Origin of the sequence: Micromonospora sp. DT53, from assembly GCF_049841535.1 — a bacterium.
GTDB lineage: Bacteria > Actinomycetota > Actinomycetes > Mycobacteriales > Micromonosporaceae > Micromonospora.
Genome location: NZ_JBNCKM010000001.1, coordinates 985096 through 1042766, shown reverse-complemented (window position 1 = coordinate 1042766; position 57671 = coordinate 985096). Strand labels below are relative to the sequence as shown.

At 65.8% G+C, this 57671-nt stretch carries 43 protein-coding genes and 1 pseudogene (1 of these 44 running past the window's edge); 27 read left to right on the top strand and 17 right to left on the bottom strand.

What is annotated here, in order from left to right:
- Positions 1-258, bottom strand: the start of a protein-coding gene (locus ACLQ3B_RS04815; RefSeq protein ID WP_425777662.1) for a hypothetical protein. 435 nt of this gene lie to the left of the window's left edge; the window shows 258 of its 693 coding nt (coding positions 1-258); the start codon lies at positions 256-258; its stop codon lies beyond the left edge, outside the window.
- Positions 259-1425: 1167 nt separating this feature from the next.
- Between ACLQ3B_RS04815 and ACLQ3B_RS04810 the strand changes: the two genes are divergently transcribed.
- The 3 genes from ACLQ3B_RS04810 (at position 1426) to ACLQ3B_RS04800 (ending at position 3087) form a co-directional block, all read left to right on the top strand.
- Positions 1426-1935 carry a DUF6188 family protein gene (locus ACLQ3B_RS04810; RefSeq protein WP_425777660.1) on the top strand — a complete coding sequence of 170 codons (510 nt, stop codon included), beginning with the start codon at positions 1426-1428 and terminating at the stop codon, positions 1933-1935.
- A gap of 88 nt (positions 1936-2023) precedes the next feature.
- Positions 2024-2407 (top strand): hypothetical protein, encoded by a 384-nt coding sequence (locus tag ACLQ3B_RS04805; RefSeq protein WP_425777658.1) that lies wholly within the window; start codon positions 2024-2026, stop codon positions 2405-2407.
- 236 nt (positions 2408-2643) lie between these two features.
- Positions 2644-3087, top strand: coding sequence for a hypothetical protein (locus tag ACLQ3B_RS04800; protein ID WP_425777656.1), 444 nt, complete (start codon positions 2644-2646; stop codon positions 3085-3087).
- A 28-nt stretch (positions 3088-3115) separates the two neighbouring features.
- Here the strand turns inward: ACLQ3B_RS04800 and ACLQ3B_RS04795 are convergent, their stop codons facing one another.
- From ACLQ3B_RS04795 to ACLQ3B_RS04780, 4 genes are all read right to left on the bottom strand, one after another.
- Positions 3116-3538, bottom strand: a complete 423-nt coding sequence (locus tag ACLQ3B_RS04795; protein ID WP_425777654.1) for an NUDIX hydrolase — start codon at positions 3536-3538, stop codon at positions 3116-3118.
- 451 nt (positions 3539-3989) lie between these two features.
- Entirely contained in the window at positions 3990-4175 is a 186-nt protein-coding gene (locus tag ACLQ3B_RS04790; RefSeq protein ID WP_425777652.1) for a hypothetical protein, read from the bottom strand.
- An 86-nt stretch (positions 4176-4261) separates the two neighbouring features.
- Positions 4262-4459, bottom strand: coding sequence for a hypothetical protein (locus tag ACLQ3B_RS04785; RefSeq protein WP_425777650.1), 198 nt, complete (start codon positions 4457-4459; stop codon positions 4262-4264).
- A gap of 1135 nt (positions 4460-5594) precedes the next feature.
- A complete protein-coding gene (locus tag ACLQ3B_RS04780; protein ID WP_425777649.1) occupies positions 5595-5975 on the bottom strand; it encodes a hypothetical protein in 381 nt (126 codons plus the stop codon).
- 269 nt (positions 5976-6244) lie between these two features.
- On the opposite strand from ACLQ3B_RS04780, the gene ACLQ3B_RS04775 reads away from it, so the two are divergent.
- From ACLQ3B_RS04775 to ACLQ3B_RS04755, 5 genes and pseudogenes are all read left to right on the top strand, one after another.
- Positions 6245-6676: a HEAT repeat domain-containing protein gene (locus tag ACLQ3B_RS04775; RefSeq protein ID WP_425777647.1), complete on the top strand. Its 432-nt coding sequence runs from the start codon at positions 6245-6247 to the stop codon at positions 6674-6676.
- 959 nt (positions 6677-7635) lie between these two features.
- Positions 7636-8805, top strand: a complete 1170-nt coding sequence (locus ACLQ3B_RS04770) for a hypothetical protein (protein ID WP_425777645.1) — start codon at positions 7636-7638, stop codon at positions 8803-8805.
- Between the two features lie 19 nt (positions 8806-8824).
- On the top strand, positions 8825-9496 hold the full coding sequence (locus ACLQ3B_RS04765) for a hypothetical protein (protein ID WP_425777643.1): 672 nt from the start codon (positions 8825-8827) through the stop codon (positions 9494-9496).
- A 1390-nt stretch (positions 9497-10886) separates the two neighbouring features.
- Positions 10887-11039 (top strand): annotated as a pseudogene (locus ACLQ3B_RS04760) (zinc-ribbon domain-containing protein); the annotation flags it as partial.
- 21 nt (positions 11040-11060) lie between these two features.
- Positions 11061-13394 (top strand): zinc-ribbon domain-containing protein, encoded by a 2334-nt coding sequence (locus ACLQ3B_RS04755; protein ID WP_425778056.1) that lies wholly within the window; start codon positions 11061-11063, stop codon positions 13392-13394.
- A 45-nt stretch (positions 13395-13439) separates the two neighbouring features.
- On the opposite strand, the gene ACLQ3B_RS04750 is transcribed toward ACLQ3B_RS04755, so the two are convergent.
- The 3 genes from ACLQ3B_RS04750 to ACLQ3B_RS04740 all read right to left on the bottom strand — a co-directional run bounded on the left by ACLQ3B_RS04750 (position 13440) and on the right by ACLQ3B_RS04740 (position 16161).
- The gene (locus ACLQ3B_RS04750) at positions 13440-13583 is read right to left on the bottom strand and encodes a hypothetical protein (protein ID WP_357256054.1); all 144 of its coding nucleotides are present in this window, start codon (positions 13581-13583) and stop codon (positions 13440-13442) included.
- Positions 13584-14666: 1083 nt separating this feature from the next.
- Complete coding sequence (locus ACLQ3B_RS04745) at positions 14667-15131, bottom strand: hypothetical protein (protein WP_425777641.1); 465 nt, start codon at positions 15129-15131, stop codon at positions 14667-14669.
- A gap of 403 nt (positions 15132-15534) precedes the next feature.
- Entirely contained in the window at positions 15535-16161 is a 627-nt protein-coding gene (locus ACLQ3B_RS04740) for a hypothetical protein (protein ID WP_425777640.1), read from the bottom strand.
- 146 nt (positions 16162-16307) lie between these two features.
- Here ACLQ3B_RS04740 and ACLQ3B_RS04735 point away from each other — a divergent pair, with 146 nt between their 5' ends.
- The 12 genes from ACLQ3B_RS04735 to ACLQ3B_RS04680 all read left to right on the top strand — a co-directional run bounded on the left by ACLQ3B_RS04735 (position 16308) and on the right by ACLQ3B_RS04680 (position 30122).
- The gene (locus ACLQ3B_RS04735) at positions 16308-16463 is read left to right on the top strand and encodes a hypothetical protein (RefSeq protein ID WP_425777638.1); all 156 of its coding nucleotides are present in this window, start codon (positions 16308-16310) and stop codon (positions 16461-16463) included.
- A 166-nt stretch (positions 16464-16629) separates the two neighbouring features.
- Positions 16630-16959 carry a hypothetical protein gene (locus ACLQ3B_RS04730; RefSeq protein ID WP_425777636.1) on the top strand — a complete coding sequence of 110 codons (330 nt, stop codon included), beginning with the start codon at positions 16630-16632 and terminating at the stop codon, positions 16957-16959.
- A gap of 107 nt (positions 16960-17066) precedes the next feature.
- Entirely contained in the window at positions 17067-17564 is a 498-nt protein-coding gene (locus ACLQ3B_RS04725; RefSeq protein ID WP_425777635.1) for a hypothetical protein, read from the top strand.
- Between the two features lie 187 nt (positions 17565-17751).
- Positions 17752-18309, top strand: coding sequence for a hypothetical protein (locus ACLQ3B_RS04720; protein WP_425777633.1), 558 nt, complete (start codon positions 17752-17754; stop codon positions 18307-18309).
- 617 nt (positions 18310-18926) lie between these two features.
- A complete protein-coding gene (locus tag ACLQ3B_RS04715) occupies positions 18927-20039 on the top strand; it encodes a hypothetical protein (protein WP_425777631.1) in 1113 nt (370 codons plus the stop codon).
- Positions 20040-20798: 759 nt separating this feature from the next.
- The gene (locus ACLQ3B_RS04710; RefSeq protein ID WP_425777629.1) at positions 20799-21197 is read left to right on the top strand and encodes an effector-associated constant component EACC1; all 399 of its coding nucleotides are present in this window, start codon (positions 20799-20801) and stop codon (positions 21195-21197) included.
- The gene (locus ACLQ3B_RS04705) at positions 21194-23200 is read left to right on the top strand and encodes a caspase, EACC1-associated type (RefSeq protein WP_425777627.1); all 2007 of its coding nucleotides are present in this window, start codon (positions 21194-21196) and stop codon (positions 23198-23200) included. Before ACLQ3B_RS04710 ends, ACLQ3B_RS04705 begins: the two co-directional genes overlap by 4 nt.
- 24 nt (positions 23201-23224) lie before the next feature.
- A complete protein-coding gene (locus ACLQ3B_RS04700) occupies positions 23225-24205 on the top strand; it encodes an AAA family ATPase (protein ID WP_425777625.1) in 981 nt (326 codons plus the stop codon).
- Between the two features lie 41 nt (positions 24206-24246).
- The gene (locus ACLQ3B_RS04695; protein ID WP_425777623.1) at positions 24247-27981 is read left to right on the top strand and encodes an SAV_2336 N-terminal domain-related protein; all 3735 of its coding nucleotides are present in this window, start codon (positions 24247-24249) and stop codon (positions 27979-27981) included.
- A gap of 132 nt (positions 27982-28113) precedes the next feature.
- A complete protein-coding gene (locus ACLQ3B_RS04690) occupies positions 28114-28692 on the top strand; it encodes a class I SAM-dependent methyltransferase family protein (RefSeq protein ID WP_425777621.1) in 579 nt (192 codons plus the stop codon).
- Positions 28693-29581: 889 nt separating this feature from the next.
- Complete coding sequence (locus tag ACLQ3B_RS04685) at positions 29582-29827, top strand: DUF7003 family protein (protein ID WP_425777619.1); 246 nt, start codon at positions 29582-29584, stop codon at positions 29825-29827.
- Between the two features lie 61 nt (positions 29828-29888).
- Positions 29889-30122, top strand: coding sequence for a DUF7003 family protein (locus tag ACLQ3B_RS04680; protein ID WP_425778054.1), 234 nt, complete (start codon positions 29889-29891; stop codon positions 30120-30122).
- 340 nt (positions 30123-30462) lie between these two features.
- Here the strand turns inward: ACLQ3B_RS04680 and ACLQ3B_RS04675 are convergent, their stop codons facing one another.
- Together ACLQ3B_RS04675 and ACLQ3B_RS04670 are read right to left on the bottom strand one after the other, a co-directional pair.
- Positions 30463-30936, bottom strand: a complete 474-nt coding sequence (locus tag ACLQ3B_RS04675; protein WP_425777617.1) for a DUF4265 domain-containing protein — start codon at positions 30934-30936, stop codon at positions 30463-30465.
- A gap of 168 nt (positions 30937-31104) precedes the next feature.
- A complete protein-coding gene (locus ACLQ3B_RS04670) occupies positions 31105-37950 on the bottom strand; it encodes an RHS repeat-associated core domain-containing protein (protein ID WP_425777615.1) in 6846 nt (2281 codons plus the stop codon).
- A gap of 452 nt (positions 37951-38402) precedes the next feature.
- Between ACLQ3B_RS04670 and ACLQ3B_RS04665 the strand changes: the two genes are divergently transcribed.
- The gene (locus ACLQ3B_RS04665) at positions 38403-42854 is read left to right on the top strand and encodes a LamG-like jellyroll fold domain-containing protein (RefSeq protein ID WP_425777614.1); all 4452 of its coding nucleotides are present in this window, start codon (positions 38403-38405) and stop codon (positions 42852-42854) included.
- Between the two features lie 1098 nt (positions 42855-43952).
- On the opposite strand, the gene ACLQ3B_RS04660 is transcribed toward ACLQ3B_RS04665, so the two are convergent.
- The 4 genes from ACLQ3B_RS04660 to ACLQ3B_RS04645 form a co-directional block, all read right to left on the bottom strand.
- On the bottom strand, positions 43953-44909 hold the full coding sequence (locus ACLQ3B_RS04660; protein ID WP_425777612.1) for a hypothetical protein: 957 nt from the start codon (positions 44907-44909) through the stop codon (positions 43953-43955).
- 419 nt (positions 44910-45328) lie between these two features.
- Positions 45329-45574 carry a hypothetical protein gene (locus ACLQ3B_RS04655; RefSeq protein ID WP_425777610.1) on the bottom strand — a complete coding sequence of 82 codons (246 nt, stop codon included), beginning with the start codon at positions 45572-45574 and terminating at the stop codon, positions 45329-45331.
- Positions 45575-46624: 1050 nt separating this feature from the next.
- Positions 46625-47302, bottom strand: coding sequence for a hypothetical protein (locus ACLQ3B_RS04650; RefSeq protein WP_425777608.1), 678 nt, complete (start codon positions 47300-47302; stop codon positions 46625-46627).
- Positions 47299-47889 carry a hypothetical protein gene (locus tag ACLQ3B_RS04645; protein ID WP_425777606.1) on the bottom strand — a complete coding sequence of 197 codons (591 nt, stop codon included), beginning with the start codon at positions 47887-47889 and terminating at the stop codon, positions 47299-47301. Before ACLQ3B_RS04645 ends, ACLQ3B_RS04650 begins: the two co-directional genes overlap by 4 nt.
- A 463-nt stretch (positions 47890-48352) precedes the next feature.
- Between ACLQ3B_RS04645 and ACLQ3B_RS04640 the strand changes: the two genes are divergently transcribed.
- Positions 48353-51004: an ATP-binding protein gene (locus tag ACLQ3B_RS04640; RefSeq protein ID WP_425777604.1), complete on the top strand. Its 2652-nt coding sequence runs from the start codon at positions 48353-48355 to the stop codon at positions 51002-51004.
- A 616-nt stretch (positions 51005-51620) separates the two neighbouring features.
- On the opposite strand, the gene ACLQ3B_RS04635 is transcribed toward ACLQ3B_RS04640, so the two are convergent.
- A complete protein-coding gene (locus ACLQ3B_RS04635) occupies positions 51621-52850 on the bottom strand; it encodes a hypothetical protein (RefSeq protein WP_425777602.1) in 1230 nt (409 codons plus the stop codon).
- Positions 52851-53368: 518 nt separating this feature from the next.
- On the opposite strand from ACLQ3B_RS04635, the gene ACLQ3B_RS04630 reads away from it, so the two are divergent.
- From ACLQ3B_RS04630 to ACLQ3B_RS04620, 3 genes are read left to right on the top strand one after another with little or no spacing between them, the layout of a single operon-like run.
- The gene (locus ACLQ3B_RS04630) at positions 53369-54034 is read left to right on the top strand and encodes a hypothetical protein (RefSeq protein ID WP_425777600.1); all 666 of its coding nucleotides are present in this window, start codon (positions 53369-53371) and stop codon (positions 54032-54034) included.
- Entirely contained in the window at positions 54027-54344 is a 318-nt protein-coding gene (locus ACLQ3B_RS04625; RefSeq protein ID WP_425777599.1) for a hypothetical protein, read from the top strand. Before ACLQ3B_RS04630 ends, ACLQ3B_RS04625 begins: the two co-directional genes overlap by 8 nt.
- Before the next feature lie 34 nt (positions 54345-54378).
- On the top strand, positions 54379-55128 hold the full coding sequence (locus ACLQ3B_RS04620; protein WP_425759460.1) for a hypothetical protein: 750 nt from the start codon (positions 54379-54381) through the stop codon (positions 55126-55128).
- Positions 55129-55137: 9 nt separating this feature from the next.
- On the opposite strand, the gene ACLQ3B_RS04615 is transcribed toward ACLQ3B_RS04620, so the two are convergent.
- A complete protein-coding gene (locus tag ACLQ3B_RS04615; protein WP_425777598.1) occupies positions 55138-55785 on the bottom strand; it encodes a hypothetical protein in 648 nt (215 codons plus the stop codon).
- A 53-nt stretch (positions 55786-55838) separates the two neighbouring features.
- Between ACLQ3B_RS04615 and ACLQ3B_RS04610 the strand changes: the two genes are divergently transcribed.
- Together ACLQ3B_RS04610 and ACLQ3B_RS04605 are read left to right on the top strand one after the other, a co-directional pair.
- Positions 55839-56090, top strand: coding sequence for a transcriptional regulator (locus ACLQ3B_RS04610; RefSeq protein ID WP_210787601.1), 252 nt, complete (start codon positions 55839-55841; stop codon positions 56088-56090).
- A gap of 106 nt (positions 56091-56196) precedes the next feature.
- Positions 56197-56703 carry a hypothetical protein gene (locus ACLQ3B_RS04605; RefSeq protein WP_425777596.1) on the top strand — a complete coding sequence of 169 codons (507 nt, stop codon included), beginning with the start codon at positions 56197-56199 and terminating at the stop codon, positions 56701-56703.
- A gap of 76 nt (positions 56704-56779) precedes the next feature.
- Here ACLQ3B_RS04605 and ACLQ3B_RS04600 read toward each other — a convergent pair whose 3' ends face one another.
- Positions 56780-57217, bottom strand: a complete 438-nt coding sequence (locus tag ACLQ3B_RS04600; RefSeq protein WP_425777594.1) for a hypothetical protein — start codon at positions 57215-57217, stop codon at positions 56780-56782.
- Between the last annotated feature and the right edge of the window lie 454 nt (positions 57218-57671).

The following is a 57671-nucleotide window of genomic DNA, read 5'->3' as shown; positions in this document are numbered from 1 at the left end:
CGCGGCGGTGGTCACCGCGTCCATGAACGCGTCCTCGCCGATGAGCTGTGCGAAGTCGCCGACCTGCTCTTCGAGCTCGTGCACCTTCGCGGCGAGGTCGTTCAGCCATCGGGTGCGTCGGTCGGCAAGCCGCCGGCCAGCGAGTTCGTTGAAGGCAACCTGGAGGGCGCTGCCGGCGACGGGCACGAACGAAATGGCCATCTCGGCGGACTTCGCAAGCCCTTGCATTCGGTCGCTGTCCTCGGGGTACGGTTCCACGCCCGGCATGATGCCCCACTGCCGCAACCTTGGGCCGGTAGGTGGGCAATCGTCTGCCTGCCCGACGCCGGCGCAGCAAGCTGGCCGATGGCGACCGAGCGGGCGGCGGGTGACCCGCCGCCCGCTTCCTGTCGGAAGGATCGCTGACCGACGGGGGAGCCTGTGGTCGACGCGTCGACGCCGAGGAAACTCCCGACGATCTGCCGCGGCCCGGGCCTTGTGGTGCCTGCTGGTCTCGCGGAGGATCCGCAGGCCGATGGTCGCGATCAACGCCGAGGTCAGACCGTGGATGCCCTGAGTGGCAGCCGTGGAGCCGTGGTGGGCCAGGACGTTGACCATGTCGCCGAACGGGGACGCTTGGCCCCGATGGATCCGGCCAGGATGGCGATGGCTGGCAGGTGAGCGCCGGCGAGAATAGCGAGCAGCACGACGAGCGCCAGCGTTCGATGGAGTCGGAGTCTCCGGTGCTGACGCTTTCGGGCCCGCCGAAGAGGTCTCCAGCCTGAAGGGCCTGGTCACGGCGCTGCCCGTGGGATCGGCGTCTCAGATGACGGAACCGTGACGGACTCCAGCAGGTTCGCCCGCAATGCTTCACATCGATCTACCGCAGACGTACGGGCGTGGCGTTAGGCGACCCGAGACACCCGTCGGCGCCAGCCATCCCGGAACAATAGGCCTGACCACTTCGACCTCTACTGGGAGGTCACACCGCACCGCACCACCCCATCACCACAGGTCAAAGCCCTCAGCTATGTCCGGCTTCGGTGAGCACTTCGGGCGCGGAGACCACTTCGCCAACCTGCGCCCAACCTGCTCCCAGTTGCAAGGTCAGGCCCATCAAAGGCTCCTTACCGCCTTGACCTGCGCACACTCCCCGACCAGGCGACATAGAGCGTCGTCGACCGCTTCGCAAAACCGCAGAGCACTCCGCGGTGAAACAGGACGCGGCACCGACTCTGACCTGCGGAAACGAGAATCCGCAGGTAGGGGTGGGTGTAGTTGAGGACCGTTCAGCGCTGTTGCACGCAGTTCAAGGCTGTTCAGGGCACCCCGCTGCTCCCAACCTGCTCCCCCCAAACCGGGGTCGCACCGGGGCGCAGACCGCTACCTCGGCCTTAGAGCTCTGCCGTGTCTATACGTGAGCCGAAGCGCGGCGGCAACCATGTAGTGGTCTGGGCCGCGGCGCGGCAGATCCGGATACTCGGCGACGACCTGGAGGATCCAGGAAAACATGGGTCCATGACAGAGCGCGTGGAACCGACCGGGCTGATCGAGCAGACCGGTAAGTGGCTGCTACCGGTGGGCGACGGCGTCGTGACACAGCTGCGGATGGATTTTGCATTCACGCTCATAGTCGAGTCGTGGATCGAGATCCGTATCGAAACTGAGTTCTCCTACGGCGCACCTGGCGCCGAAAGCCGGTTCGACCCGTCGACGTCGACAGGTCTGGCACCGGTGCTCGACCGGCACCAGGCGCAGATCACGGCCGGCGAGATCCGCAAGGACGGTCGGTTGAACCTGACCTTCGCCGACGACGCAGTCCTCGTCGTCGAGCCGGACGATCAGTACGAGGCGTTCACAGTCACGAGTCTGCCGCCGCCGGGATTCCGGGGGTTCCGCTTCGTCGCTGTCCCCGGCGGCGGCCTCGCCCACTGGGTAGCCGAACGCAGACAGTGACACACATTCCTCCACGACCAGCGGCAGATCAGTGCATTTGATCATCGCTTACAGTAGCCGTGATTCGAGAGAGGGCGGGAGTGCGGGGATGAGCCTCGATATCTCAGTGTGGATACCGGACGACGACGCCTACGCCGGTCGGGACGTTGTCGTGGATCCGCCGGGCACCAGCACTGGAGTAGGAGCTGAAAGCTCTCGTTACAAGCTGTGGGGTTCCGCAGCCGCTCGGCGTCTCGGCGCGACGTTCCTGCCGCAACTCGCTGACATCACGGTCGAGAACCGTGGGAATCTCCAGGTCCCGCCCAGCCAGCTCGACGCCTTCGAGCAGGAGTGCGTACTCCTGGCAGAGAACGTCGAGCAACTATCCACCGCGACTGGATACGACGCGGATCGCATCCTCGATTACCTGACCAACGTGCGGCACGCTGTGGAGCGCGCCAAGGCGGTACACGGGGGCATCATCATCTGGTAGCGGCATCAGGGACGGCCGGCTGGGCGGCAGCGCCCACCCCGATTCCGCACATGAAGGAGTCCGCTCATCGACAGTTCAGGATGCTGGGCTCCACGGACGCCGAACACCGAGCGTGACGGCTCGTCTTACCTGCGCGCACGGACGGCGGCATGACCGCGCGTTCGCGGCCAGGTGAGGGCGGCGACGGCGGCCTGCGTGAGTAGCCAGGATGTGCCGTAGTCCGAAAGATGCTTCCTATGGGAGAAGCACCAGCGAATCAGTTTCATGGGTATGTGCCGCTAGGACCCAAGCCTTACCTCGACCGCTTCATGATCGAGTACCGGCGGACCGGTGTCGAACTCCACAACAAGACCCGCCGCCGTAGGGCGTCGTTCCGAATCGGCGACGAGACCTTTGATGTTGAGTATCTGGTGCACGAGTGCCTGCTGCGCTCGCACGGCGAGTTCCGATGCGCCGGCGACGAAGAGGCACTCCAGTTCTGCAGGGACACAGCGGACGAGATGGTCTCCCTGTTCGGGATGACGCGCGACGAGGCCGTGGTGGCGATCAACCGGCAGTGGTCGGATGCCGAGCCGGCAGGTCGCATGCCGCGTGTCTGGATCGTCGGACTCGACATCGTCTACCACGAGACGCCGGAGTACTGGGCCGAACGCATCTTCCGTGTTCACGCATCGTCCTGATCAATGCTGCCGCGCGGTCGGCGGCAAATCAGTGCGTCTCGCTGGCGCTGTCGAGGTGAAGCGGCAGGACTGCGGCGGTCGTCACGGCCAGGTCGCGGTCGAGAACCTCACCCTGCGGGACGAACACCATTGCCCGGCCCTCACCGACCACCACATCCTGTTGCCGAGCATCAGTCCTGCCGCGGAAAACGTGAACAGTCACCGTGTGCGGGAAGCCAACCTCGTACGGGCGTGGGCCGCTCCACAACGCACGCAACTCACCCGTCCTCAGGCCCGTCTCCTCCAATAGCTCCCGGTGCGCCGCCTGTTCAGGCGTCTCGCCCGGCTCGACGTGACCACCCGGCAGGCTCCACTGGTTCGGAGAAGCCGACGTTTGATCATCGCGATGTTGCAGGAGTACCGCCTCCGAGGAATTGACCAGAAGCACCAGCGCAATGTCATAGATCGCCATGGCGAGATCGTCCCAGGCCCGCTGCCAGCCAGCACCACGGAGCGCTTTCATCGCGGCCACTCCCGCAGCTACGGCCGTGGCTGCTGGCGGGGCCCCACCGGAATGGGGAGCAGGAACAAGCGTCGACGTATACGAACTCCCCACCAGGGCTTGGACGTACTAATCTCGTAGACCGGCCTGCCCAACGTGCGGCGCCGGTACCGCACGTCACTGACCCAGGGGTGGCAGCACCGTTCGAGCCGGGCCAGGCTCCGGGGAGCCCGCTCATCGTGAGCGGGCTCCCGAAACGGCTCAACCAGGGCCTACCAGTTCAGCCGCAGTCGCGCGGATCGCGGCGGAAGCGGACGTGGGCGGGCACGCGTCGCCGTAAGCCCACTCCGGCATCATGATTGCGGCAAATGTATCCACCAGGCCCATGGACGACAGTCATCCCTAAGCGGATGCGGCGATGCTATGGGGTGCTCTCCCGTCGCCTGGGTTCCACGCTAGCGGCCGGCACCATCGCGATCACGTAATCCTCGGCCAGGTCCGGCTGCACGTCGACCATCGCATTCCTACCGACATAGTGGACGACGAACCTGGTCTCGCGCAGCCACATCTCGTCGTAGTCGGCAAGACTCTCTGGCACCTCACCCACGAGTCGCACTTCGTCACCCGGCTTGAGCAGGGCATCTGCCGGAGCCTCATCGCGTTGGATGGCCGTGATCGCGTGGATGAGAGTCTTCAGCGGTTCGGTGTCCGCGCCGTAGTGAACCAGATGGCCCGCCTGGCCGAAGATGACATCGGCTGGGACCTGCTCAAGTCGGCGAGCGCCTCGGCCGCACCGGCCGCCAGGGCCGGACTCCCCGACGTGTCGAGTTGCGCCGCCAACGCCAGGAGCAGGCGATCGATGACAATTTCCGCAGTCTCCTCGTCCATCACCCGGCGAGCCTATGACCCCGCCGACGGGCACCGATGCCGGCCAGCGCGTGCAGGGTCAACTCCGCTGTCATGCAGACAGCGAGGCCCTCGGCACCCGCCCATCGACATGAGCGGACACCGCCCTACCGCCTCCGCGGGGCGCGGACGCTGACGCCTTCGGGCTCGCCGAAGAGGTCACCGTTCATGAAGCCCTGCTCAGAGGTTCGCCAGTGGGATCTGGGTCTCAGCTCGCGGGATCCGCACCGACGCCACCGCGACGACAGCCAGAGCCGTGCATCGATGCGGGCTGGCCTCGTGATTGGCACCGGCAGGCTCCAGTTCAACAGCCGACACCAGCCAGTCGGGAGGCTGGAGGCTTGACCTCTTCGGTATCCACTGGGAGGTCGCTCCGTGCCGCTCGACCTCCATCACCGCAGGTCAAGGCCCCTCGCCTCTGTCTGGCGTCGGTGAGCACTTCGGGCGCGGAGACCTCTTAGCCAACCTGCACCCAATCTGCTCCCAGGCGCAAGGCCAGGCCAGCCAACGGCCCCTTACCGCCTTGACCTGCGCATACTCCCCTGCCAGGGAACATAGAGCGTCGTCGACTACTGCCGAGATCCGGCGGAGCACTCCGTGTGAAACAGGACGCTGCACCCCCTCTGAGCTGCGGCAACGTAGAGCCGCAGGCAGGGGTGGGTGCAGTTGAGCGCCGTTCGATGCCGTTGGACGCAGTTCAAGGCCGTTCAGGGCACCCTGCTGCTCCCCACCTGCTCCCCCTAAATCGGCCTCGCAGCGGGCTGCGAAGCGATCGTGAGCCGGCGGCCCAGTGCTTTGGCTGGCACCAGCGCTGGCTCCCGCGCGCCCCTTCGGATGGCCGAGCCGGCCGGGTCACGGCAACGTTCAGGGCTGATCACCAAAATGGTGGACGCGTGGCTCGCCGCGAACACCCCGCACCACCATTGGCGAGAAGAAGACCATCGACAACTCCGACATCGTTGGCTGGCACGACCGGAAACGTCGACGACTCCGCAGCACGAGCACACCGTCACCGTCTACGACGCCGACACTCCGATCAAAGCCGTCCCCCGACGCAGCACCACCGACCTGAACCGCACCAAGGCGCACCAGCTCCACTGGCTGAACCTTGAGCCTGAGGCTAGGCGGTGAACCACCCAACAGCCGGGGCACCGCGATAATCCGGTCGGCTCGCCCACACCTGGCCCCACGCTCTCTCCTGTGTCGAGTCCAAGCGTCCGTGGCGGGATGCCTCAGCGTATGCGTCCAGCTGACGGTGCAGCGCTGACGCCGCCTCGACGCCCACGGCCCTGATCTCATGCAGGACACAGCGCCGGGGGCGATGGTCCAGTGGATAGACCCCCGCAAACCAGAACTCCCGCCCATCCCACCGGGCCAGCCCGTCGATCGCTCCATCGTAGAAGTCGTCGCACCACAGAATCTCGACGCCGGACAGCTCGACCAGACTGGCCAACACCGACTCCTCGTGCATCAGGAAATATTCGTCGGGTTCCTCAGGCACACGAAACACGCTAGCCCTTCCGCCTCACGCGGGTGACCAGCCCTACCATCGGCCGTAGGCAGTAGACCTAATCGATCATGACCTGGCGTCAAGGATCCTCCGACGCCGTCCGTCAAACATCATCCGAGACCAGGCATCGCCGGCAGCCGGCTGCCAAGTCTCGGGACGTCCGTGCCAGCGCGGTCTCGGGACGGGGATGACATATCCGGATCTTGCGTCCGCGAGGTTAAGGCAATGCGGCGACCAAAGGCCGCCGCCAGCCTGCACCGATGGGCGATGACGAACGCAGGCGTGAACTCACCACGCGCTGGGAGCACAACCGCGAGCGTGCCATACGCACGTCGATCGGGAACTTCGGGCGCGCCCTGGGCATGATGAGGAGTCGGGATCCGCAGTTGGCGGAGGATGGATTTGGACTGTTGCAGGCCATGGCTGGGCAGCACGTTGACGAGCTGGTCGACGAGTTTGGTCGCGAGACCGACTACAGCATGCGGTGTTGGCTGTTGGAGCTCATCGGGGACGCCCGTTCGCCTCCGGCGTTCGAGCTGCTCGCTGCGGAACTGCTGAGTGACGACGAGTCATTCAGCGGTCGGGCGGAACGGGGTCTGCGCGCACTGGACACCAAAGACGCTCGACGGTTGCTGTGGCAAACGGGAAAGAACGGGCCACCTGCACCCGAGGGAGCGTTACGCGCGTCCTGATACCCATCTGTCACGGACGTCCTGAGACTTGACAGCGGCAGCCGGCAACCCTGCTCGCGGAATCGCTGCTCAGGCTGGGTAGACGGCGGTGGCGTCGTCGCTGCGCTTGTTGCGTGCCCCTTCATGCAGGACGGGTCGGCGGCCTCGATGGCGCGGACTCGGCTGATCAGCTCGGTCGGTCCGTCCTGGGCCACGGCGTCGAGCACGTCGGCCAGTCGAGCAGGCCGAACAGGGCCACCAGACGGGCTGCTCCGTCGGTCAGCACAGCGACCCGTCGGACGCTGTCGAGTGATACCTCTCCGGTGATCGCGTGTTGGGCTGCGCACGGGTCGGCCGCTGCCACCCAATACCCGCCGGGCTGGTTACGAGCGGCCAACTCGGCGTGCTTCATCCGCAGCAACGCAGCCTGCTTCTCGGCCGATCCGAACGGGTGCCGGTCAGCCTCGTCACGCTCTGCACGGGCGGCCCGATCCCTTACCGCAAAAGGGGAACCAGCCCGGGCGACGACATGATGATCGGCTACACCGTACCGGAGATCCGACGACTGCTCACCGCACTCAGAGTGCGATCAACCCACCCACCCGAGCACGTCTGGGCCTGGTCACGATGGCGCCGACGACGCCAACACCAAGCCCGAACCTGCCACTACCGACGACACGGCTACCCTGACCAACTGCCGTTGCAGTACTAGGGCTGGCCCTCGAGCTGCCGCCGAAGTGTGTTGTGGACGCTTCCGGACGAGTTGCCCGGCGCAGCCGACGCCTTCCTGGGTCGTCGACGTCGTCCAGCCGGAGCCACTCTCCCATCGCTCTTCGCACAGGCGCGAATATGAAGTTCTTATGCATTCGCGATGGTGGCGGGCGCATGCCACACTCGGCCGAGATTGACGACAGCTTGGCATGGAGGGTTTCGTGCGAAAGGTTCTCGGATCGGTTGTCGCGGTGGCCACCCTAGTAAGCGTGTTCGCCATCGTCGCGTGGCACGGCCGGGGATCTGAAACACCGAAGGCAGGCCTTTCAATTGATCGGGTTGCGCCCGGCGAACTGACGAGTGTCAGTCACGTACAGTCTGACAACCCAGATCCGAAGATCAATTTCCGGCGCACGCCAACCGAGGGCAGATGGCGCGAAGATCAGAACGACAATCAGTTGTTCTCACTGCCGGGCCCACTGCGGGTGACCGTCCGCTGCATCAGTAAGGACGCGAACGTCGACCTCTCGGACAGGGACTCCCGGAGTTGGTACTACGTCACGGCAGCGGAGGGACCTTACCCGGGGGTTTCGGGATTCGTCTTCGGGCTGCTGGTGCAGCAGCCGGGCCCGGCGCCGGCCTGCGACGACGCGATCCTGGCGCAGTACCCGTTCAAGCCTGGTCGGTTGACCCTCACGCAGGGCGAACCGGCAGCGCAGGGCGGGTACTACTACTCGATCGCCCTGCGCGGCTTCGCGTCGAACCACACCTACCGCGTGGGGTGCTACGACGACGCGGATCCAGAAGTCCGACCCGAACAGACCGTGCCGTTCCGGGAGTTCGACCTCCGTACGGACCAGAACGGCAACGCCGGTAGCGACCGAGGCTGCCGCAGCGGTGAGGGCAGCCGGTATTGGGTTGAGGTAGGGCCCTACTCATCAGATTTTGTGAGCTGGACTGCCGCGCCCGCGAAGGCCACGCCGAAGGCGCCGGCGCCGCCCACACCTAACGATGGACTGACGACGTCGGTGCCCCCTCCGCCGCAGCAGAACCAGGCTCCGCCGCCTCCGCCTCCGCCTCATTCCCCGTCTCGCACCATTGTGGTGCAGAACCAGGTCACGAACGGTGCCACCGGGATGCGTGAGGACTCGTCACAGGCGTACCTGTCGACACAGACCGCTCCGAAATGCCGGCTCAACGGATGCATGATCCCCAACACGTGGCTGAGCACAGGCGACAGCCTGACCGCCATCTGTTGGACCAACGGCCAAGAGATGACAAACGGGATGCGATATGACCCGGTAGACGATGGCAACCCGGGGCTGGTCACCTCGGCCCTCTGGTATCGCGCTCGTGCGGCCGGCGGGCCGGAAGGCTGGATCTCTGAGGTCTACATCCGCGCCGACGACCGTGGTGGTCTCGGCCTGCCGTCCTGCTGATTCGAAGAGGGGAGTCACGTTGACCGGGGTCGGTCGCCAGCAGCCCCAGCCTGGTTTTCTTTCGTTTTTCAGCGGCAAGGTGACGATCGCCGTCGTCGCCGGCCTGCAGTTCGTGTCGGCAGTCGCCCAGCTCGTTGGTGCCGTTGTGACAGGCGCGACCGCGGTGGTGGTGACCGGGTTCGTCGCGCTCGCGGTGGTCGCGGCCACAATCTCTGCCGACCAACTCTTCAAGCATCGAAGGCTGGGCTGGCTGACGGCGAAACGGGTTGTCATCGGTCTGGTCGTGGCCGCGGTGGTTCTCCTGGCCGGGGCCATCGCCTACCTCGCCACGCGGCCCGAGAACCGGATCATCGAAGTGCGGAACGAGGTCACCAACGGACCAATCGACACACGCGAGGACGACGTGCCCGCGTTCCTGTCGACCCGACCCCAGCCAAACTGCCGCCCAGGCGACTGCCGGATTGCCGGCACCGACCTGACCACTGGCATGCGGATCACCGCCACCTGTCACACCGCCGGTCCGCGGATGACCAACGGCGAAGACGCAAGCGAAATCGACGATCGGAATCCGGGCCTTTCGACGTCCAGTCTCTGGTACAAGGCACAAACGGCCGACGGCAAGGAGGGATTCATCTCCGAGGTGTACATCCGTCCGGAGGACCGGGGCGGACTAGGTTTGCTCCGCTGCTGAGCCGCCAGACGAAGCATCGTCCTGCCCGAGAGACCCGACCTGGTCCGCGGCTGCTCGGAAGTAATCCCCGCCGCTCCGGCGGTCCTAGCGACGCGAGCAGTTGAGCTAGGGTCGCCGGCTCGGTAGCGTCGAAGGCCAGCGCGCCGGTGGTGCTGTACCTGATCAGGAGGCTGTACCCGCCGTCGTCGTCACGCTGACAGTCCCGCACTGATTAGGGTCGCCGCTGCACAACGCCGCAGGACAAGCATCGGCCGATCAGGGTGGCCCTGTGCATGCTGACACGGGCGAACCTGGCTGCTCTCGACACGACCCGGCTGTTCCCATGCACTGCCGCTGCACTAGCGAGGCGGCAGCACCACCGGGCCCCCGGACCCCATCGGCGACGGCCCCTTATACGGCTATACGGCGGTTGCCGCCCTAGGACGGCAGCCGCCTTTCGTGAGGTGACCTCGGATCGTTCCCGCGCGGGAACGAGGACGGCCACCGCATGATCGTCTGTGTGTTGTGGACACGGCATCAGACCTTGCGATGGCCGACTGCCACAGCGTAGAGCCTGTCCGATGGCGATTGGCCGACTGAGCGCGACCAGCCAGTTGGATCTTGATGCGGCGTCGGTACGCCGCTCGCCGAAGACTGAGATCCCCAAGATCACGATTGGGAGTTGGGTCCGGTAGGGCCGTTGACCCTCCGGCGCTTCTCCCGAGTGCTGTGCGCGGGCAGCACGCCCGAACCGAGGGAGCACGACAATGGAATCCACGGTGCCGGAACCCGCGCCCGTTAGGCCGTCGGGATCACGCCGACGTCGGGGATGGATTGCGGTCGCGCTGGCCGGGCTGCTGCTCGCCGGGGCCGCCGGAGTGACGGCCTGGCGGACAAGCGCAGCCCGCTCACCGGCATCCGCCGACGTCCCCGCCCCGGGCTCGGCCCAACGGCGCCTTCGTTTGCGTACGCGCTCAACTCGACCCGAACGAAAGCCATATCGACTGTCGGTGCCTTGTGGATCGGCTCGCTCGAGGTTCCTGGGACCAGGTCAGGGGGAGCTGCGCCATCTGCAGCCCAACCTCGTGCCGCACCCGCCCGCCGACGTTCGGGGCCATCGCAGATACCCTGGCCCCGATCGGTCGAGATTCCGGGCAGCTGACCAGCCGGGCAGGCGAGTTCCCGAGCTCTCGAACCATCTGCTCACAAGCGGCGAGAGCCCAAAGGGTCCTACTCTGCGAATACCCTGCTGCTTGTGCCAAGAGAAGCCGTCGACTCCACTGTTCTTGCAGAGCTCGACCCTGCCGTCGCAACTCCGCCCGCTGGCTCCGAGCAATCCCTTCCGGACAATAGGACCGTGCCGCTGCGGCGCGGTCTGACTCTGCGGGACGGGTATCCGCACCTGGTTGCGATGATTCACGCGGACCTCAATCCCGCACTTGACCTGGCAACCCTGTCAGCCGGCAACGGACGGAAACTGTGGTGGAAGTGCCCCGAAGGACCTGACCACGAGTGGCAGGCCGTCGTTGGGAACATGACAAGGCCGGGTGCAGGGTGCCCGTTCTGCGCCGGACAACGAGTCTCGGTGACGAACTCCCTTGCGGCCCGGTACCCAGCCGTTGCCGCCCAGTGGCATCCCACTCAGAACTGCGACCTGACACCGGACACCGCCGTGTTCGGCAGCAATCGGACGGCTTGGTGGTGGTGCGACTTGGGGCCTGATCACGAGTGGCAGGCGCAGATCTCTTCGCGTACGACCGGGGGGAATGGCTGCCCCTTTTGTGCCAACAAACGGGTATCCGTTACGAACTCACTCGCGGCCCGCTACCCAGCTGTCGCCGCGCAGTGGCATCCCACGAAGAACGGTGAGCTGACCCCCGACACCGTCGTGTTCGGCAGCGGCACGGTGGTGTGGTGGCTGTGCGACAGGGGCCCGGACCATGAGTGGCGGGTTCGGATTGTGCAGCGCACCACCATGGGCACCAACTGCCCGTGCTGCGCTAACCAGAAGGTGTCGGTCACCAACTCCCTCGCCGTCCTGTTTCCTGACGTCGCGGCGCAGTTGGACCCGGCCCGCAACGAAGGGATTACCGCCGACCAGGTGATTGCCGGCAGCAACAAGCCGCTGTGGTGGATCTGCGGCAAGGGGCCGGACCACACCTGGCGGGTCTCGCCGAACAGCCGTACCTTCGACAAGACCGGTTGCCCCGCATGCGCGAGCAATCAGGTGTCGTCGACTAACTGCCTAGCCACGCTGTTTCCGGCGGTCGCTGCGCAGTGGCACCCCGACCGGAACGGGACGCTTTGTCCTGAGCAGGTGACCGCGCAGAGCAACAAGCTCGTGTGGTGGCAGTGCGCAGTCGACTCACGCCACGACTGGAAAGCTAGCCCCAACTCCCGCACCCGCGCTCGGACCGGTTGCCCGTACTGCGCCAACAAGAAGGTGTCCCCTACCAACTCGCTCGCTGCCCGGTTTCCGGAGATTGCGGCACAGTTCGATCCGGCGTTGAACGGCGGTCTCACCGCCGATCAAATCGTTGCTGGCAGTGCGACCCCAGCCGTCTGGCGGTGCGATGCCGGTCCCGACCATGTGTGGTCGACCCCGGTGTGCGGGCGCACCACCCGAGACGCTGGCTGCCCGGCGTGCGGTGGACGGCAGCTGTCGAAGACGAACTCGCTCGCGACCCGATACCCGGACGTCGCCGCGCAGTGGCATCCCAGTAGGAACGGCACCCGCACTCCGGCCGATGTGATCGGTACAAGCAGCGTGGTACGAGTCTGGTGGCTCTGCCGCGAGGGCCCGGACCATGAGTGGGAGACGATCATCCGAACCCGGACTGTCGCCGGTGCCGGGTGCCCATGCTGCGCGGGGCTACGCCTATCAGTGACGAACTCCCTCCAGGCCCGGCGCCCAGACATTGCCGCCCAGTGGCACCCCACCCGGAACGGTGATCGAACTCCCGATCAAATCGTCGCTGGGAGCGGTGAGGCAGTGTGGTGGAAGTGCCCGGAGGGCCCCGATCATGAGTGGAGGGTGTCGGTAGACAAACGCACGTGTGCCGGGACCGGCTGTCCGGCCTGCGCCGGGTGGCAAGTATCAATCACGAACTCGCTCGCAAGCCTCTTCCCAGGGGTCGCCGCCCAGCTCGACCCCGCCCTCAACGACGGGCTCACCGCAGAGAAAGTCGTCGGCCGCAGCAACCGTACCCTCGTCTGGCGATGCTCAGCTGGGCCGGACCACATTTGGCCCGCCAAGGTGTACTCCCGCACGATCAATGGACAGTGCTGCCCCTGCTGCGCCGGCATGCGCCTGTCGCGCACCAACTCGCTCGCCGCCCGGTTCCCCGAGGTCGCCGCCGAACTCGACCCAGCCCTCAACGATGGCCGCACCCCTGATCAGATCCTCGCCGGCACCCACAAGCGCTTCACCTGGCGATGCCGCACCGACCCAGCCCACCTCTGGACCACGTCAGTGGCGAATCGGACAGCCGGCACCGGACATGGATGTCCCACGTGCGCCGTCACCGGGTTCCGCCCCACCCTGCCCGCGTACCTGTACCTGCTTCGCCGCACCTACGAAGGACAGCAGCAGCGGAAGATCGGGATCACGAATGTGCCGGCAGCACGGCTGAAGAAGCTACGCCGGTTCGGCTGGAAGCTGATTGAGATCAGCGACGAGATGGACGGCGGACGCGCATACGAACTGGAGCAAGCGTTCCTCCGCGGTCTCCTCAGCCGTGGGCTCCGCCGCACCCGATCGTCGCTCGTGGTCCATCGGCAGGACGGGTACACCGAGGCGTGGGAATACAGCGAGCTTCCCATCGACTCGCTCGACGACGCGTTCCGCGAAATCGCGCCGTCACTGTACGAAGACCGGGCATGTGAAGATGCTGGCGCCAGAACTGGTAGCGGTGCGTAGCATCAACCGTCCTTGCGGCCTGCGCCTGCGCCGAGCAGGCAGGCGTTAGTAGTACTCACGGATGTAGCCGAGGGCACGCTCGTAAACGTCGTTGTCGCGGATCTTGAACTTGGTCCAGAGCGTCTTGCGGAGGGACTGCTGGACCAGTCGGTCGCCCTCACGGGTGTCCTGCCAGCCCGTGAACCGCACCGCCCGAACGACCTCGTCGACCTCGTCGACGATCTTCTCGGCGATGATCGGGGTGCCGTTGCCCTTGAGGGACTGGAACAGCTCGGTGAGCGCCGCCTTGCCTCGGTCCTCGCGGGCACCTCGGCGGCAGCCTTCTCGGCGGCCACGGTGTCCCGCCCGAGGGCGAACAGCTCCTTGAGGAAGTCCAGGCTGGCCTGCTGGGAGTGGGCGTACTTCTCCCGCAGCGCCGTGAGCCGCTTGCCGAGTTCGATGAAGAGGGGATTACCGAGGTGCTTGGCGATACGGGCGGTAATCCACTATTCGACCTCGACCGGGTCGACGTCCTTCCGCCGGCCCGTCATGAGGTCTTCGATCACCTGGGCGTCCAGGACGATCATGTCGAGGTCGGTACGGGGCACCCTTAGACATAAGCGGACGCGGTCCGACTAACGACCGGGAGCAAACTGGCTGACTCTTCGGATTCGCCGAAGAGGTCACTGTTCAGGAAGCCCTGCTCAAAGGGCTCGCCGGTGGGATCTGGGTCTCAGCTCGCGGGATCCGTACCGACGCCACCGCAACGACAGCCAGAGCCGTGCATCGATGCGGGCTGGCCTCGTGATCGGCACCGGCAGGCCCCAGTTCAACAGCCGACACCAGCCAGTCGGGAGGCTGGAGGCTTGACCTCTTCGGTATCCACTGGGAGGTCACACCGCACCGCATGGGCGCATCACCGCAGGTCAAAGCCCTCGCCTCTGTCCGGCATCGGTGAGCACTTCGGACGCGGAGACCTCTTCGCCAACCTGCACCCAATCTGCTCCCAGTTGCAAGGCCAGGCCAACCAGCGGCTCCTTACCACCTTGGCCTGCGCACAATCCTTCACCAGGAGAAATAGGAAGTTGCCGATCGGAGCCCAGAACCGCAGAGCACTCCGCGGGAAACAGGACGCCGCACCGACTCTGACCTGCGCGAACGTGGAGCCGCAGGTAGGGGTGGGTGCAGTTGAGCGCCGTTCGGGGCCGTTGGACGCAGTTCAAGGCCGTTCAGAGCACCCTGCTGCTCCCAGTCTGCTCCCCCTATCCGGGCCCGGCACCGCCTCCTTGTTAGTCACAAGCAGCACCAGCAATACAGATCCTCGCCCGCATTCCGGGCGCGCTGAGCAAGGGCGGCAACCTTCTCGATCACCGGCAGCATCTCGTCGTCAGACAGTGGCCCACTCCACGCCAGTTCCTCGATCCGCCCCCAATGCGCCGACAACTCCCGCACCCGGGCGTCGCTGATAGAGGCGAGGGTGTCCCGCGCGGCCCGGTCCAGCGACATCAGCCACGGCCCGTCCTGCTCGTCCCCGCTCCACAACAACTCAAGGTCGACCAGGCTCACATCCCAGTCGACCTGTCGAACGAAGCTCACCAGCTTGCCGAGGGTCACCGTCGGCTCGATGCCCTTCAAATCAACCGCATCCACAGCTACGCCGCCACGGCTGACAGCGAACGGTCCGCCCTCGAAATCCTTCATCAACCCGACAGCCGCAGCGTCGTCGTTGGCCCGGAAGTAGTCGTACAGCACACCCATGGCACGCACTCCACCACAGGGATACGGCAGCTGACGCCCCCACATCCCAGGGGTACGCCAGGATGCTTCTGGCGGGTCAGCCTGGACCTGGTCTTCCCAGACGCACCCGCGCTCGCCGACCTAGACCAGCGTCATCGCCTGGCGGCCGGCTGAACGATGTCCGGGCCGCCGGTGTGCGGCGTCGGGAGGTAGCCGGGGTAGGGCTCCGGTAGTGCCGCCACGCAGCACAAGCGCGGCCAGCAATGGCTGCTCCGCGCCTGGCAACCCGTCGACTACAGGGCCAACGCAACAGCCGAAGACGATGTGGTCCTCAAGGCCTACATGCCCCGCAGCTTCCCCAAGGATGGCATCGATCCACACCTCGCGAACCCCGATCGCCGTCGCTTGGACCGCGTCTGGTTACTCAGCAGGACCGATGCCCTGAGGAACCGCGCACGGTCGGTGGCATGCCCGGGCGGATCCTCAGACGCAACGCGTAGTCGTGCAGTTGAAGACCCGGGCGACCGAGCGCCCATCCTTTCGCTGCCACCCCGACCCGGTACCGCCGCAGCGGCCTGCCCGCGACGGTATCGATGTGGGGTGAGGTGACCGCTTGCAAGGCCTTCCAGGCCATGCCAGCCAGAAGGACGAAGTCCCGCCGTACGCAGTCCGCTTCGTCTTCAGGGAACCACTTGAACGCCAGCCTGCCCGGCGACATCGCCTCGGGCCGTTCAGCCGTTGCCCGGTACCGACCGCCGGTAAAGGCGAGCACAGCCTCGTCCGTGGTCACAACGGAGGTGCGCAGGTACTGGATGAGGGGACCCAAGGTTTCGCCGTCACGGCCGAGCAGCCGCAAGAACGCCTGCGTGCGGTCGTGGCACATCGCAACCGGCAATGAGTCGTGCAGCGAGATGCTCCGAGCCCGCTGATCATGGGTCTCCCACTGCCCAAGACCGGCAATCGCGGGCCCCAGAGCCTCGTCGAATGCCGCCTCGTCCTCGGGCAGCATGAAGGTGCTGACCTGCTTCGAACGCGACCCCGGTTCGAACATCCGGCCATGATCGCAGACGCCCCCTTGCTCTTGACAGCCGCGCGCACGTAGATCGTTTCTGGTCACTCGACGTCGTCATAGCACCGGAAATCGTCCAGCCCTCGGCGAGGCTGTCCCCAAAAAACGGTGTAACCGCCATCGTCAAGATGGACGGCGAACGCGTGCGGGACCGCTGGACGGTGCTGGTGTCGGGCAAGCCGCTGGGCGGGGAACTCGTGCGGTGGGACGGCAACGACTTGGACGCCGGGCTGTCGCGGGTGATAGTCCAGCTTCAGGAGCGGGTTCCGGGACTGCTCGAATGAGCTACGGCCTGGAGGTTAGAAGAAGATCGCGGATGACTGGTGGCGGTACCCTTCCCCTGCTCAAGGCGTCTGCCGCTGTCGGATCACGTCGGCCTTGGCTGACCGTGTTGGCTGTACGAATGGCGGTACGGCTGCGAAATGCTGCCATGACCTGGCGGGAGGTTCGGTGGCGCTCAACAAGCGAGGCAGTAGGCCGATCGTTGTCGATGGCAAGGGTTATCGCTGGTTTGTCCGCCGGAAGCCGACGTACAGCCAGGGCTTAACCTGGTCGCCGCCGAGCTTTGCTGTTGAGCGGACGGACCCGCCTGGCTGCGCCACCCTCGTGGTCCGGCTGGCGTCCCCTCATCCCGGCAACTGGATGAACGCTCCGGCATCTCCGCTGCTGCCTTCAGGGGTGGCCAGCGCCATACGGCAAGCGCTTGACCTGGGATGGCAGCCGGATCATCCCGGATCGCCGTTCATGGTGAACCTCGGTGATGAGGACCAACTCTCGTAGCCGGCGACGGGCTAGCCCTTCGGCACGGACTGTCAGCTTGGGAATTGTCGATCTCCGGCCGCCTGCCGTGGTCGGCGGCTTGGTCCCGGCGGTGCACAATGCCCTACGTGAGCGCTCCAACACCACTCCAGATCGAGGAGAGATCCGTTCGGCTCGACTACGGGCAGTTCTGCCTCTGCGGTAATCCGGCGCCCGATGCCGACTACATCACCCTGCTCGAACAAGCGATCAACGGCTCAGGCATTGCGGCAGACGACAACGGGGTCATCGTTATCTCCCCTCACCAGAACAACTTCTCGATGCCGTTCCGTCTTGAGGTGTGGCACGACCGGCCGCCTGATGATCACGAGGATTGGGAGGAGGCGTTCGAGGCCAGCCTGCTGGTCGTCGATGGCGTGCTTCGCTACTTCAGCCCGACGGACGCGGTCGCCAACTTCGAGGTGCCCAGCGGTCGGTTCGCCGCGGGCATAGCGGGTCGGGGGTTCGTCAACGACGGCTGGCCCGGCTCGGTCACCCCCGGCGACAGGTGGCGGGTGCAGCTCTGGCCGTCTGCCAGGGACATCCCCGCGCGTCGGCTCAAGGAATGGCGTCACCCTGTCGTCTGAAGACGACAGCCACATCGGGCCGGGAAGCGGCCTCCGAAGATCAAATAGACGGTCGCTGACGCCAGCAGGCACCGCCGAAACGTAGCGCTGACCGACACTGCTCCTCGCCGCCGGCGCGCACGAGCAACCCGCGACATCCTCCGCCGCCCACGACCTACGGAGGAAAGCGGTCCGATACCTTCCATGGATGTTCAGGGGCGAAGTCGTTGTGAGCGACCTGGAGCGGGCACTCGAACAGTCTCGCCGTGCTGAGGGTCTGAGCGAGCCCGTCAAACAGCCAAGCATCGTCTGGGCGGCTGGCGACGTCGCTTCCTACACGTATCCGACGCCGTGGGGCCAGGTCCTCGACTTCGTGCTGATGACCTCGTCGGGCCTGCTTGCCGAAGGCATCGGGGCAAACGTGCCCTACGAGAAGGTAGCGGGGCTGTTGCGTAAGTTCCAGACGTCCGTACGCACAGCGACTCCATCGTTTTGCGCCTCTCACGATCCCGGAAAGCCTGACAAGGTCATCGCGACGGCCGTTGTCGCCGCCATTGTCGCCACGCCCGGCGACCGAGGTTTCGCCGCTCCGGCCGCTGAAGAGCTGTTGGTCCTCGACCGCGCCGTAGTCTGGACGCACCGAAGAGCCTTCTACGCATACGTAGTGACAGGACTGGGCGGTCAATCCTTCTTTGCCGACGTCGTCGTGCCCTTGGAGGGCATCCGTCACACAGGCATTCAAACCAAGGTGCATCCCAATATCTGAAGCCTTGGGAACTTCAGGCTCCGGTCTCGACTGCGATCGAATGCACTGCCAACGACATGCGCAGACGTCGCCCTACCGCCTCCACGGGGGCTGGCGCTGACGCCTTCAGGCTCGCCGAAGAGGTCTCCACTCCGAAGGACCCGCTCAGCACGTTGCCCGTGGGATCGATATCTCAGATGACGGACCTGCAGCGGACGTCGGCCCACTGACCCGCATCACTCCAGGTCGATCTAGAACACCTGCAGGCTCGGGGCAACGACGAAGCCGAAACTGCGAGGATTGTGCATGCCGTCAATCTTCAGCAGGAGAGCGAGGAGGCACCGGAACGCGGGGGCGGCGGCCGGAGCAAGGCATGAACAACCGCAGCGCCCTGTCAACCGCCGAGTCGCTGCCGAGGGAAGACCTTGGGACCCGCCACGCTCGTGGAGGTCGACGGCGGACCGTTCCGCCTAGTGCGGGTACTTCACCGCACTTCGCCATCCTCATCTCAAGCCGGGCGCGCTACCTACGAACACGTTGCCCTCGCCAATGTCGTCCGCAGACTAAGACGGGCTCGTAGGGCTGCCTAAGCGAGATGCCTGTCGATCGACCACGCCTCAGGCCCGTACGGTTAGCGAATGCTCGAGACCGGACTTCGCCGTGAGCTGGTCAAGAACCGCTGGCTGCTGTCCCTTGCCGTCGTTGTGACGGTGGGAGCGACGGCTTGGGCCTGGCAACTCGCCGCGACCGGTTTCAGCCGCAGTCCCCAACTCGCCGACCGTGGCGTGATCGCTGTCGCGCTCGACGCGAGCCAGACCGACGTAACCACTCCGGTGCAGGTTGACGTCGCCTACAACCCCGGAACCGGCAAGGCGGGCACGACCTCCCTGGCGCTGGTCCTGCAGCACGAGTTCGGTGCCGTGCCCGAGACCGCGCCACCGACCGCTGCCATTGTGCTGATTTGTGGTGAGTTGGCCACAGGTATCGACATGGTCAACAAATTTGACCAGCCGGTGAAGTGGAAACCCGTACAGCCGAAGTCCGAGAACGGCGACTACTGGTCCATGCTCGGCGGATCGATGTCGCGGTGCATGTACACGCGTGTTTCGCTGGAAGGTGGCGCTGCGGGCCTGCGGCAGGAGATCTTGTCTGGTGTCAGCCGAATGACAGGCACGCGCACCTCTGGGGCTCGGCTGCTCTACGTCCTGCCAGGAATCACGACCCTACCCACCGCATCCGCCGGAGATGTCGCATTCCGCCCGCTGCCACCGGGATCCAAGGCGACCATCCGCCTTTACAACCAACCCGACGACTTCAATGCGCAGACCGCCAGTCCGCAGCTGCCAGACTCCGGCATCCTTCGCTGGACCAGGGAACTGCCAGGCGGTGCGGGACCGCTCAGCTACCGCCTGTCTGGCGAGCTGCTCGACACGGCGGCTAAACAACAGCGCGACCTATTCATGGCCGGCGCGTTGGCCGGAGTCGCCGGCGGCGGCATCATGCTCGCGATCGAGGCTGCCGTTCAGTTGCTGCTGAACCGCAGCCGAAAACGCGCGGCAAGCTCGCAAGCCGTGGCCCCGCCACCCCAATCGCAGGATCTCACCAAGGTGCCTGTCCTCATCACGCCACCTACGGCCGCAACGCCTCCTCACCGCCTCGATCGCTCGATGCCCGTCGCGGTGGCCGCCGCAGTTGGGGCCACCGCCGTCCTGATCCTGCTCCGCCGCAGGAGGAACCGGCGGCGGTTCTAGGCCGACGCCACCACGACCGCACCCACAGTCGCCATCGACGCAGCCTGACTGCGTGACAAGCGTCGGCAGGCCGGGGTCGACAGCACCAGCGAGGCCGGAGAGCAGCGAACCCCAACACTTCGGGTCCGCCGAAGAGGTCTCCAGCAAGGAGCCCTGGCCAAGAGGTTGCTGGCAGGAATTGAGCATCGGTTACCGGGAGCCCTACCGACAGCAACACAGGCGGACCAAAGCCGTACGTCGATGCGGCGATATCTTTCGATCGCCCTTGACGGCCCCGCGACGACAGCCCGGCACGGGCCAGGCGGGAGCAGCGGAGATGGACCTCTTCGATCTCCGCTGGGAGTTCACACACGCCGGACAGCTCGCCCGCATCACCGCAGGTCAACGCCCGCCGTCCTGTTCAAGACTGCCGACTGCTGCTGGAGCCTGCGGAGCATTCGACAGGAAACAGGACGCCGCACCCATGAGCGCAAGCGGCCAGTGAAGGTCGGCTGAGTGTTCATGACTCCGAGGCGCCGAGGACGAGCGACTGTGGCGGTGATGGGCGTCTACCCCCAGTGGCCGCGCCGAGTTCGAGCTGGTCGTCTAGCGCGACGGCGACCGAGGCGAGATCGACGAATTTCGGATCAATCGAGAACGTACCTGCCGGGATGTTGGAGATGGGCGGCCGGGTTCCGGCAAGCTCTCCCTGGGACGCTGCCGTAGAACGCCCGTTCCGGCGGATATCCAGGCAGGCCGCGGCTGCTATATCTTGCTCCGGTGGACGGTACCCCAGATGCCGATCGATCGCTCGACGTGCGGATCTCGCTGTCCGGGGACGACCCGGAGGATCAGCTCGCTGATCTGCTCGAGTGGATCAACGACGATGCGACCTTACGCGACCAGACCAGGCCATTGATCGATGAGCCGCAGCCGGGCGAACTGAGCGGCGGAACGCTGCAGGCTCTTGAAAGCGCGGTCGCGTCCAAGGAGTTGCTGGTCGCACTCATCTCAAGTGCCGCTGGCTGGCTTACCGCCCGGGTGACGGGCCGCCGGGTCAAGATTCAGGTCAAGCGGGGCGACAGTGAAGTCTCGCTCGAAGCCGACGCCAAGCAGCTGGTTCGAGCCGACGACGTCGTCGATTCGATTCTGCATCGGCTGGACGCCCGCGACGAATGAGCGCAGCCTCCGCTTCCGGCTCCCGCGCGGTGCTGATCGGTTCCGCCCGGTACACGTCTGAGGATTTCGAGGACGCCGATGCGGTACGCCGCAACGTGGTCGCCTTAAAGGAGGTGTTGACTCAGGGGCCGGAGGCGCCGCTCCTGCCGGAAGCCTGCCGGACGGTGTTCGACCCACCGACCCAAGACGCGATGCTCGATCCGATAAGTGTGGCCGCGACCGAGGCCACGGACATGCTTTTGGTCTATTTTAGTGGTCACGGCCTGCTTCCGAGACGCGGCGATCTTCACCTCGCGGTCACCGGTGCGAGCCGGACGGAAGTTCACAAACACGCCTCGTACAGCAGAGTGGCCAGTCTGGTCGACGACAGCAAAGCTCGTGTCAAAGTCGTCATCCTTGATTGCTGCCACAGCGGAGCGGCCACCGAACTTCCGCTGGTGACGCCCGGCCGGACGACGGGAGAGGAGCCCGAAGGGCTGTACGTGCTGACGTCGTGCTCCCGGACGCTCACGTCCCAATCCCACGGTCCGCACGGTTACACGGCCTTCACCGGACACCTATTGGAAATCGTGCGGACCGGTGTGGCGGAACTCGGCACGCCCTACCTGAACGTGTCCGCCATCTATGCTGCGGTTCGCGCCCGCATGATGGATCTGAGGTTTCCGCCGCCGCAAGCGGGAATTCGCAACACGGCGGGTGAGGCCAAGCTCTTCCGGAACCGGCAATATCGGGCTACCGCCGCCGGCGGGGGCCGGTCGAGGATGCCAGCCGCGACCCATGCGTTGCTGATCGATCATCGCCGTCAGATGCTGAACCAGACTGGCCGGGGATTGCTGCCGCACGAGGCCGAGCGGGACCTCGCGGACGCCTTGGCCGAGGTGGCGCCGATGACGACGGCCGAGCTCACCGCGACTTGGATTCACGGCGTCTGGCGGCTGCCGGCGTCGCGGGCGCCCGGAGCCTTGGACGACTACGGCCAACTGCTGTGGGCCGCCGCCGAGCTGGTCTACGAGGGGGATCCCGCTGAGCACCCGGTGTTCCGGTGTGCCGCCCGGATCGCCCGGCAGCTGCCCGGTCGGCCGGAGATCCGGATGCTCGCGGATTGGATGACGAAACACCGGCCGCCCCACGCCGGCCGGACGGCCGCCGCCGCGACGGCGGCGGTGATCGTGGTGATGTCGCCTGCCGTGCGGCCGAACGCGCAGGCCAGCGTGGGAAGACGTTATTACACACCGACTGTGCTTCTGCACACCGATGTTGACGGGTTCACCTCCTGGTATCCGGATACGGCTCGCTACCCGGACGCGGACGCCGTGACGCTGGCCGAAGCTGCCGAAACGCTCGCACCGGTCCTTTACGACGGGCTAACTCAATTGGCCGCTGAAATAGCCGATAGCGACGACGAACCAGTCGTCGAGTTCGTCCTGCCGGACGAACTGTGGGACGAGCCGGTCGAGAAATGGCGGCTCCGGCCGGACCGTGCGCTGCTCGGGCGCCGGTACCCGACGGTCGTCCGCCCACTCAGCCGCCTGCACGACAAGGAAGCCCACCGGCGGTGGCGAGCCAGCTGGCGCACGCTCATGTCGCGGATCCATGACGGCAGACCGGTGCCCGTGGTGTGCCGGACGTGCGCCGGACTGCATGACGACGATTCCTTCCACGACTTCCTCGACTCCGCTGAGCAAGAGGGTGTCATCGTGCTGGCGGACCGATTGCCCTCGGGCGATCTCGACCTGCCGCCGATCCGCTACGGACTGCGCGCCGGAGTGCCCGGGTTCGTCTGGACGCGGGCGGCCCATACGGCGACCTCGCACGGAGCGGCCGCCGAGTTCCACATCGAGCTGGAACGGCGCCTGCTGAGCGCCCCAGCACACCATGTCCCACGGCTCACCCATGAAATTCGCCGCCGGCCGGAGCCGCCGTTCACCGAGGGAATCGTCTTGATGTGGGACGACCCGTCGCGGCAGCTCCCGGCGTCCCCGCTCGCCGCCCCCGGCCTCTGACCGATCGTTACCGAGGAGTCGCCCATGAATGCGCAGATCTACACCGGCAGCGCGACACCCCATGACGGCATCGACCGGCTGCCGAAAGCGCCGCCGTGGCGCACCTTCGACGGCACGCCGGATGCCTGCTGGGGTGAGGACACCGCGGGCCTGCCGCCCATGCCGCCGCCGCAACAACGCCGCGGCGCCACCTACCGCGGCATCACGGCCGAGCAGATCGACGCGGTTAACGCGGCTCTGCTGCTGCGCCGGCCGCTGCTGGTAACCGGCAAGCCAGGCGTGGGTAAGTCGTCGCTGGCTTACGCAGTCGCCTACGAACTGCAACTCGGTCCAGTGCTGCACTGGCCGATAGTCAGCCGGAGCACGGTACGGGACGGCCTCTACGACTACGACGCCATCGGCCGGGTTCAGGATGCCGCCATGGGAGCCGGCGCGGACGTCGCCGACTACCTGCGGCTCGGGCCGCTCGGGACTGCCCTGTTGCCGCACGACCGCCCGCGCGCCCTGCTGATCGACGAAATCGACAAGAGTGAGATCGACTTTCCGAATGACCTGCTGACGATTTTCGAAGAGGGTGAATACACGGTCCCGGAACTGGCGCGCATCGCGGCAACCCGGCCCGGCATCGAGGTCGGAAGTGCCGACGTGGGCCGGAAGCCGAAAATCCAGGGCGGTCGGGTGGTCTGCGCGGCTTTTCCCTTCATTTTGCTCACTAGCAACGGAGACCGGGATTTCCCACCGGCGTTCCTGCGCCGCTGCGTTCAGCTGCACCTGCGCGAGCCGTCCGAGGAGCAGCTGATTCAGATCGTACGGGCGCATTTCGGCGATGACGCCGTCATCCTGGACGAGTTGGTCGAGGCGTTCCTTGCCGCAGGCGAGCGGGGCGAAGTGGCCACCGATCAGCTGTTGAACGCGGTGTACATGGTCGGCCGCTATGGCACCGGCGACAGCGAGGGTCGCAAGCGGGTTGTCGATCTGCTACTGCAGCGCCTGGACCCGGCGTGACACGAGCAGACCTGGGCCGCGTTCTCGGGGCACTTCGAAGCGTGGGTGCTCGCGACAGCCTCGAACTTGCCGAACTGTTGTGGCTGGCCCGCCTCCGGTTCCCCGGTGACCGGCCGTCAATGCCGGGGCCGGGAGAAAGTCGGGCGGCCGAGGTATCGGCGCGCAGCGGCCCGGCACCGGTCGCCGCGCCATCGCCCGAGACGCCGCCATCCGAGCGGACGCAGGCATCAGGTGACGGCATGGGGCCGACGCACGGCGATCACGATCCGCAGCCGGCCGAAACCGCCGGCAATGACGAGTCGATCATCGTCCGGAGCCCCGCATTCTCGAACCTGCCGGCGACACTGTCCCTGATGGGCGCGCTCCGGCCGATCAACCGGCGGCGGTCCGGTCACGGCAGCTCGGTTCTAGACGAAGACGCCACCGCGCGGCACCGCGCCGACTCTGGTTTCTGGTGGCCCGTGCTGCGCCCGGCCGACCGGCGCTGGCTGGACCTACTGATCGTCTCCGACCAGAGCCGCTCGATGATTCTCTGGCAACCGCTCGCTGGCGAGCTGCGCACTCTGCTCCAACGGTCTGGTCTGTTCCGCACCGTTCGGCACCGCTATCTGCACGCCCGAGGTGACCGGCTCGTCGTCAGCGCCGACGCCGAGGGTCACCGGCCGGTCAGCCGGTTCGCCAGCTCGGACCCGGTGGCCCCTTGCGCCGTCGTCGTGATCACCGACGCGGTCGACCCGTCCTGGCGGACCCCGGCGGCCGGGACTTTGCTTCGTCAGTGGTCGGACGAAGCACCGACAGTAATTCTGCAGCCACTTCCGCAACGCCTGTGGAAACGTACGGCACTTGCGGTCGAGGTAGGGCAGCTGACCCCGGCCACGGCGGCCGCGCCCAACCGCGCGATGACCATCGACGGCCATGCGGTTAGCGGCGCGGCCGCCGTGCCGATCTTCCACGTCGGCGCAGACTGGCTCAGCGATTGGGCGGCGTTTCTGGCCGGCCGGGCCATCCCGCAGGCTGCCGTTGTTCCGCTCAGCGACAGCTGGGCCGTCGAGGGGCTGAACCCGGATCCGAGGGAAAACGACGGTGATCCGGTCGGTCGCTTCCTCGCGACCGCGTCCCCGGTGGCCGCACGGCTCGCGGCCCGGCTCGCCGCGGTCGGGCCCCTCACCGTGCCGGTAATGAACTATGTGCGCCGGACCACGATGCCGGGCGCCGGCCTGGAGCACCTGGCCGAGGTCCTCCTAAGTGGGCTGATGCGACCGGTGGCGCTGTTGGGACAGCCAGGCCCGGAAGAGACCGAATTCGAATTCCGGCCGAGCATTGGGGCCCGGCTGATGGACGGCCTCCGGCAGAGTCAGATCGCGCACGTAATCGATACGGTCTACGACGCCTATCTCCGCCAGGATCTCGGGCCGGGGCCCGACGAGAACGGCCGACCCGCGCGGTACGGCCGGCCGCTGCGCCTGCGGACCGGGCCATTGATCGAGGCGACCCGGCGCACGCGCGGCCATCTCGAATCGGCACGGCGGGCCAACTCGCGAGATCGCCACGGCCGAGGGACCGCCTGGCCGGAACCGCCACGGCTGTCGCCGGAGGATCCGGTCGACGCGATGCGCCGTGTGATCGCGCGCGACGACCTGCTCCGCGTGTCGATCGAAGCCGAGACGGCGCTCGCAGTCGTCCTTCAGCGCGCCGAGTCAGGCCGCCCGAGCATGGAGGACAACCCGTTCCAAGTGGCCCTCGAAATCCACCTGCGAGCGGCGGCGAACGACAAGCGCTGGCACACGCGAGCCCGAGCCTTGGACGCCGCCGCCGCCATCGTGCAGTTCTGCTCCCTCTTCTTCATTTTGCTCGAAAGCCCGGTGGACGTCTCCGAGCTACGTGCCCGGAGCCTGCGAGAAATTGGTGACCCGCCAGACATCAAGGACCTGACCCTCGGGGTGATCCTGCGCTACCGGGCTGCTCGTGATCTTCGGATAGCGGGTCGGCTGCGTGACGCCGCCGACATGGTGGGCAATGGCAACTGGACTGCCGGGACCGGTGCCGACGCCTACGCCGATTACCTGGCTTTCGAACGCATAGCGACCTCGATCGCAGCTGGCACGGTCGGGAGGGCCGATACGCTGATTTTCGGGGATATGCCCCGGAGCGGCCGACCTTCCCTCGCCCGGCATCGAATACATCTCGCCCAGGCACTCGTGGCCTGGGCACAGGAGGATCGGGAGGCTACGGGCCGCCACCTCGACCGCGCTCAATCAACGGTGGAAGCGTCACCGGGCGACGACGACTCGAGCCTGATTGAGCGCCTGTCCGTGACATTGGCAGCGGCCGAACAGCTGGTCCTCGGTGACTCAAACGACGAGCGCACCGACGCCGTCCGGCTCGGAGAGAGTGCCCTCGCTTTGCTCGGCCGACTCCGTCGGGAGCATGCCGTCGTCATCGGCTCGACGCGCGCGCCGCTGACATTGGCGATCGAGCGAATTCACGGTGATCTCGCGTTGCTGGCCGCCCGGCTACCGGGCGACCGGGCGGCGGCCCTGGGCCTCCTGACCTCGCTTGCCGCCAAGGACAGCCTCACCGAAGGCCGCATACGCGTCGACAGCAAGCCGATGGGCGGCCGAGTGGCAGCGATCGTCGAGGAGATCCAGGATGTGGAGTTCGCGGCGTCGGACGCGGGCCACGAACGGCGCGACCAGCTCCGGTTTGAGCTCGAACAGGCGGTTTCGCCGATGCTGGCCGACATGGTCCTTCCGTTTCCTCCGAGCTTGGATCGGCTCACCGATGCGATCGGGTCACGCTACGCCCTCGACTACGTCGCACTGCACGACACAATGGGCGCCACCCGGAGCTGGTTCCGGGCGATCCTGCGCCCGGGTGGTCACGCGACCTTCGAGCATTTTCCTGAGCCATCCAACGACTGGAGCGCCGAACATCGCGCTGACAAAGATCTCGCGGGGCGGCTGGACGCTGCTGCTCTTCTGCCGGACGGCTTACTCCAGCGCTTGAGCGAGCTCGACCGGACGCGGCCGTTGCAACTTCTGATCTCTCCGTTCGGTGGCCTGCAGACCGTGCCGTGGCCGGCTCTCGCTATCGACCGGAACGGCACCCGGCTCATCGAACGGGCTGCGCTTGCATTTAGCCCCTCACTAACCTCCATCATCGAGCCGGACGCGCCTGCCGTCGCCGGAGAGGCTCTGATCCACCTCGTCGGGCGCAACGAAGGCGGCGTCAACGTAAATGCCGAGCGTGCGGCCTGGGGCTTGCCCCACGGGCGGGCCTCGGTCCCGCTGTTCCGTTGCCCCATCAGCTCAACCGCCATGCCGGAACCAATCAATCGGCGCCTGCGTGAGGTGCTGGCCAGCCGATCCGCAGCGTGGGGGTTCGCCCACATCGCCTGCAATGCAGCGGGCCGCGGCATCGACCAGACTTTGCATCTCGGCGGCGACAACATCGTCGCGGCCGAGGCGATGGGCATGCACTGGCCGTCGTCCGTTCTACTCGCCACCGACGGGCCGGGATGGTCGCCCGATCACCCGCACGACCTTCCCGCAGGGCAGGCCGTGTCGATGCTCGTCGGCGGCGCGCGATGCGTCGTCGCGGCCGTCGGCACGCCCACCGATAATGGGGCAGGGCGGCTCGCGGCTCACATCGTCCGCCAAGTCCGCTACCAGACGACAAATCTCGTAGATGCATTGCGCCGCGCACAACTCGACGCCCTTGACAAGGGCGTGCCGCGCCCTGCCGACTGGGCGGTGTTCATGGCATTCGTGCGCTGACCGCGGACGAGATGCCGCAATACCGTTGTCGGCGGCAGCTCCGCGCGCCTGAAGCTGGGGCACAGCAGAGCGAACCGGTGGCAGCATGGCTTCGTAAACTGGCACCTGCCCTACGACGACGACACATCGCCGTTGTCGCGGAGGCTTCGGCTCGTTCAGCAGCACATCAACGACTGGCTTGACCAACGGCCGGACTCCTCGCTCCGGATCGTCAGCGTGTGCGCGGGACAAGGGCATGACCTCATCGGCGCCCTTGCGCCGCGGTCGGACGCCGACCGGGTATGCGCAGAGCTGATCGAGTTCGACCCTCGCAACGTGGCCGCCGCCCGAATGGGCATCGCCACCGCTGGACTCAACGGGATCACCGCCACCCAGGCCGATGCCGGCGACTTCGCCGCGTACCGCACGGCCGCCCCCGCCGATATGGTCGTTCTCACCGGGGTGCTATGCAATATCAGCGACGGCGACGTGCGAGTAACCATCGACGCCTTGCTGCCGCTATGCGCATCTGACGCGACGGTGATCTGGACCAGGACCCGCCGCGGTCCCGACCTCACCCCGGCGATACGCGGCTGGTTCGCCGACGCCGGCTTCGCCGAGGAGGCATTCCACGCACCACCTGACGTGCTGTTCTCTGTCGGCGCTCATCGGTTCCACGGACAACCTCAGCAGGCACCACCCAACGGCAGAATCTTCACTTTTGCCGCGTGAGTAGCCGATCGCGATGGCCTCTGTCGCCGTGAGGTGATCACAGAGCACTGCCCTGTCGTTCGGAGCCGCACTCAGTACGGCATGAGCGGAGACCGCCCTACCGACCACAGAAGGTGCCACCGCAGAATCCTTCGGACTCGCCGAAGAGGTCACCAGCTTGAAGTGCCTGCTCAGGGCGTTGCACGTGGGATCGGCGTCTCGAATGACGGAACCGCAGCGGACTCCACCGAGCTCACCCGCAACGCTCTACATCGATCCACAGCGCACCTACAGGGACGGCGTTAGGCGACCCGAGACGCTGGCCGGCGCCGGCCGTCCTGGGAGCAGCGCACTTGACCACTTCGCCACTCACTGGGAGGTCATGGCGCACCGCTCGATCGCATCACCGCAGGTCAAAGCCTTCGCCTCTGTCCGGTGTCGGTGAACACTTTGGTCGCGGCGACCTCTTCGCCAGCCTGCTCCCAGTTGCAAGGCCAGGCCAACCATCGGCTCCTTACCGCCTTGACCTGCGCAGACCCCCTCCCAGGTGACATAGAGTGCCGTCAACTGCTCCCCCGAACTGCGGAGCACTCCGCGGGAAACAGGACGCCGCACCAACTCTGACCTGCGGCAACGTAGAGCCGCAGGCAGGGGTGGGTGCAGTTGAGCGCCGTTCGGCGCCGTTGGACGCAGTTCAAGGCTGTTCAGGGCACCCTGCTGCTCCCAACCTGCTCCCCCAAGCGGACTCGCACCGGGCCGCCGGCGGCCGATCGAGTGCTTCGTCGGCACCAGCGCTGGCTCCCGCAGCCGCATCGGTCGATCGTGGCGCACACTCAAAGTCGCCGCGCCTGGTCAACGGCAGATGCGCCCATCGATCGGGGTGGAGACCGCGTGGATACACTGCAAGGCCATGCGCTCCGCCGAGATTCTCGACCAGCTCGACACCGCGGCCGCCGATTTCATGTTTCCTGACCTATGCCACGGCTACTACTACGCGGTCGATGCCCGACTTCACGCCTACCGCGAGGGGCAACGGTGGGCGCTCATCGTGGAAGCATTGGGATACTCCCCCAGGGCCGGCAACCTCATCGACGTCCTACACGTGTTGGGCAACTGTCTAACCGGATTGTGGTGCGAGGCCGGCGGATCACGGTAGCCGCCGAGCGGGGTGAGGAACTGGTCGACGTGCTCCGCCGTCTCGTCCCGACCACCGGGAGCTGCTCCTGGCCGACGAAGTCGAGCTGCGACAGCGCATCCCGCCCGACATCCCCGAGATCATGCGGCTGGATCAGTGGCACCACCCAGACCTTCTCCAAGACACACTTCCCAGTCAGTCAATGACCTTCCACCAGCTCGCCGACGTGCTGACGACAGGAGACGTGGGACAATACACGCCAGACATGCCGCCCAACACGCACTGGTCCAACTGGCCAGAGTCCGGGAACTTGTAGCCCAGGGCCGATCGCCGCACCGACAGCGTCAGAAGAGGGCGCCGACGGGGCATCGGACTCATCAGATCGACCGTTTTCCGACACTGCCTGAGGCCAAACTGGACGCTTCTCCATTCATACACCTGTGGATCCCGTGAGCCCGCTCTCGCTGCCAACAGGGCGACCTGCCCATCTCCTGATAGGGATCTCGGCACGCAGAGGTCATCTCGGACGTACAGAGCGCAGCGACCGCGCAGAGGCGTTCGCCAGCGAGGCCGCGATCGAAGCGGCCAGCGAAGCCCTCTATTACGCATCATCGCTGCGGACAGGCCGAATCCACATAGGTGGTGGAACGCGGGTGTCACCGGAAGGGTTCAACATCAGCCCACTCCCAGTTCGCGCCAGCTTTCTCCTCCTCGAGAACCACCCCAAGCAACCCATCGACGTCCGCATCGGCTGGGACGTCCACTGCGATGTGGCGGTCGCCGCTCCACTCAAAGAGCAAGCCCGCGTCCCGAGCGGCAGTCTCGATCCTCTGGCGTCCGGTCGCCAAGTGCCCTTGGTCCGGAGCTAGGAGGACTCGTAGCACCCTCGCCCCGGAGGGCTCAGCAATTTCGACCACAAGCGAGCCATCCGGAGTTGCCCGGACCACATCTCGAAGCGCTAAACCGTAGATGCGGAACGGGATGCAGCAGAGCTCAAAAAGCCCGTCTTTTCGTTGGCGGAGCCACACCTGCTCAAACAGGTCCGGGAACCCGAATCGCTCTAGATCCACTCTGGATATATAGTTGCTCTCACTTCTGAGGGCGGGCGAGTCATGAGTAATAAATTTCATGACGACCTTTCCTCCGGCATCCCGCCAGCGGAATCATAATCTGCACCAGGGTCTATAGCCGTCAACGGACCTGCCTCCTAAGAAGATCGAGCCACTAAATGGCGGGAACCTGGCCAGCATGAGCGGTTGAGGCTCAGCTCGCCAGGTCCACGTCCTAATTCTAGCCGCTCACTGGCGCATCCCGGACGGCCACCAGGGTGGCGGCCATGGGCCGGTGTAGTTTGCTGGAGGATTAACGGGGGCGACCCGTGCCCCCTTGGAACTGTTGCAAGCTGTGCAGGCTGGGGTTGTGTTTGCGTCGGTTAGATCGCCGTTCCTGCTGCGTGGCTGGACATGATCGATCGATGTCGCCGAGTTTGTTCGGCAGTATGAACACAGCGGCGCAGTGCTTCCCGGCGCAGCGTTGACGCCAACATCGTAGTCCCGAAGCATCCGGGGCGGAATTCGCTGGCCAGCGCCCGGGCCGCCGCTTGAGCCGGCAGGAATTTCATAAATTGCTTCACCGCCGGGTCCGCATCCGATCGGCATATTGGTGTTATGCACAAGTACCGGAATGTTGCCGGCGAGTACATAGTAAGTGTGAATACCGCCTACTGTCAGGTTGTAGGCCAACGCGGAACGAGTCGACGCGGGGCGTACACCACCGACGGCTTGGATGGGACCATCAGGGCTTAGCACCAGGTCGCCACGGTCAAGCTGGTCGGCCTGTTGCCATTGTCGGTCCGTGTGGTTCCAGAAGGGGTGGTCTTCGGTAGTGGTGAGAACCGACCCACCTATCTCGAGGTCGATCAGTTCGTCGGGGTGTACCCAGACATGCTCAACAACCCGTGGCCCGTGATCGCCGCTTTCCGGGTCGGCAGCGATGATTTCGTCGCCGGCGTCGATCTCGTCCAGCCGTTTGGTAGTGCCGTCGGCCATCAATACCCGGGTGTCGCCGCTGAAACTCTTACAACCGCCTGCGGAAGGGGGCCGCCCACCGGCCGCGGCCCCAGCTCCACGTCCCGCGCCCGCCGCAGCGCCGAGTGCGCCAGTCCCACCCGGAATGAGATCGTCACTGGGCAGGTTCGCGGCAAGGAAGTCGATGTACGGGTTGTAGAGGTCTTCAATCCACTGTTGGCACCCGCCAGGGCGGCCCATCTCGTGACAGATATTCATGGCGAGGGCACGTTCGTCATTGGCCTGCAACTCAGCGTTGGAGAACAACTCTCGTCCGAACCATGCGCCGCGCTGTTCATTCCACCGGCGGGTGAATTCCTCCAGCGGTACGGTCTTGGGTACGCGGATGGTGCGAGCGAGGACCCGGACGTCGTTTTGCTTGACGGGTACGGTTCCCGTGTTTCCGCTGCTCAGACCCCACGCTTCGTTCTCGGGGGTGCCGCAGCCTCCGGGACAGCCGGTGGTGGGGCTGTAGCCGTAGCAGTCGAATTCGGCGCAGTCTGCCGGGATCAGTCCGCTCGGGTCGCTGGAGGTGACTGGCGAGTTGTTGGCGTAGGCGTAACCGTTCCACTGTTGCGGATCCGTCAGGTCTTGCAGGGGGTCGAGTGAGACGAAGCGGCCCGTGGCGGGGTCGTAGTTGCGCGCGCCGACTTGGGTCAGGCCGGTGTTGGTGTTGAGTGGCTGGTTGAGAAAGCCGCGGTTGTCCGGGGCGGTGACGGTGGCTCCACGCGGGTTGCCGTAGGGGGTGTACTGGCGCCACGTCGGGACTTGGGCGGTGTTGTTGAGGTAGAGGCTCGGCGTGCCCTGGTGGTCGGGGAGCATGTAGCTGTAGTTGGTGCCGGCCCCTGTACGCACGGCGGTTGCGCCATTGGGCAGCGGGTAGTACCGCACGCCGGTGAGGGTCTGCGTGCTGGTGTTGAGGGTGATCTGCTGGTTTGGGAGGTACAGAGTGGTTTTCCCGGGATCCTTTTGGATCATCAGGTTGCCGTCGGCGCCGTACAGGAACGAGCTGTTGCCGGCGGTACCGCCGGTGACGGCGGTCAGCTCCCCGGTGTTGTCCCAGGTAAGTGTTTGGCTGCCCTGGCCCGCGCTGCGCGTGACCATGTTGCCTGATTGGTCGTAGCTGTAGGCGGTGGTGCCAGTCAGGCCGCCGGTGGTGGTGGTGCTGGTCAGTGTGTGGGGCTGCTTCTTGCCGTTGCCGTTGTAGGCGTAATCGGTGGTGGTGTCGGTGCCGCCGCTGGTGGAGTACTGCTTCTGGCTCTTGCGGTTGCCCAGCGAGTCCAGGGTCCACTCGGTCCAGTAGGCGCTGGTGGAACCGATTCCACTGCCGATCATCGAGCGGTTGCCGGTGCTCGGCTTGGTCGCGCAGCCGTCTTTAGCTGTCCAGGCGGATGTCATTCGGCGCAGCGAGTCGTAGGAGTAGCACTGGGTTTCCGCGGCTGCGGTGGGATCGTAGCGGCTCTCGACCTGCTTGATGATGTTCCCGAACAGGTCGTACTCGTAGTTCCTCTGGCCGATGTCCTTGGTGGTGGTCGTCGTCTTGGTGATCTTTTGCTGCTTCAGTCGGCTGGTGTGCTCGTCGTAGACGTTGAGGAGCGTCGCCTGGCTGTTGCTTGCGTTGATTCCGCCGCCGGTGGCCCGGCCCCAGGCGTCGTAGTAGGTCGAGTTGCCGTAGGCCCCCAGAAGGCTCCCGACCGTGTTGGGCAACTCCAAGGCGCTGGTGTAGCCGTAGGTGACCGTCTCGGAAGGGAGGCCGCCCTTGGCCTCGTAGGTGTTGCTGTACGGCTTGCCGGTTACGGCCAGGTACTTGTGGTTGAAGGTATAGGTGTTGGCGAGCAGTACCCCGTCGGCGGCGGGGATCGTGATCGCCTCTCCGGTGGAGGCGCCGAATGCGGTGAACCCCTTGTACTGGGTGACGTAGGCGGCGCCCTGGCGGTGGGCGGTGACCGTGGTCAACTTGCCGACGGGGTTTTCCATGTTCTCGACCGCGGAGTTGTCGTTGTCGTACACCCACGACGCGAGCCGGTTGGCTGATGACTGAGCGGAGGCGGCGGCTGCGTAGCTGCCGGTCTTCCGGTTGATCTTGTCGTAGGTGTACGAGACGGTCTTGAGACGGGCGTCGGTGGCTTCGGTGACGTTGCCGGCCGCGTCGTACTTGGTGCTGCTGGTTCCGGCAATCGGATCTGTCTTGCTGATCACCCGGCCGAGCAGGTCGAATTGGCTGCTCCACGGGTTGCTGTCGGCGTCGGTGAGGCTCGACTGGTTGCCGTGCTCGTCGTAGCCGTAACTGGTCACGACGGTGGTCCCGCCGGTGAGGTAGTAGGTGCCCGTGAAGGCGTTCGCCGGGCGGTTCAGAGTTGGCGCCGAGGTGTACTGGAGCAGCTTCTCGGTGCGACCCATCGGGTCGGTGATGGTGGCGGTGGTGGTGCCGCCGGCCGGTGGGATGACTGTGGTCCGATCGCCGTTGTAAACGGTCCTGGTGGAGGAGACGACCTGGTTGTCGCGGGCGTCTTCGGTCAGGGTGATCCGACCCGCGCCGTCGTAGGTGTTGAAGGTCTGGTTGTAGACCGTCTTCTTAAGGTCGGTGGCGGAGACCGGGGCGGTGCCGGGGTTATTCGCGGCATCCCACCAGCCGTTGTAGGTGGCGCGAACCCAGCCCCGGCTGTCGTAGAAGTTGTCGGTGATGAGACGGCCCGCGGTCGGGCTGGTCGCCTGCGTCTGACGGACCCGCAGCTGGGCGTCGTAGATGACCGTGGACGTGGCATAACCGCCGATGTTGTTCAACGTCTCGGTCGTCGTCGCGGTCGGCCCGGTCTTTTGCACGGTGTAGGTGTAGCGCTGGTGGGGCGGGTTGCTGGTGGCACGGCCTGCCGCCCAGACCGCCTTGACACGACCGAGCGCGTCGAACTGTCGACGAGTCGACACCAGGTTCGAGTCGGTGGCGACGGTGGTCAGGTTACGCATCGGCGTGAGGGTCGACGACGATGTGTGGCCTTCGGCATTGGTGGTGGAGACGCCGGTGGTAAGGCCGACGGTGTTGTCCGTATAGGTGGTGGTGGTCTTGTGGCCGTTCGCGTCGTAGAACGCGGTGGCTCGGCCGTGGGCGTCGAATTCGGCGCGGTCGGTGGTCTGGTAGACGTAGGCGCCGGAGACGTAGTCCGACGCCTTGCGGACCATGGTCACGTTGCCCGTGTCCGGTGCGGTGGTCTGCGGGAAGGCGGTGGCGAAGCTTGTGTCGTCGTAGTAGGTCCGCAGGTGCGAGACGACCTGCGCTGGCCGGTTGACGGTGCCCGGCGCGGTGAGGGTGTTGATGCTGCCCGGCTCGGAGGCGGGTGATCCCTGGGTGAAGCCGCCGCAGGCCACCGACACGGTCTCGACCTGACTGATCAGCCCGGTGATGTTCTTGGTTGCGTTCCCGGGCGCGTACGAGGTGGTGGTGCACCGGTCGTACGCCGGGTTGGCTGGCACGGTGTGGTCGTAAGAGTGCTTGAGCAGACCGAAGGTCGGCGAGTCGACCGACGTGTCGTAGGCCTTGTCGGATTGGCTGTAGCGCCACGTGGTGGCGCCGGTGGTGGTGACTGCCTGGCGGGTCCAGGTCTGGATCGGCGCCATCTTGTTGGCCGTCAACGCGGAAAGGCCCGTGCGGTCCCGCGTCGCGCTCGCCTCGGACACCCAGTAGGAGGTGACCGCGGATGTCTCCACCGGCCCCCCGTCGCCACGGTACGTGGTGGTCTCCAACTCCCGACCGGCGAGTTGGTCAACGTCCTCGTGGACTCCTCCGGCGGAATCGGTGACGTTGACGACAGTGCTGTTGTTGTTCTTCGACATGCCGCGGTAGTAGGTGGACGTCGACAGCGTGTACGGGTCGTTGACCCCATCACCGTTGCGGGTCTCGACCTTGCCGTAGCCACGGAACTGGCCGTAGGTGCGGTACTTGGCCTTGACCACCTCATTGTCGTCATAGCGCCACGCGGCACCATTGAGGTACTTGTAATTCGTCGACGTGATTCGGGCTCCACCGGTTGGGTCGGTGGCCGTGACGCGGGTGACGGCGTACTTGTGGAACCAGTCGCGCAGCGGGTCGGTCAGGCCTTCGGGGGTCCAATACACGGGGTAGCAGGACTTGGTGTTCGAGGCCGGACTGACGCTGACGGGCGCGGTGCAGGGTTCCGGCAGCTCGTAGCTGGCGGTGATGACCGAGCCGGTTTCGGTGGTCACGGTCTCGACGCGCTGCCGGAAGAACGAGGGCAGGCCACCCAAGGTGTCGACCCGGTTGGGGAGCTTGACACTGGTGAACGACACCGAAGGCAGGCTGATCGAGGCAGCCGACCCGCCGGAGGTGAGGTCATGGCCGGTGCGGGTGATGGAACTCAGCCAGAGGGTCGGGGCGGTGACGTCGAGGGTGGGCGGGATCGTGTGGGCCAGCGCGTATGAGTCCACTGGCAGATATTTGCTGGTGGCGGTGTCGTACTGCTGGGTCTGAATGGAGCTGAGGCGAACGGTGGAGAAGAAGGACGGGCTCCAGGACTTGCAGTCGGTGCCCTCATCGCAGATCAGGTCGAACGGCACGTCGGGCCAATTGGCCTTGTTGGTGGCGTTCAAGGGCTGACAGGTACCCGAGAGGCATCGGTCACCGGTGTTGAACACAACCTGGTTCGGCACGGTGCCGAAGGCGTTGTTGTCGGCGAAGCCGTAGTCGATGCGCGTGAGCCAACTGTCGCGGATGTAAGGGACGTCGGTGGTGCCCTCGTTACGGCCGTAGTAGTTGGTTTCCTGCTTGTAGTAGTAGGCCATGGCGTTGCCGTGGACATCCTTGACGTAGTCAAGGTTCCACCGATAGGCCATGGTGCACACTGACGAGGCGAAACCCGCGGAGTCGTAGCAGGGGTCGCCGTCGTGCGGCGAGTAGACCGGGGTGTAGTCCACCGACTTGGTTTCCGGTTTGTCGGCGACCCAACCGGGCAGCCGGTTGCGGCCGAACTCGTACGTCGTACCGTCGGGCTCCGTGATCCGCCAGTAGTCGGTGTTGTACGTACCGCTGCCATTGTTCGAGTTGGTCACCTGGGTGACGACCGAGCCGTTGTCGTTCCGCAGCTTCCACGTCTTCTTGCCGGCATCCCAGATCATTGACGTCGACGAGCCGTTCAGCGACAGCGTCAGGATGGGTCCGGTGTAGCAGCGATCGAAGGTTTCCTTTGGCGAGGCGCTGCCACCCGGCTCGTCCTCGCAGGAGACGAAGGTTTGCTCGACGTAGTTGCGGGGGGTTGACCAGCCGTCGCCCACCCAGGACGCCTGAGCGCTGGTGGCGGAGGTCTGCCCGTCGACGGCACTCGAGTCATATGACAGGGCCAATTGCGGTGCGAGCTTCGAGCGGCTCGGCGGGACCGTCAACGGGTAGGAGTAGCTGAAGGACCCGGTGCTGCCGCCGGCGTTCCACGAACCGGACGGCTTCAGATCCGTTGCCGCGTAGGTGCCGCCGGCACCACCCTCGTCACCAGCGCCGGCCACCGCCGCCATAACAAAGGGGGCAGAGCTCGCCGAGCCGGCCTGCCCCGACGCGGGACTGACCGGGAGTTCTGCCGAAACCGTCTTCGCCGCGGCGTCGTTGGTCGCGGCCAACGGCTCCACGGTGCGGCACTGTGCCAGCTTCGGGGTCGTCAGTGCACAGGCGGGCAATCGGACCAGCTTGAGCCGGAGGCCGTAGTTGCCGCCGTAAGCCTCAGCGAAGTCGGCGTAGTCGACGCCGACCCGCACCGATGCGTCAGTGGCCGCCGTCGAGACTGGCGTCGCCGACGATGCGACGCTGACCAGTACGCCGTCTATGCCAACGGATTCGGCCAGCGCGCGGTCGAGCACTCGTACGTCGACGTGTGTCGGGCCGTCGTAGGCGGCGCCTGGTTTGGTTACCGGCTGCACCCAGACCGGGGTGCCCGCAGCGTGGGTCTTGACCGGCGCCGAGGAACGGGTGCCGGCGGCGAACAGGTCGACCTTGGCGACGGCCGCCTTCGGCCAGGTGGTGCGCGTGGGCCGGTAGTTACCCTTCGCCGCGTCGCGTGGGGTCACGAACGTGCTGGGCAAGGGCTTGACACCCTTGACCGACCTGCCCGGTGACGGCACCGGTGGCCGGGCGGGACCACCCGGGTTCGCCGCCGCCGGCGTACCCACCAGTGTTCCCGCAGCGACCGCAGCCACCGAGAAAAGCGCGATCAGACGCCTGCGCTGTGTCAGCAGCCGTGATCCACCGTGCCTGACCATGCGAACCCCAGCCTGAGTGATGACCGACAAAAACCACGCAGGGTGTCAGGTCGCACACCCCCGTGGCGCGAACAATGTTTCATGTCCCGGGCCAGCGCAGGTCACGGAGTCATAACGAAAGATCGTCTCGGGTTGGTCAGACCTGCTGAAGAGTCCCCTAAAGGGACACCCCGGTCCGACGCGCGGCGTTCCCGCATCCGGACCTGGCTGCTTCACTGTGCCCGCCAACGAGCGTGCACCGGCACGCCCTCTGACACACGGGGAGACACCTCTTCATGCCCGGAAACCGTCCTCTACACCGGACGCGAGTAACAGCGTCCGCGGCGGCGGCAAGCCTGCTCCTCACCGCCGCCGTCAACTGGCACAGCCCGGTGCCCGCCGTGGCCAAGCCAGCGAGCGCCCAGTCGGCGCAACGCTCCGCTCCCCCGTCGCTGGGCATTGATCAGGCGGTGGCTGAGGCTCGGCGCACTGGCCAGCCAGTCGAGGCAACCGCCTCTGGCACGTCGACGTCCGTCGTCACCGCTCGGCCTGATGGCCAAATTCAGCTGACCCAGTCCGCCGGGCCGACCCGAAGCTGGGTCGACGGCAAGTGGGAGGCGCTGAATCCGACGCTGGTCCGGCACGCCGACGGCAGCATCACCTCCACGCTGACCACCAACGAGGTCCGTCTGTCCCCAGGGGGCACCGAACCTCTGGCGGAGATGATTTCCGGTGACCGCGCGCTGACCTTTGGCGCGCCGCTACCCCTTCCCACCCCCACCCTGTCCGGGGCCACGGCTACCTACCCAGGCGTGCTTCCCGACGTCGACCTGAGCGTCACCGTGGGCCAGGACGGCGCCTTCTCCCACGTCTTCGTGGTGCACACCCCGGAGGCGGCGGCAAACCCGCAGCTCACCACTCTTGCCATGAGCACCGAGGCCACCGGGTTCGCCCTCTCCGCCGACGCGGACGGCAACATCGCGGGTCGAGACCGATCCGGCATGCCCGTCATCACCGCCCCCGCCCCGATCATGTGGGACTCCTCCACCGACGCCGCCGGTGGCACCGCCGCCCGCGGCGCGGCGACCTCGTCCCCCACCACCGCGGGACGAAGCGCCCGAACTGCACCGATCAAGGTGAAGATCAGCACCGGGAAACTTGAACTCACCCCTGACCGGAAGCTTCTCACCGATTCGAAGACGGTCTACCCCGTCTATATCGACCCCACGTTCAACTGGACACCCACGGGATCTGGCCGGGGCGGGTGGGCCAGCATCTCCTACCAGCACCCATCATCGAACTACTGGATGAACACGCCCGATCCGTACAACCGCATGCAGGTCGGCAATTCCGGAGAGCAACGCTCCAACACGCTCATCAACTTCTCCATCCCGCACGCCACACTCGCCAACGCCGAAATCAGCTCCGCAACTTTCAAGATCACGAACACCCGGTCGTGGAACTGCACGGCGAAGACAGTCAACGTCTACGCCCCTGCCACGACGCTCAGCGCGGGAAACGCGACCTGGAACTTCTGGGACGATCAGAGCAACGGCCCTCTCGCGGCCAGCAAGAGCTTCGCCTACGGATACAGCGGATGCGCGGCCCTACCGGTCTCGTTTGATGTCAAGGCACAGGTAGCAAGAGACGTAGCGGACAAGAGGGGCACCAGAACCCTCTGGATGAAAGCCGCCAGCGAGGCAAGCGATCCGCAGAGCTGGAAAGAGTTCCAGGAAAACAGCCCCACACTGGAGATCTTCTACAATCACAAGCCCAACACGCCGACCGGACTGAAAACCTCTCCGACGACCTCATGCACCGCGGCAACACCGACGGTGGTGGGTGATTCCTCGGTGTCCTTGTACGCGCCGGTCTCCGACCGCAACGGTGGCGTTCTCGGTGTCAGTTTCAAGGTGACCCGGACCAGCGACGGCGCGAGCGTCGCCGCATCGGATCCCAACAAGCTCACCGCCTCCTCCGGTAGCACGGCCGTTCTCGTCGTTCCGCAGAGTGAGTTGCGCAAGTACGCGGGCTACACGGGTCCTGGCACAGGCACGGTGACCAGCTTCTCCTGGAGAGTCCAGGCCACCGACTTCCGTAGCCCGAGCGACTGGTCGGTCACCTGCAAATTCACCTTCGACCCGACCCGCACCGGCAAACCCGAGGTCGAATTGACTTCCCCCAACGCTCCTGTAGTCGGTCAACCAGTCACTTTCACCGTCACTGGACCAACCGGCGGCAGCACCCCCACCAGCTACAGCTACCAGCTGAACAGCGCACCACCGGTCATTATCGCCGCCTCGTCCGGTAACGCCTCAATCACGCTCAAGCCCACCCGATTCACCAACACCGTCGTCGTCACAGGCATCTCCGCTGGCGGCAACGCCGGTGACACCGCGCTGAAGATGTTCAACGCCGACCCGGCCGCCGCCGCCCCCGATGGCGACATGACCGGCGACGGCAAGGCCGACCTACTGACCCCGGGGGCGTCGAACAACCTGTCCTCAGGTCTCTGGCTTGCCGAGAACAACGGGTCGCTCAGTGTCAACCCGAACATCACCAACATCGGCGTGGAAGGCACCGGCGTCGCCACCGACAGCACCGCCGCCGACTATGACGGCTCCCGGGTACTCACCGGTCACTTCTTCGGCACCGGCCTGCAGGACGTTCTGGTTTACTACCCCACCGCCGGCAACGGGGTCATGCTGCACGCTAATGGTGACGGCTCTACGATCCAGCCCGAGGGGGGTGGCGACCAGCAAGCCCTGATCCAACGTGAGTCACTCCTCGACGAGGCCGGCGCCTCTCCCATCCAGATCGCCAACGCAGGCGACACCCGCCGTGTTGGCTCCCCCTATCCCGACCTCATCGGCACCAGCGGCGATAGCACCGGCGGCTACTACCTCACCTACTACCCGACCGGGTATCCCGGCGGATACCAACAAGCCACCCGCACCACCGCCCTGACCCCTACCGGCGGCACCGACTGGAACAACTGGATTCTCGCCACGACCCAAAGTTCCACCGGCACCGCCATGTTCCTCTGGAACCGCACCACCGGCGCACTACACCTCTGGACCAACCTCAGCTTCGACTTCGACACCGCCAAACTCACCTACAACACCCGCACTCTCGCCACCGCGAACTGGAACAAGGCAGCGACCCTGACCCTGCGGGCCGCCGATATCGACAACGACACCGACCCGGATCTGTGGGCCGTCGGCGCCAACGGAACTGCCACAGCCTGGCTTGTGCGCCCCACAACCAGCCCTAACCCGATCGAAGCCCAGCCGACCCAAACCCTGATCACCTCACAGCACACCTGGCTCCTCAACGATGGCACCGCCAACGGCAGCGACGGCGCCGCCGCGAACGCCATCGACTCCACCGGCGGCAAGACCCTTACCGCTACCGCCAATGGCGTGCAATGGCGCAGCGGCGACATGTTCAGTCCAAGCCTCATGCTGAACATGGACCCCGCAACGGCGGCTCCGAACCCCGCTCTGAAGGGTGAGCTGTCACGGAGCGAACTTCTGATCGACACGACGAAATCGTTCAGCCTCTCGGCCTGGGTCAAGCCCACAACGGCCGGAGGGGTCATCGCGTCCGAAGACGGAGCGGACGCGTCACGTTTCCTCCTATGGAACAACGAGAGTGACAACACCTGGCGCTTCGGCATGGGCAACACCGACAGCGGCTGGTCCTACACCCAGGTCGTGACCCCGGCTGGCACCGCGCTAGGCGTATGGACGCACCTGGTCGCCACCTACAACGCCGAAACCCGAACGATCTCCCTCTTCGTCAACGGCGTGCTGAAAGGCACCGCCCTGTTCACCGCGACCCCCACCTGGCCGAGCACCGGCAAATTCGTGGTGGGTCGGTACAAGTACCAGGCTGCCCCCGTCGCCTTCTACGCAGGGAAGATCAGCAACCTCCAGGTGTGGAAACGAGCCCTCACGCCCACGCAGGTAGGGGCGAGCAACACCACCAAGACAGGTTCTCTCACGCCGTTCGGGGCGACCACGTGGACGCCACCCGGCACTGGCACGGCCGAGACCGACGTCTACGCCGCCGACACCAGCGGGAACTTGTGGAAGTACCGCAAGCAGAACAACCAACTAAACCCCACCCCCCGCCTCATATCGGCGGGGTGGAACCAATTCACCATGTTCGGGATCGCGGACATGGACCACGACGGCTACCAAGACCTGGTCGTCCGCGATAACACCTCCTGCAACCTGCAGGTCTTCCTCGGCACTGCAGACGATCTAAGCCCCGCACCCACGATGCTCGGCACCGGATGGTGCAGCTACCGCCCCTACGGCGTCATCGACTGGAACAAGGACGGCTTCCACGACATCATCACCGCGAACGCAACTGGCGAATTGTGGAACTACCCCGGAGACCTCAAGGGCGGGAAAGCATCCGAGCGAATCAAGATCGACTTTGGATGGACAGCCGACTTCAGCACGTTCGGCATCGCCAACGTCATGGGTGACGCAACCCCAGACATCTACACCAGGGTCACAAGCACCGGAAACCTGAAGCTCTACGACTTCCCGGCTGCCGCCGTGACACAAGTTGGCACCGGTTGGACCAACTACACCTCCTTCGGCCTTACCGACTTCAACCGCGACGGCAAGCCAGACGTCATCGCCAGGGACAACGCGACTGGGAACCTTTGGATGTATCCCGCCACCTCTGGCGGCCTCCTCGGAACCCGCGCACAGCTGGCCAGCGGCTGGTGAACCGGGTGGGCCTGGGCGCCGCTGCTCCCAGGCCCACCCCGGTCGAGCTGATTAGAGAAGGCGAGCGCACGGGCACCCGTGCCCGTCACATTGCCGAGCCCGAAGACTGTCCAAGCGATGATCCGGAGTCGCCCAATCACCTAGACCTCAGGCTGAACTATGCCTTGACCTTGACCTGGTAACTCTCACAGGCGGAGGTCATGCGGGGAATAGCTCGACTCAGCTCGGCACGGTAAAGGTCAGCGCCAGGACCGGTGTTGCGAGGGTCTTGCACCCGCTGCACCATCCCGGCCACAAACACGCCAGCGGACTTCAAGTCACCGTGAGTCGAACGTTCGAACAGGGCACCCACCCGCTGGACCTCATCCGCGGGCACAACCTCCCCTTGCCCTGCCCGAACCAACACCCCAGCCGAGCGGCACCCCGTCAGTCCCGGATCCTCATCCCCACGGCCGGCAAACTGCCAATAAGCTGCTCCGCCGCCCAGCAGGGCCAGCAGCACGACGGACACCGCTGCCACCCCAACCCATCGACGCGGCGGCTTCGAGCCCGCAGAGGAACCAGTCTCGGTCTGGGAGTCGATCACGCCAAATCTCGTTTCTCGTAACGAAGGGGTCGGTAAGTTACCACCCGTTGAGCGACCAAGGGCCGCGCCTGCCCGATCCCCGAGCACCAGCAGGAGGTTGGTGGACGAACACCACCGGCTGAGCAGTGCGGCCCGAGGGTCGTTGACGCCTCAGTTATCTGCCGAAGAGGTCACCGAGCAGAGAGCCCTGGTCAACGCATTGCCGGTGGGATCGACGTTCCATGGTTTAGGACGGCACCGCCGCCTGAACGGGGACGTGCAGAGGCATCAATTGATGACTTTTGCGGTGCTGATCCGTTCCGACGGCCGGCGCGGACCGGCGAGGCGCTGGGATCCATATGCCCTGCAACGTGCCCGTTGGACGTGCAGCCCGCTCGCTAGCGCTGCCATCGGCAAAACCGCTCGACCAGCGGCCGATCAGGATGTCCTGGGTCGGCACCGGAACACCTTCGGATCGTCGGCTACTCCATCAACACCCGCATGAATACCTCCACAGGCTTAACGACGAAACCTCAGCCCGCGTCGACGATTTCCACCGCGGGTGCGAAGTGGCGGACCGCCGCCTCAAGGCTCGGGCGGTGCAGCCGCCAAAGGGTCGCCGGCCGGCTGTCGGCAAGGACGGCCGGCGGCACGTGCGCGACGAGCGCCCAGTTCATCCACCGCAGGCCGCGCGAGCGCGCCGAGCCCGGCAGCGGCGGCAAGCCGGGGCGCCGCTGCAGCCCGACGTACGGGACCGCGGTCAGGCCAGCCTGTTGCGTCCACAGCACGACAGCCTCGATGTCGGACCACGGCACCACCGCGGTGTGTGAGGACGGCCAGGGTGGCGTTTGACCCAACGTAATCCCGGCCGCGTCGACGCGCAGCGCCACACGGCGGCCCAGCACGGTGACGAGCCGCAGCAGCAGGAACGCGCCGCCAAACACGATGGCACCCAAGCCGGGGAAAGGTCCGTCGCGGAGAAGCGCGACGCCGACGGCGACGAAGACCGCGCTGGTAGGTATGAGCAGCAGGTCGCGGCGGGTAAAGCCGAAATGCTCCTGGTACACCTCGCTCGGCGCGATCGTGCCGCCCTCGGAGGTCTTATCGCAAGACATCGGCGCCGCGGGTCGCTGAGTGACAGTGACATAGGCGAAGGCTCCCAGCCAGCCGGCGACCGCGAAGCTGACCACACCGTCCCAGGGGAACGGCAGCCCGCTAAGGATCAGCCGGTACAGCACCAGGTAGGCAACGATCGTCACCGCAAGAGCGGCACCAAGGGCCCACCAGCGATGCCGCGGACGGACCACCACCTGCCACCAGAGCAGCACCAGCGGGCCGCCCGGAGCCACCACCGCCGGACGCATCCACAGCGCCGGATCGCTGCCCCTCACCGCGCCGAGCACGACAACGACACCAAGCATGAGGACCATCGCAAGGGGCGGCCCCAGAATCGCCCAGCGAAGACGCAGAGAGCTCGTATTGTCCAGCACGCAGGAACAGTACGGGAGGAAAATCGTCCACCACTCCAAGCCGCGCACCAGCACGCGTCTTCACCAGGCAACCCTGCCGCCACTACCGTTGTCAGCGCCTAATGCCGCCAAGATCGAGTGCTTTCCCACCGACACGTCCGCACGGCACCCAGACCGGCTCGGTGGGACGCTGCGTAGCCCGCATCCGGACCTAACGGCGCCCGGACACGGCAAGGAACAGGAACGACCGGCCGCTCGAGACTTTGCGGGCTGAACCAGTCGGGCATCGGGTCGGTGTGCTTTGAGGACCAGATCGACGCTTGAGTACGAAGTAGCGGAGCCTGTCAAGGTGTCCCATGTCCGTTACAACTAGACGTGGACGTCGTTCTTGACTACGAATGGTACGGGGCCGGCTGGCTGCCGACCCCGTACCAATATCGCTACGCCTGATCGTCTTTCCTTCCAAAGACGGCGATCAGGTGCAGCAGGTGGGCGATGGCCTTGGCGGCGACGGCAAGGCCATCGCGCCCTATCGCTTGCAGTAGTTCAGCTGCAAGCTCAGCCGCGATGGCCGCTTCCGTCATTCCCCTTCGGGCCGGACTGGACGGCGCTGGCTGCGACGCTCGGTCGGCGGGACGTTGCTCTTCGGGGACCTCGTCTGGCCCCTCCTTGTTCTTCTCGGTCACCGGTGCACCGAGAAGAACGTGAGTGTCCCGTGCTTGATGAATAACGGGCGGATCGAGCGTGAGTGACGACTCAGCGTGTAGCCGCGGGGGTGTGATGTCCGCCTCGGAGGCCTGGCGCCTCATCGCACAGGATGTCCGATGCCTTGGAGACTGGTCGTGTATTCCGCGACGATGCGAAATCATTACCTAAGTGGACATTCCGATGCCCTTGAGTTATGCAAGTTGCAGAAAGCATTTGAGAAGGAGATTTTCCTTTGCCTGCATGTCGGGATCCCGTCAGAGAGATAACCGAGAGTAGCCAGACACGTGTGACATCGTGATCAATGTCGAGTCCGAGCGGGCCTCGACGGCAGGGGGTGTGTTGTGAGCCTGCGGCACCGACCCGTCCGGCTTCGCCAAGCCGCTTCTCGCGCCGAGCGATTTCGCCGCAAAGACGGTCCGGACGCTGCGCCCGGAGTCGGACTACGTGCTGTTCCGGCAGCTCGGCGCCAAGCCGCCGGACGACCTCACCGGCGGCGCGGTCCCCAACGGGCCTAACGACGGCTCGCGCGCCGGCTACGACAACGGCTACGCACGCTACGGTCCGCGAACTGCTGTCGAGGATTCTCGGAGAAACGCGTGACCGAGCGTCCGCTCATAGACATGAGCGGACGCCGCCCTACCCCCGGGGCGAGCGCCAGCGCTGACGCCTTCGAGTCCGCCGAAGAGGTCACCGAGCAGAGAGCCCTGGTCAACGCAGTGCCGGTGGGATTGATGTTCCATGTGTTAGGGAGGGGCTGCCGCCTCGACGGCGACGCGCAGAGACAGGTGTCGAACAGTTCCTTCCAACGCTGGCTACTTCGATGCTCGAGAACCAGACGGCTGGCTGGGCCTCGAAGTCGACTTACAACAGTGCAGACGATCATCGGACGCTAAGACCCGGGCGCCGGGACGTACCGCTGTAATTCTTCTGGGGCTCGACACCCCACATAGCTGTTGCGGAGGCCGGGGCTGACGGTGGGCGCGTCGGCCTACCGGCGGTGTACCCAGAATTGAGGTTGATTGCCCGGCTTACGGCAACACGAGCCCATGCTTGGCACAATGATTCTTGAAGGCCTCGCGAATCAGCGATTCCAGGTGATTCACCTGGGGCGATCCGGGTCGGACCCGCTGCTCCCAGGAGCACCTACGGTGGCTCAGGTAGGTTGCGACACGAGGAGCCGGCAGGTTGGAGACGAATAGCGTGTGACGCAGGCCGAGATCGGCGTGCAGTCCCTCGAACCCACGTGCGACGTTCAGTTGCAGATGGGCGGCGTAGAACTTACATTCGATCGCAAGCACTGCCTTGCTGCCCCGTGGTGCGACCCGGCTGATGCGGCTTCGGTCGGCCTCGTCCTTCGGCAGCACCAGCACGTCGCACTCGTGCAGTACCCGTGAGGTGCCCTGGACACGTACCCCCAGATGGACCTCGAGTGCAGGAGCTCCGGGAAACTGAAGTTCCGCGTGTGTGTACGGATGTGTCGTTGAGTAGAGCATCCCAGGAGCGGTGCGGAAGACGAGCTTCCGCGTGGACTCGCCGGCGACGGCTACGTAGCCAACGGTCGCGCCACATTTGCGGCCAACCGACGCGACGAGCGCGAACAGGTAACCTTCGTAGGCGTCGTGCGCCTCAAAAGTGCTCGAATAGGGGGTACCGCTAGTGGCAAGTATCGTCCGAATGGCCGCGATCAGATCGTCCTTCGACGTCATGACTGCGCCTCCTGCTTGAGCTCATTCAGAAGCCAGTTGAGTTGATCCCGTCGCTGCCGGTCCTGCTCCAATTCGTGCCTACCGGACGGCCTGCGCCGCTGGCCGGAAGACACGCGGGTCTTCTCCGGCGAGGACTCCTCCATGTCGCTCGCAAATTCCAGGTCGAACCCCGACAACTCACCGGCGGTTGCCTCGGCCAGACGTGCATAAGTCTGGGCAACAGCCTCCGGCAGTTCCACAAGTACCCGCTGCATCGAGTCGATGATCAGGAGGACGCGTTCGAGGTGGGTGTGGGATCGCACTGTCACACCCGTGTTGCCTGTCGTGCTCGGTGACGGGACAGAAGTCCCTTGGCCTCCCGCTACGACGACGTCCTCCAAGTCCACCGCGCCTCGCGGTTCCCACGCAGCGCGCAGGTCCTCATATGTTTGATCCAAGCGAACTCGGCGGACCCGATCCACCGGCCGCTCCTGCAATACACCCTCGACGAAAGCCCGGTCGACGTTCTCCAACACCCAGGCCATGTCGTGTTCCATGAGCAGGTGTCGAAGGGTGCGCTCAATCTCGCGCAACTCTTCTGATGTCACAGATGACCTTCCGCGCCTCAGCAGGCAATGGACGGTGCAGAAGCGTACGTGAGTCAGCGGAGCATCGGCGATGTCAGATGGGCGACAAACGCTGACAGCCAACCGTCTCCGGCTACGCCGCCTCATGCAGCGTCGCCGCCTCTGCCCCCTGCGGCGCCGTCGCCTCGGCGAGATCGCCCGTTACACCCGACGGCGGGGCTGACCCAGTACCCCGCAGTGCTGTGCCATGGCCGGGACGAGCTGGCCACTCTGCTACCGACGCGAGCTCGATGAACGAAGCCGGGGCGAGCAGGCAATTTGAAGCCGCATCACCGCCAGGTAAGCCGGGCGGATGGAGGACCTAGGGGGTCCTCGTCTCGACGGCGTCGGGGAGGATCTCCCGAACCTTCCCTCGTCCGGAGGTATGTGGAGGCTTTCTGCCAGGATCGAAGTACCTTGATGGTGTTCGCTCTCGGGAGGTCTGATGCCCGCTGAACTGTTCGTCGGCCGAGAGGACGAGCAATCCGCGGTCCGGGCGCTGGTTGATCGCGCGTGTGATGGCCATGGCGGCTTCCTGATCATTGAAGGTCCGGCTGGCATCGGTAAGAGTGCCCTGCTCCGACACGTCCAGGAGGCAGGCACCCCGACTGACTTCCTGTCGGTGGGGTGCCACGTTCAGGTGGGGCAGTTGGAGGCGTACGGACCGCTCATTGACCTGGCTTGGCTGATCGATCGCAACAGGCCCAAGAGGAGGCGACTGCTACGACGGTCCGGTGAGGCGGTGAAGCAGCGCTGGCCAGAACTTTTGACGTTGGTTCCGGGAGTGGGGTCGACCCTGAAGATGGTCGCGGAGACTCTCTCCGGCCCGGTGCCCGGCGCTCCGCTGGTCGAGAACCGCACCGCTGCGAGGGCAATGGCGGATGCGCTTCTACACCTCCTCAAGGAGAGGTTCCCGGTGGTCATCTCCATCGATGACTTCCATCGGATCGATGAGAGCTCGTGTTCAGTGCTGTCATATCTCGCCAGGGCGGCCGAAGATCAGCGGGTTCTCTTCGTCCTTGCCGGTCGTGACGACGAACTCGTGGCGAATCAAGCCGCGCGCCTGCTTGTGGATGACCTAGTCGTCACCGGGCTCGCTCAGCGGATGCGGCTACGGGGTCTGCCTGTGTCGGCCATCGCCGAATACGCCGAGCGGATGTCTGCGCCTGACGTAGCGCCCGTAGAGCTTGCCCGGCACACCGGTGGGCATCCGCTCCTGCTTCGGTACTCCCTCAGCAATCGACGAGAGCTGGCGCTGCCGTCAACCCCTGACCACCTACCGAGCGACCTGGTTGCACCGCATCCTGAGGGCATTCAGTTGGCCGAGCAGGTGCGGCTGGTGGTGGCCGCGCGGCTGAGCCGCCTCAGCGACGACGACCGTCGGCTGTTGGCTGTTGGAGCGGTTGAGGGACGGGAGTTTCACAGCAGCATCGTGGCAAGGGTTCTCGACACGCGTCATGACGGGGTCGCGGATCGGCTGCACCGGCTAGCCAGGGACACAGGGCTGCTGCAGCTACTTCCGCCAAACACGTGGGACGACCGGCTGGAGGCTGACCGCTATGCCTTCGAGCATGACCTGGTGCAGGAGGCTCTGTATCGAGACCAGAGCGAGTGGCAACGGCGGGATCGACATCGGCGGATCGGGCGGGTCTTGCATGAGTACTCGGAGGATCATCGAGATCTGACGCAGGATTTGGCCCTTGAGCTTGTGCGACATCACCGCTTGGGGCGGGACTGGCCCGCGGCCGGGCGAGTAGCGCACTTTGTCGCGTGTCGGCTCTCTCAAACCGGTGCGTCAGCACCCGAGGTTGTCAAGATCGCCGAGCAAGGCCTCGAGTGTGTTCGGCGCGCCCCAGTGGACGAGGAGACGTGCCGGCTCCGAGCCCAGCTAGTTGAGCTCTTGCTGACGGCCAGCGAGCTGAGCTGGCGGACCAGACCAGAACCAGACGGGACCGTGCGCCTGGAGGCTTTGTCAACGGAGGCGATGCGGGCGGCAGAAGGCTCCGGGGATGCCAATCTACGGATCCGCGCCCAGTACTTGCACGGCAAAGTGTTGCTGTACACACGGGGAGTGCCGGCCGCGCTCCCTCTGCTACGGGAGGCATGGCACGAGGCGCTGAAGAACGGCGACGCGGTTAGCATCCTGTTGGCGGGCTGCGAGTACGGGCGGCAGCTACCCAAGACTGACGTGGAGGGCGGCTTGGCAGTCCTGGCCCGTGCAGAGGCCGCTGCCTCCGAGGACGACTCCGTGCGACAGTCCGAGGATCCGGTCGTCGAGCGCGCCCGCCACATGGTCGCATTACAGATCGGCGTCAACCTCTACGACGCAGGCAGGCTGGGTGCTGCGTTGGCCCGGTTACGGGCCACCATCCCGCAGGTGCGGCGACGCCCCAACCTGGGACTGTTACCGATCGGTCTCAACTATCTGGCGCAGGTAGAGGCCGGGATCGGCAACTACACGGAGGCCGAACAGTGCCTAGCCGAGGCGGTCGGATCTCGCGATGAAGAAGAGCCAGACGGTTGGCATGCCGTCAACCTGGCGTACCTCGGGGCCCGCCGCGTGCAAGACCGCAGGGACGCCTTGGGACTACGCCAGCTGAGGGACGCGCAGGCTGAGGCAGCGGTGACCTGGCAGGCGAACCTGGCGCCGCTGGTCGCGAACCTGTACGCGGCGAGCCTCTTGAGCATGGTCGACGCCGATCCGGCGTACGACGAGCTCGCTGGCAACGTGCTGCGGAACTGCCTTGATGAAACCCAACGCACCGGCATGCGGCGTAGCGAGATTGTCACCCTTTCATTGCTAGGACAGTGGCATCTCAGCCGCGGTGACGGTCAGCAGGCTTTGCGGTTCAGCGCACGTGCGACGGAGCATCTGCGCGAGGCAGGATGGCGGCTCGCCGCGGTTGTGGCAGAGGAGATTCTCTACCGGCACGCGGCCGTGCAGCGTGCGCTGGGCCACGATGGCGAGGCCAACGAGTCGCTCCACCTCGCCCGAGCACTGGTGCTCAAGAAGGCAGCCACGCTGGATGGTCGCCTTCGGGACCGCTTCTTGCGCGACGTACCAATCAACCGGTCGATTCTTGAAGAGGCTCACTGAGCCTCAGCGAGGTGAGAGCCGCAGCCCTGATTCAGTGCGGCAGTGACGGCTCAGCAGGCAGATCCCATCGGCTTTCGAAGCGGCTCTCTCAACTCCCTCCACCGTCCCCGCCGCCCGGCGCTATCCGGCCCCCTTCGGCGAGGCTCCAGGTGCGGGCCAGAGGTGTCTATGCGCCGTCGGCACGCAAATCGCAGCTTGGTGGACGGCGGCTGCACTCTGGCCGAAACTCGGTACCTCGACGTGGAGGCCGAGCTTGCCGTGCTGGTAGTGCGTGGCTAGCCCTCGGAGATCCCCCGGTCCCTGCAATAGCCGCCGTTGCGCGTCGCCTGCATATTTGGCTGACTGGACGCTGGGCGCGGTAGCCGATCCCCGGCCTAGGGTCAGGACGCCTACGACCGTGTCGGCGTGAGAGCAGGGGGCCTGCGGGCCCATGCCTGCGGTGACCTGCATAAAGGCCAGTGCCGAACGTGCGACCTTCAATCGCAAGCGGCAACTTCGACCTCGGCAAGACGCGGCCTCGGAGGCCTTCTACCGGTGTAAGGGCGGGCGATCGCGACGCCGGCCCCCAGCTGCCCCCATGCCGTCCGATGCTGATCGTCGCCGATGAACTGCTGCGTCAGCTGCGGAAGGTATTTTCGCGGTGCCAAGCGAAATAGGCAGCGCTGCTGGTCGTGTGAGCGTCTACTCGTCGGTCTGCCAGCTCTGCCAACCGTTGATCTAGCGCGGCCCTGTTGCCCGGGTCGCCGGTAACGATGACATGACCGGTGGGGTCAACAGCGATGTAGCCAGCCTCGAAGAGGGCGTCGCACCCAAGTAGGCACGCGGGCATGGCGATGTGGTCGAGGTCGCGTGCCTCTTGTTCCGTACAGACCGCGCGCTTCTTGATGTGGGCGGCACGGAGGAAGCGGACCGGGTACGTCTCCCCGCAGATAGCACAGTCGGCGTCCGTGGCTGAGGCGAAAAGGCGCTGGCGCAGCAGGGCTTGCTCACCACGATGAGTGGCTACGCCGAACCGTTCGAGGTCGCCATCGAAGGTGAATGCGCCGGTTGCGGCGTCGAGCTGCGGTGGAGCGTCGAGGGTGATCACAGGAGGGCTACCGGACGAGCGGGCACCCGGCAGGGTGAGCAGTACCGCTCCGATGAACGCACTCCGGTAGGTACTGGTACGCGGGTGAAGCTCGACGCACCCGTCGCGCAGGAGGCGCCTGAGGGCATCGTCGACCCAGGCGACCGGTACAGGCTGGCCGTTGGGGCTGCGTTCGGTGCTGACGATGACGTGTGGAGGGCGTACTTCGATGACGGTGTTGAGTCGGCCTGATGCTGTGGTCAGCGGCCGGCCGACCAAGCGGCGTAGGAGGTCGGTCGCGCCGGTCATCGCCTCGGCGGGTAGCTGGCCGTTGACCGAGGTGCCTCTGCCGAACGAGTGTCGTGCGACGGCCAGCCACTGTCGGTCTGTCAGAGGAAACGGGTTGCCCGACCACGGCCGCGTGAGTATCGCGCTATCAGCGAAGTCCTGATCGCCAGCGAGGGCGGTGCGTGGCACCGGCTGGTCCAAGAATCGTCGCGTGAGCCGGACCGGCACCACCCAGCGGGCGGCGACAGGATCAGGCGGCTCGGCGTAATAGCCATCGTCGACTCGCCCCTCTGCCACCGGTGTTGGAGGACCGGTGGTGTGGCCCACCGCTACCACCCCGCCGGTGCTTCCGGTCAACCAGAGAGCAATATCCTGATCAGGACGGATATCGCCGAGGTGACGTGTTGCCGTCCACGCGGTTATCTCATGACCATCGGCGACGAAATCATGGATGCGCCACTTGGTCGGGTTGCATTGCAGGAGCCACCGCACGAGACACCTCCAGCAGTCACCCATGAACTCTCGGCACCGTGCTGGCGCCGAGCGTCGGCTCGGACGGTAAGGGTAGGCCGATCGGCGCTGCTCGCGGTGCCCGAGGCAGGCCCCCTGCGACGCCGGCCGATAGAGCTGGCCCGTACTTGGGTGCACCTCACCGCAGCCAACGAGATCTCGAATAGCCTGGTCAGAGCCCTGTGTACGACCGACGTCCTAGACGACGGAACAGTCGGTGCGCCCGTGGTACGCGATTAGACCTCACCGTCGGTACCGACCGATGGTGCCTTGGCGATCGTCGGCTGAGCGACGAGTGAAGGCACCTCGGGCGTTGCGCTCGAAGGCTTAGGCATCGGCAGCCGCCCGATCCGCGAACTCGGCCAGTTTCCCCCGGTGAGGGCATCGCAGGACGGCGGGCACGGGTACTGCGGGTTGACGAGGTTTCACGTACGGTGGTCGTGCCTTTGGAGATCGGGCCCATTGGGCACCCGCTGGTTGCTGAGGAAACTGAGGGACGGATGAGCGACGGACGCGACCCACGCCTGTCGCTGGCAAGCCTCGATTTTTTCGGTGATGAGGCCGCGCTTCAGCAGCGCGTCGAGCAGGTATTGCGGGAGGGCGGGAATCCGTCCCAAACGGATGGTTTCTGCGGATCCGATGCCACCGGATCGGTTTCGGTAGTCGTCGATACGCAACGGCGGGTTAAAGCTGTCCTGGTTGGCCGCGAGTGGCGTAGCGAGGTTGGCGTGGCTCGGTTCCCGGTGGTGCTCTTTGAGGCCTATAGCGCTGCCGTCGGCGCCGCACTGGAACAGGCCGCCTTGAAGGAATTTCAGCAGGGGCAGGCTCCGCCGACACTGCCACGACCGACCGCGGTGCAGGCGTCGCCGGAGCTCGATGAGGACGTGTGGTCGCGGGCGACCTGGCGCACGCTGCAGAGCCTCGACGCGGAGCTGGATCGGGTGGCGCAGCTACGCGTTTCCCCAGTCGAGCAGGTCATGACCAGCCCCAACGGTTGTCTGACGTTGCGGATTCGCGCGAACAGCATTGTCGGTATCACCGGCGACACGGGACGGATCGCCCGTGCCGACGCCGGTCAGCTGCAGTTCGACGCACGGTCCGTCCTTCGCTCCTTCGACCTCGCAGGGGCAGATCAACACGACCTTGAGGGGTGGTCGCGTGGATGAGCTGAACGTCATCACCGACGCGTTGCGTACCGAGGGCGGCAAATGGTTGCAGCTGTCCGACAGCGCTACCGCCATCAAGGGCGCCACGGACGGGCTGAGCTTGGATGCCTCTGCCTTCTACATCGGCGACGTCAACGCCGGCGTCCACTCAGCCGCGTACCGCGACTTCCACACCTTCATGGTCGCGATCCTCGCCGGGGCAGCGACGGAGTTTGAGCAGGTCGGTGAAGCCCTTCGGCGCGTCGCCGACGCCTACGACCGGGCCGATGAGGTGGTCTCGCTGGACCTCAACACGATCTACAAAGCCTAAACACGGACGTCGCGACCCGGAAGGATCTAAGCCCATGCAGCCCGCACCGCCGGACCTGGAATACGGCGAGCCGTTCAACAAGGCCTTCGACCAGATCCGCGTCGGCGTGGACCTTGCCGTCGAGGGGTTCAACGACGTCGTTTCGCGGGTCAACGAGTGGGCGTGGCTCATCGGCCCGGCGGCGCTGCTGTGGATCAAGCACAACATTGACGCTGCGCGCCGCGGCCTGCGGGAGGTTATGGATCGGGTTGATCACGCGTTGGAGCACCAGATGCCGGTGCTGTCGCTCATTTCGATGAGCTTCCGGTGGATCACCGAGGTGAAGACGCCCGTCTCCCAGCTGTCGTTCGCGATCAGTGAGCCAATCGACCAGAATCTGGTCAAGTGGACCGGCGACGCGGCGCGCGCCTACGCCGACAAGGCTGGCAAACAGCGGGCGGCGGTCGACGAGTCCGTTCTCAAGGCGGAGTTCATCAGTCAGTGGCTGTTCAAGATCGCTAGGGCCAACGTTGACTACGCGGTCGAGCTAGCGACGATCGTCACCAACCTGGCAGGTAAGTTCGCCCAGGCCGCCGTCGACGCGACGACGGTCATCAACATTCCCTGGGCCATCGACACGTTGGCGAAGTCTGTCGGCGATATCGTCACCGCGGGGTTGGACACCCTCCTGCGGATCGGTGAGCGTTTCGTTGACGCGCTGGGTAATGTCCGGGACATCGCGACGCAGGTCGGTGACTACTCCAAGCTCCCCGGAGGCCGTTGGCCCGAGGCCGTGCGCGGGTAGAGCCTGTCGTCAGGCGTGCGGCACGGCGGTGAAGGTCGCTTTGAGGATCGTCAGAGCTTTCGCGGCGAGTGCCTCTTTAGGCAGGTAGGAATCGCCGCCGACCGCGAGCCAGACCTTCACCACCAGGTTGGCGGCCCGGGCGTGGAGCATGTACTCGGTGTACTTGAAGCCAGGGTCCGACCGTTTGAGGAACCCTTCGGCTTCCTCGCCGACGTCGGCGACGGGGCCGTCCGCCGTCATGCCGGTCACCTGCTGCGTCGCCGTGTAGAGGCGTTCCGCCTCCTCGGTGCTAGTCAACGAGGAGGCTTCCACTAGCAGGTTCGCCTGGTGGTCGTCCGCGGTGCGCATCTCGAACAGGCACGACGAGCCCTGGCGCGCCAGTGGCGGCTTCGGATCGGTACGAGCGACCCTTACCGACAAGTCCGCCAGGGGCGTCAGGTCCGTGCGCCGGCACAGGTCGAGGTTGGTGGCGTCGTAGGAAGGGCCGACGGCGGGCGCCGGGCTACTGGTGGCGGGAGTACCGGCGCTCGGCGAGGTGGTGACGGCACGGGGCGTCGCTGATCCGCCGTCGTCACACCCTCCGGTAACCGCGAGCGTTACCAGAAGGCCGACCACCAGCGCCCGTTTCCGGGACCGAGCTTCCACGGTGTTGACCATACCGTCAGCTGCGCCAGGCGATCGCCCGTGCTGGTTACCGTTATCGTCGAGGCATGCCCCGCGAGACCATCGAATCTGTCGCTCGCTCCCGCGCCATCACCGCGGCGGCGGTTCTGCAGCAACTGGTCGATCTACGCGCCTACCCCCACCGGCACCTTGCCGTGGCCGCCTATGCCCCCGGCGGGGCCAGCATCGGCCAGGCACTCGCCGCTGCCGACTACCTCAGCCACACGGGGTGGGAACTCATTAACGTGACGGAGGTTGGGAGCAGCAGGACACTGCACGCGATCATGCGACGCAGGTGAGCCCCTAGACGTCGGGCCCCATAGGCCCGTCAGCGGTTGACCTGACTGCCTAGCCTATGGGAGATAGGCGAGCTTCCACATCATGCTTGTACGGGAGGAAAGCAGAGTGGACGAATCTTCGACAACATTTGTCACCACCCCGCGCACGATCACCACGATCATCGCGATCGCCTCCGACGACACCTTCGCACACGTCTACTCGAACGTGCGGCAAATGATCGAGGATGGGTTCGGTTCTGCCGACACCCGTCGGGGGGCCCTGGAATTCTGCAACGCGGCAGGCGGACAACTAGTGCCGGTGTTCGGGCCGGCCTGGCAACTGGTTGACCTACGGGACAGCCGCGACGCACCCGACGCCGCCCGACTGCGCCAGCGTCTCGCCGCCGTAGTGGACCACGTCGCGGCATACCTCAGGAAGCACCCCGAGTTCGTCAAGGCGAGCGGCCTGACACTCGATGAGGCACTCGTTCAACTGCCCCGACCGGCCGAGCAGGACCTCGCCCACGTCCTGGCCCTCTTCCCACACCACGTCGGCGACGACAAAACTATCCAGCCGTTCAGTCAAGGCGGCTGGTTCCACAACAGTCTGCACGCCGCCGGCTGGACGCACTGAGCGCGACCACGGCGTCCCCGCCATCTGCGCGGACGCATTAGCCACGTGCTCCCACTGGGTTCGCCGCCTAGGGCTCCTAAAGATCATCGGGCCACCAGTGTGGATCAAGGCTTTTGCCGTGGCCTCGCGGGCATCGTCCGTAGCCGGTGCTGGAGACGTTCCAGTGGTGGTAGCAGTACGGGGCGTCGCACTGGCCGCAAAATCCGGCGTCGTCGTAGAAGCCCGCGGAGGTTACGGCGGCGTACCGGTACGGCTGGGCGAAGGCGTCGGCGATCCGTTGTGCCTCTGCCAGGTCCACCGGTCGGCCGGATCCGTTGCCCGCCTCAATCCCGGAAAACAGCAGCCACCACTGCTGGTCGTCGTGACGCTGTCGGGCAGCGTCGTAGGCGTCGCGTTGCTGCGATGACCAGCGCTGCCAGTCCGCAGGTCGGGTACCGGGTGCGACGAGTTCGACGTGTGCTGCCGGTCGCCCACACACCGCGCACGGTGGTTCCGCTACGAAGGCCTGAGACATGACTCATCCTCTCCTGCTAGGCGACGGCGCGCAGTCGTCGGACGGTGTCGACAGTGCGGTCGGCTGGTTGGTTTCCCACCGGCGTTGAAGGGCATCGAAGACGGTGGTGATCATCGGTTCGGTGACGTGGCTGTAGATGCCGCGCACGCCGGCGAGGCGGTGGCCGAGGCGGCGGGACGCGTAGTCGGGCGGCGGCCTCGGCTGGGGTGTAGAGCTACAGGGCCTGCTCGTCGTGGCCCGCTGTTGTGTGCTATAGGTGGGGGTGGCCGGTGGTGGTCGGCGGCGGGCGCGGGGCAGGTTGGCAGGCATGGGTGGACTCCCGAACGTCGGAGGTTCTGGCGGCTGGGCACCGCGGGTGGTGGGGCGGGGGGGGCGGGGGTGGGGTTGGGGCGGCGGCCGGGCCCCCGGGGGGGGGGGGCCGGTGGGTGGGGGGCCAGGGAGAGTAGGCGGGCGG

Coding starts and splice junctions, on each gene's coding strand:
- ACLQ3B_RS04715 (WP_425777631.1), top strand. CDS start 18,927: ATGCTCGAGACCGGACTTCGCCGTGAGCTGGTCAAGAACCGCTGGCTG.
- ACLQ3B_RS04735 (WP_425777638.1), top strand. CDS start 16,308: ATGGACGGCGAACGCGTGCGGGACCGCTGGACGGTGCTGGTGTCGGGC.
- ACLQ3B_RS04620 (WP_425759460.1), top strand. CDS start 54,379: ATGCAGCCCGCACCGCCGGACCTGGAATACGGCGAGCCGTTCAACAAG.
- ACLQ3B_RS04640 (WP_425777604.1), top strand. CDS start 48,353: ATGCCCGCTGAACTGTTCGTCGGCCGAGAGGACGAGCAATCCGCGGTC.
- ACLQ3B_RS04675 (WP_425777617.1), bottom strand. CDS start 30,936: ATGAAATTTATTACTCATGACTCGCCCGCCCTCAGAAGTGAGAGCAAC.
- ACLQ3B_RS04795 (WP_425777654.1), bottom strand. CDS start 3,538: ATGGCGATCTATGACATTGCGCTGGTGCTTCTGGTCAATTCCTCGGAG.
- ACLQ3B_RS04705 (WP_425777627.1), top strand. CDS start 21,194: ATGAGCGCAGCCTCCGCTTCCGGCTCCCGCGCGGTGCTGATCGGTTCC.
- ACLQ3B_RS04800 (WP_425777656.1), top strand. CDS start 2,644: ATGGGAGAAGCACCAGCGAATCAGTTTCATGGGTATGTGCCGCTAGGA.
- ACLQ3B_RS04615 (WP_425777598.1), bottom strand. CDS start 55,785: ATGGTCAACACCGTGGAAGCTCGGTCCCGGAAACGGGCGCTGGTGGTC.
- ACLQ3B_RS04650 (WP_425777608.1), bottom strand. CDS start 47,302: ATGACGTCGAAGGACGATCTGATCGCGGCCATTCGGACGATACTTGCC.
- ACLQ3B_RS04700 (WP_425777625.1), top strand. CDS start 23,225: ATGAATGCGCAGATCTACACCGGCAGCGCGACACCCCATGACGGCATC.
- ACLQ3B_RS04745 (WP_425777641.1), bottom strand. CDS start 15,131: ATGGGTGTGCTGTACGACTACTTCCGGGCCAACGACGACGCTGCGGCT.
- ACLQ3B_RS04720 (WP_425777633.1), top strand. CDS start 17,752: ATGTTCAGGGGCGAAGTCGTTGTGAGCGACCTGGAGCGGGCACTCGAA.
- ACLQ3B_RS04685 (WP_425777619.1), top strand. CDS start 29,582: ATGCGCTCCGCCGAGATTCTCGACCAGCTCGACACCGCGGCCGCCGAT.
- ACLQ3B_RS04600 (WP_425777594.1), bottom strand. CDS start 57,217: ATGTCTCAGGCCTTCGTAGCGGAACCACCGTGCGCGGTGTGTGGGCGA.
- ACLQ3B_RS04805 (WP_425777658.1), top strand. CDS start 2,024: ATGAGCCTCGATATCTCAGTGTGGATACCGGACGACGACGCCTACGCC.
- ACLQ3B_RS04775 (WP_425777647.1), top strand. CDS start 6,245: ATGGGCGATGACGAACGCAGGCGTGAACTCACCACGCGCTGGGAGCAC.
- ACLQ3B_RS04665 (WP_425777614.1), top strand. CDS start 38,403: ATGCCCGGAAACCGTCCTCTACACCGGACGCGAGTAACAGCGTCCGCG.
- ACLQ3B_RS04610 (WP_210787601.1), top strand. CDS start 55,839: ATGCCCCGCGAGACCATCGAATCTGTCGCTCGCTCCCGCGCCATCACC.
- ACLQ3B_RS04740 (WP_425777640.1), bottom strand. CDS start 16,161: ATGTTCGAACCGGGGTCGCGTTCGAAGCAGGTCAGCACCTTCATGCTG.
- ACLQ3B_RS04630 (WP_425777600.1), top strand. CDS start 53,369: ATGAGCGACGGACGCGACCCACGCCTGTCGCTGGCAAGCCTCGATTTT.